Annotated in this window: 40 protein-coding genes and 3 tRNA genes (1 of these 43 only partly in view); 30 read left to right on the top strand and 13 right to left on the bottom strand. The window is 65.3% G+C overall.

From position 1 onward, the window contains the following. The 5 genes from K8R92_00470 to K8R92_00450 all read left to right on the top strand — a co-directional run. Positions 1 to 459 (top strand): adenosylhomocysteinase (locus tag K8R92_00470; protein ID MCE9618368.1); only part of this gene is annotated, 459 nt, incomplete at its 5' end. A gap of 249 nt (positions 460 to 708) precedes the next feature. Beyond that, the gene (locus tag K8R92_00465) at positions 709 to 2,664 is read left to right on the top strand and encodes a KUP/HAK/KT family potassium transporter (GenBank protein MCE9618367.1); all 1,956 of its coding nucleotides are present in this window, start codon (positions 709 to 711) and stop codon (positions 2,662 to 2,664) included. Positions 2,665 to 2,667: 3 nt separating this feature from the next. Beyond that, the gene (locus K8R92_00460; GenBank protein ID MCE9618366.1) at positions 2,668 to 3,831 is read left to right on the top strand and encodes an ABC transporter permease; all 1,164 of its coding nucleotides are present in this window, start codon (positions 2,668 to 2,670) and stop codon (positions 3,829 to 3,831) included. Continuing rightward, positions 3,828 to 4,574 (top strand): ABC transporter ATP-binding protein, encoded by a 747-nt coding sequence (locus K8R92_00455; protein MCE9618365.1) that lies wholly within the window; start codon positions 3,828 to 3,830, stop codon positions 4,572 to 4,574. The genes K8R92_00460 and K8R92_00455 overlap by 4 nt, the downstream gene beginning before the upstream one ends. Then, the gene (locus K8R92_00450) at positions 4,571 to 5,686 is read left to right on the top strand and encodes a biotin/lipoyl-binding protein (protein ID MCE9618364.1); all 1,116 of its coding nucleotides are present in this window, start codon (positions 4,571 to 4,573) and stop codon (positions 5,684 to 5,686) included. Before K8R92_00455 ends, K8R92_00450 begins: the two co-directional genes overlap by 4 nt. Here K8R92_00450 and K8R92_00445 read toward each other — a convergent pair. Beyond that, entirely contained in the window at positions 5,683 to 6,528 is an 846-nt protein-coding gene (locus tag K8R92_00445) for a universal stress protein (protein MCE9618363.1), read from the bottom strand. The genes K8R92_00450 and K8R92_00445 overlap by 4 nt on opposite strands. Before the next feature lie 65 nt (positions 6,529 to 6,593). On the opposite strand from K8R92_00445, the gene K8R92_00440 reads away from it, so the two are divergent. After that, positions 6,594 to 7,475, top strand: coding sequence for a cation diffusion facilitator family transporter (locus K8R92_00440; protein ID MCE9618362.1), 882 nt, complete (start codon positions 6,594 to 6,596; stop codon positions 7,473 to 7,475). A gap of 21 nt (positions 7,476 to 7,496) precedes the next feature. Here K8R92_00440 and chrA read toward each other — a convergent pair whose 3' ends face one another. Beyond that, positions 7,497 to 8,681, bottom strand: a complete 1,185-nt coding sequence (chrA, locus tag K8R92_00435) for a chromate efflux transporter (protein MCE9618361.1) — start codon at positions 8,679 to 8,681, stop codon at positions 7,497 to 7,499. Positions 8,682 to 8,705: 24 nt separating this feature from the next. Between chrA and K8R92_00430 the strand changes: the two genes are divergently transcribed. From K8R92_00430 to K8R92_00420, 3 genes are read left to right on the top strand one after another with little or no spacing between them, the layout of a single operon-like run. Then, positions 8,706 to 9,089: a CrcB family protein gene (locus K8R92_00430; GenBank protein MCE9618360.1), complete on the top strand. Its 384-nt coding sequence runs from the start codon at positions 8,706 to 8,708 to the stop codon at positions 9,087 to 9,089. Further along, complete coding sequence (locus tag K8R92_00425) at positions 9,086 to 9,532, top strand: CrcB family protein (protein MCE9618359.1); 447 nt, start codon at positions 9,086 to 9,088, stop codon at positions 9,530 to 9,532. Before K8R92_00430 ends, K8R92_00425 begins: the two co-directional genes overlap by 4 nt. Positions 9,533 to 9,549: 17 nt before the next feature. After that, positions 9,550 to 10,257, top strand: a complete 708-nt coding sequence (locus K8R92_00420) for a hypothetical protein (protein MCE9618358.1) — start codon at positions 9,550 to 9,552, stop codon at positions 10,255 to 10,257. On the opposite strand, the gene dinB is transcribed toward K8R92_00420, so the two are convergent. After that, positions 10,254 to 11,486, bottom strand: coding sequence for a DNA polymerase IV (dinB, locus tag K8R92_00415; protein ID MCE9618357.1), 1,233 nt, complete (start codon positions 11,484 to 11,486; stop codon positions 10,254 to 10,256). The genes K8R92_00420 and dinB overlap by 4 nt on opposite strands. A 347-nt stretch (positions 11,487 to 11,833) precedes the next feature. Here dinB and K8R92_00410 point away from each other — a divergent pair, with 347 nt between their 5' ends. Then, entirely contained in the window at positions 11,834 to 12,961 is a 1,128-nt protein-coding gene (locus K8R92_00410) for a hypothetical protein (GenBank protein MCE9618356.1), read from the top strand. 10 nt (positions 12,962 to 12,971) lie between these two features. Here K8R92_00410 and K8R92_00405 read toward each other — a convergent pair whose 3' ends face one another. Beyond that, positions 12,972 to 13,706, bottom strand: a complete 735-nt coding sequence (locus tag K8R92_00405) for a sulfite exporter TauE/SafE family protein (protein ID MCE9618355.1) — start codon at positions 13,704 to 13,706, stop codon at positions 12,972 to 12,974. Positions 13,707 to 13,762: 56 nt separating this feature from the next. Then, a tRNA-Arg gene (locus K8R92_00400) sits at positions 13,763 to 13,836 on the bottom strand. 185 nt (positions 13,837 to 14,021) lie between these two features. Between K8R92_00400 and K8R92_00395 the strand changes: the two genes are divergently transcribed. After that, on the top strand, positions 14,022 to 15,617 hold the full coding sequence (locus K8R92_00395) for an HD domain-containing protein (GenBank protein ID MCE9618354.1): 1,596 nt from the start codon (positions 14,022 to 14,024) through the stop codon (positions 15,615 to 15,617). A 45-nt stretch (positions 15,618 to 15,662) separates the two neighbouring features. Here the strand turns inward: K8R92_00395 and K8R92_00390 are convergent, their stop codons facing one another. Further along, positions 15,663 to 16,220, bottom strand: a complete 558-nt coding sequence (locus K8R92_00390; GenBank protein ID MCE9618353.1) for an NADH-quinone oxidoreductase subunit C — start codon at positions 16,218 to 16,220, stop codon at positions 15,663 to 15,665. Positions 16,221 to 16,246: 26 nt separating this feature from the next. Continuing rightward, complete coding sequence (locus tag K8R92_00385) at positions 16,247 to 18,298, bottom strand: UbiD family decarboxylase (GenBank protein ID MCE9618352.1); 2,052 nt, start codon at positions 18,296 to 18,298, stop codon at positions 16,247 to 16,249. A 169-nt stretch (positions 18,299 to 18,467) separates the two neighbouring features. Here K8R92_00385 and K8R92_00380 point away from each other — a divergent pair, with 169 nt between their 5' ends. The 3 genes from K8R92_00380 to K8R92_00370 all read left to right on the top strand — a co-directional run bounded on the left by K8R92_00380 (position 18,468) and on the right by K8R92_00370 (position 21,279). Beyond that, a complete protein-coding gene (locus K8R92_00380) occupies positions 18,468 to 19,139 on the top strand; it encodes a hypothetical protein (GenBank protein ID MCE9618351.1) in 672 nt (223 codons plus the stop codon). A 71-nt stretch (positions 19,140 to 19,210) separates the two neighbouring features. Beyond that, entirely contained in the window at positions 19,211 to 20,179 is a 969-nt protein-coding gene (locus K8R92_00375; protein MCE9618350.1) for an ABC transporter ATP-binding protein, read from the top strand. After that, positions 20,176 to 21,279, top strand: coding sequence for an ABC transporter permease (locus tag K8R92_00370; protein ID MCE9618349.1), 1,104 nt, complete (start codon positions 20,176 to 20,178; stop codon positions 21,277 to 21,279). Before K8R92_00375 ends, K8R92_00370 begins: the two co-directional genes overlap by 4 nt. A 34-nt stretch (positions 21,280 to 21,313) precedes the next feature. On the opposite strand, the gene proC is transcribed toward K8R92_00370, so the two are convergent. Beyond that, positions 21,314 to 22,159: a pyrroline-5-carboxylate reductase gene (gene proC / locus K8R92_00365; GenBank protein ID MCE9618348.1), complete on the bottom strand. Its 846-nt coding sequence runs from the start codon at positions 22,157 to 22,159 to the stop codon at positions 21,314 to 21,316. 123 nt (positions 22,160 to 22,282) lie between these two features. Between proC and K8R92_00360 the strand changes: the two genes are divergently transcribed. The 5 genes from K8R92_00360 to K8R92_00340 all read left to right on the top strand — a co-directional run bounded on the left by K8R92_00360 (position 22,283) and on the right by K8R92_00340 (position 26,685). Beyond that, complete coding sequence (locus K8R92_00360) at positions 22,283 to 23,047, top strand: phosphotransferase (protein ID MCE9618347.1); 765 nt, start codon at positions 22,283 to 22,285, stop codon at positions 23,045 to 23,047. Continuing rightward, a complete protein-coding gene (locus tag K8R92_00355; GenBank protein ID MCE9618346.1) occupies positions 23,044 to 24,066 on the top strand; it encodes a glycosyltransferase family 9 protein in 1,023 nt (340 codons plus the stop codon). Before K8R92_00360 ends, K8R92_00355 begins: the two co-directional genes overlap by 4 nt. Before the next feature lie 19 nt (positions 24,067 to 24,085). Beyond that, on the top strand, positions 24,086 to 25,063 hold the full coding sequence (locus tag K8R92_00350; GenBank protein ID MCE9618345.1) for an acetyl-CoA carboxylase carboxyltransferase subunit alpha: 978 nt from the start codon (positions 24,086 to 24,088) through the stop codon (positions 25,061 to 25,063). 477 nt (positions 25,064 to 25,540) lie between these two features. Further along, a complete protein-coding gene (locus K8R92_00345) occupies positions 25,541 to 26,020 on the top strand; it encodes a TraR/DksA C4-type zinc finger protein (GenBank protein MCE9618344.1) in 480 nt (159 codons plus the stop codon). Positions 26,021 to 26,091: 71 nt separating this feature from the next. Further along, positions 26,092 to 26,685, top strand: a complete 594-nt coding sequence (locus K8R92_00340) for a signal peptidase II (GenBank protein ID MCE9618343.1) — start codon at positions 26,092 to 26,094, stop codon at positions 26,683 to 26,685. On the opposite strand, the gene truB is transcribed toward K8R92_00340, so the two are convergent. Then, positions 26,612 to 27,322 carry a tRNA pseudouridine(55) synthase TruB gene (gene truB / locus K8R92_00335; GenBank protein ID MCE9618342.1) on the bottom strand — a complete coding sequence of 237 codons (711 nt, stop codon included), beginning with the start codon at positions 27,320 to 27,322 and terminating at the stop codon, positions 26,612 to 26,614. The two genes, K8R92_00340 and truB, sit on opposite strands and share 74 nt — an antisense overlap. 170 nt (positions 27,323 to 27,492) lie before the next feature. Here truB and K8R92_00330 point away from each other — a divergent pair, with 170 nt between their 5' ends. Genes K8R92_00330 through K8R92_00320 form a run of 3 tightly spaced genes read left to right on the top strand, consistent with a single transcriptional unit; the run spans position 27,493 to position 28,615 of the window. Further along, positions 27,493 to 27,684, top strand: a complete 192-nt coding sequence (locus K8R92_00330) for a hypothetical protein (GenBank protein MCE9618341.1) — start codon at positions 27,493 to 27,495, stop codon at positions 27,682 to 27,684. A gap of 9 nt (positions 27,685 to 27,693) precedes the next feature. Next, positions 27,694 to 28,137 carry a hypothetical protein gene (locus K8R92_00325; protein ID MCE9618340.1) on the top strand — a complete coding sequence of 148 codons (444 nt, stop codon included), beginning with the start codon at positions 27,694 to 27,696 and terminating at the stop codon, positions 28,135 to 28,137. Continuing rightward, on the top strand, positions 28,130 to 28,615 hold the full coding sequence (locus tag K8R92_00320) for a hypothetical protein (protein ID MCE9618339.1): 486 nt from the start codon (positions 28,130 to 28,132) through the stop codon (positions 28,613 to 28,615). Before K8R92_00325 ends, K8R92_00320 begins: the two co-directional genes overlap by 8 nt. Before the next feature lie 12 nt (positions 28,616 to 28,627). On the opposite strand, the gene K8R92_00315 is transcribed toward K8R92_00320, so the two are convergent. Next, complete coding sequence (locus K8R92_00315) at positions 28,628 to 29,593, bottom strand: hypothetical protein (protein ID MCE9618338.1); 966 nt, start codon at positions 29,591 to 29,593, stop codon at positions 28,628 to 28,630. Positions 29,594 to 29,966: 373 nt separating this feature from the next. On the opposite strand from K8R92_00315, the gene kdpF reads away from it, so the two are divergent. The 8 genes from kdpF (at position 29,967) to K8R92_00275 (ending at position 40,436) form a co-directional block, all read left to right on the top strand. Then, entirely contained in the window at positions 29,967 to 30,059 is a 93-nt protein-coding gene (kdpF, locus tag K8R92_00310) for a K(+)-transporting ATPase subunit F (protein MCE9618337.1), read from the top strand. After that, positions 30,056 to 31,858: a potassium-transporting ATPase subunit KdpA gene (kdpA, locus tag K8R92_00305; protein ID MCE9618336.1), complete on the top strand. Its 1,803-nt coding sequence runs from the start codon at positions 30,056 to 30,058 to the stop codon at positions 31,856 to 31,858. Before kdpF ends, kdpA begins: the two co-directional genes overlap by 4 nt. Positions 31,859 to 31,889: 31 nt before the next feature. Further along, positions 31,890 to 33,941, top strand: a complete 2,052-nt coding sequence (gene kdpB, locus K8R92_00300; protein MCE9618335.1) for a potassium-transporting ATPase subunit KdpB — start codon at positions 31,890 to 31,892, stop codon at positions 33,939 to 33,941. Continuing rightward, positions 33,938 to 34,567 carry a potassium-transporting ATPase subunit KdpC gene (gene kdpC, locus K8R92_00295; protein MCE9618334.1) on the top strand — a complete coding sequence of 210 codons (630 nt, stop codon included), beginning with the start codon at positions 33,938 to 33,940 and terminating at the stop codon, positions 34,565 to 34,567. The genes kdpB and kdpC overlap by 4 nt, the downstream gene beginning before the upstream one ends. A gap of 6 nt (positions 34,568 to 34,573) precedes the next feature. Continuing rightward, positions 34,574 to 37,399, top strand: a complete 2,826-nt coding sequence (locus K8R92_00290) for a sensor histidine kinase KdpD (protein ID MCE9618333.1) — start codon at positions 34,574 to 34,576, stop codon at positions 37,397 to 37,399. Then, positions 37,396 to 38,148, top strand: a complete 753-nt coding sequence (locus K8R92_00285) for a response regulator (protein MCE9618332.1) — start codon at positions 37,396 to 37,398, stop codon at positions 38,146 to 38,148. Before K8R92_00290 ends, K8R92_00285 begins: the two co-directional genes overlap by 4 nt. Positions 38,149 to 38,197: 49 nt before the next feature. Further along, entirely contained in the window at positions 38,198 to 39,325 is a 1,128-nt protein-coding gene (locus K8R92_00280; GenBank protein ID MCE9618331.1) for a PA0069 family radical SAM protein, read from the top strand. Positions 39,326 to 40,019: 694 nt separating this feature from the next. Continuing rightward, entirely contained in the window at positions 40,020 to 40,436 is a 417-nt protein-coding gene (locus K8R92_00275) for a DUF6265 family protein (protein MCE9618330.1), read from the top strand. A gap of 116 nt (positions 40,437 to 40,552) precedes the next feature. Here the strand turns inward: K8R92_00275 and K8R92_00270 are convergent. From K8R92_00270 to K8R92_00260, 3 genes are all read right to left on the bottom strand, one after another. Then, positions 40,553 to 40,626 (bottom strand) — tRNA-Pro (locus K8R92_00270). Positions 40,627 to 40,695: 69 nt separating this feature from the next. Beyond that, positions 40,696 to 40,782 (bottom strand) — tRNA-Ser (locus K8R92_00265). Between the two features lie 48 nt (positions 40,783 to 40,830). Further along, on the bottom strand, positions 40,831 to 42,200 hold the 3' portion of the coding sequence (locus tag K8R92_00260) for an FG-GAP repeat protein (protein MCE9618329.1). 127 nt of this gene lie beyond the right edge of the window; the window shows 1,370 of its 1,497 coding nt (coding positions 128–1,497); its start codon lies off the right edge, out of view; its stop codon occupies positions 40,831 to 40,833.

Raw genomic sequence — 42,200 nt, 5'->3', positions numbered from 1 at the left:
AAGGACATCATTCGCCTCGAGCACATGCGCGAGATGAAGGACATGGCCATCGTCGGCAACATCGGCCACTTCGACAACGAGATCCAGGTTGCCGCCCTCAAGAACTTCAAGTGGGACAACATCAAGCCGCAGGTCGACATGATCAACTTCCCGGACGGGAAGCGCATCATCCTTCTCTCCGAGGGCCGCCTGCTCAACCTCGGCAACGCGACGGGTCACCCGAGCTTCGTGATGTCAGCTTCGTTCACCAACCAGACGCTGGCGCAGATCGAGCTGTGGACCAACGGCAAGGCGTACGAGAACAAAGTCTACACGCTGCCCAAGCACCTCGACGAGAAGGTGGCGCGCCTGCACCTCGACAAGCTGGGCGCGAAGCTCACCGAGCTGTCGAGCGACCAGGCCAGCTATATCGGCGTGACGCCGCAAGGGACGTACAAGCCGGAGCATTACCGGTACTAGCACCGATGTTTTGGGCGACGGCGGCAAGCACCGGCCGTCGCCTGAAACGCGAAAGATGACGTGTTTTCAGGCGCCCGCGCGCTGCATCGCGCCATTTGCGATGTATCGCGCCTTTTGCGATGTAAAGAGTGCCCCGCAAAAATATCCCCCTTCCGTCGCCACGCCGACAGGCGTAACAGCCCGCCCCGTTCGGGACCCGGTCCTTGTTTCAGGGATTTTGCGCGGTTCGCGGCAGAAGGCTTGATCAAGATGAGCGATGCTTCGTCCGTTGGCGGCGCAGCTCATGAAGCGAAGGGCAAGACCGGGACCGCAAGGTTCTGGGCGCTCGCGCTGGGGTCGGTGGGGGTCGTGTTCGGCGACATCGGCACCAGCCCGCTCTACGCCCTGCGGGCCTGCCTGGTGCATCGAAGCGAAACCGGGCCGATCCACGAGGAATACATCTATGGCATTCTCTCGCTGCTGACGTGGGCGCTGCTGATCACGGTCAACCTGAAGTACCTGCTGGTGATTCTGCGGGCGACCAACCACGGCGAGGGAGGAATCTTCTCGCTTCTTTCGCTGATTCCGCGCACACTGAACAAGGGAAAGGGCTTTCGGACCCGGACTACCGTCGTGCTGGCGATGCTCGGCGCCGGGCTGCTCTTCGGCGACGGCCTGATCACCCCGAGCATCTCCGTGCTGAGCGCGGTCGAGGGGTTGAAGGAGTTTCCCCACGCGCCGGCATGGCTCGCGCAGGCGGTGCTGCCGACCACCATCGCCATTCTGGTCGCGCTCTTCGCGGTGCAGCAATTCGGCACCCACAGCATCGGCTGGTTCTTCGGGCCGGTGATGATCCTCTGGTTCCTGGTGCTGGCGGCGATGGGGCTGCAGCATCTGATGGACGATCCCGAGATCCTCAAGGCCGCCGATCCGCGGCACATCTATTGGTTCGTCCGGCACGATCCCTTCCAGGCATTCACGGTGCTGGGCGCTGTGGTGCTGGTGGTGACCGGCGCCGAGGCGCTCTACGCCGATGTCGGGCATTTCGGCAAGGCGCCGATCCAGATCGCCTGGTACGCGATCGTGCTGCCGTCGCTGCTGCTGAATTACTACGGACAGGGGGCGTACGTTCTGGGCCTGATCCGCGGCGGCGCCACCGACACCGCCTCCGTCCTGGCCATGCGGCCCTTCTTCGGCATGGCCGCGGAGTGGGCCATCGTTCCCCTGGTGCTGCTGGCCACGGCCGCGACGATCATCGCCAGCCAGGCCATGATCAGCGGCGTGTTCGGCCTGGCGCGGCAGGCCGTGCGTCTGGGCTACCTGCCGCGGCTCCGGGTGATCCACACCAGCAGCGACACCGAGGGGCAGATCTACATGCCCTCGATCAATTTCATCATGCTGATCGGCTGCGTGATCACGGTCATCCTCTTTCCCAACAGCGAAAAGCTCGGCAGCGCCTACGGCATCGCGGTGACGGGCAACATGATCATCACCACGATCCTTTTCAGTCTGATGGCGCGGCGGCTGTGGAAGTGGCGGCGCTGGCAGGTGGTGGCGGTGGCGGCCTTCTTCCTCTCCATCGACGGCCTCTTCTTCAGCGCCAACCTGCTCAAGGCCATGACCGGCGGATGGTTCGCGCTCACCATCGCTCTGGGCGCCACCATGATCATGATGACCTGGCAGCAGGGCTCCTTCCTGCTGGGCAAGAAGCTCTCGGAGAGCATGGGCAACATCCATGAGTTCCTCGCCTCGCTCTGGGCGGAGGCGGTGCCGCGCGTGCCAGGCACGGCGGTTTTCCTCACCACCAGCAACACCACGCCCTTCGCGCTGGTCTCCTTCGTCGAACACAGTCACGTCCTGCACCAGCAGGTCATCCTGGTCAGCGTGGTTCCGGTGAACCTGCCCGTGGCCCCGCCGCAACGTCAGATCAAGCTGACCTGGATGCCCGACGGCTTCTACAAGCTCTCGGCGCAGTGCGGATTCATGGAGAGTCCGGACATTCCGAAAATGCTTGAGAAGGCCCGCGAGCACGGACTGAAGTGGGACCCTGAGACCACCACCTATTTTGCGCGGCACGTCGTGGTGCTGCCGACGGGCGACGCCCCGATGGCGCTGTGGCGCAAGCGCCTCTTCGCCTCGCTGACCACGGTGGCGACCGACAGTGTCCGCTTCTTCAACCTGCCGCCGAGCCGCGTGGTCGAGTTCGGCGTGCAGATGGAGCTCTAGCCCGTGCGCCTCATCGCCCTCAAGATGCTCTTCGGCGACAGCGCCAAGTTCTACGGCATTCTGCTGGGGCTGACCTTCGCCACGTTGCTGATCACGCAGCAGGCCGCCATCTTCGTGGGCCTGATGAGCCGCACCTACGCGCTGATCGAGGAGACGCCGCAGGCGGATCTCTGGGTGACCGACCCCACGCTGCAGTTCGTCGACGACACCAAGCCGATGCAGGTCACGGCGCTGGACCGCGTCCGCAGCGTGAAAGGCATCGAGTGGGCGAGCCCGATGTTCAAGGGGCTGCTGGTGGCCAAGCTGCCCAACGGCGGCCGGCAGATCTGCGACGTGATCGGCGTGGACGACGCGACGCTGGTGGGCGCGCCCGCCACGATGATCGAGGGGAAGGTGGAGGATCTGCGCAAGCCCGACGTCATCTTCATCGAGACCCGCGGGGCCAACAAGCAGCTTCTGCAGCCCGCGACCGAGGACAAGAACGGCCCCAAGCGCCCGATGCGGGTGGGCGACGTGCTCGAGCTCAACGAGAAGCGCGCCATCGTCGCCGGCATCGCCGAGACGCGGCCCAGCTTCCAGAATGTCCCGACGATCTACACCACCTACCTGCGCGCGGTGGGCTTCGCGCCGTCGAACCGCCGCACGCTCAGCATCATCCTGGTCAAGGCGCTGCCCGAGGAAAACCTGGCGGCGCTGCAGCGGCGCATCGAGAGCGAGACCGGGCTGGCCGCCTACACCCCCGAGGAGTTCAGCTGGAAGACGCTGGAGTACTGGATGAAGCAGACCGGCATCCCCATCAACTTCGGCATGGCGATCATTCTCGGATTCCTGGTGGGCGTGGCGATCGCCGGGCAGATGTTCTACAACTTCACGCTGGACAACCTGCGCTATTTCGGCGCCATGAAGGCGATGGGCGCCACCACGCGCCAGCTGCTGGAGATGGTCGCGGTGCAGGGGCTCGCCGCCGGCGTGCTCGGGCTGGGACTGGGCCTGGGGGCCACGGCGATTTTCGGCCTGGCGATTCCGGGCGACCGGCTGGCCTTCAAGCTGACCTGGCACCTTCCGATCATTTCCGCCGTGGCCGTGATCATCATCGTGCTCGGCGCCAGCGGGCTCTCGATCTGGAAGGTCGTCCGCCTCGATCCCAAGGAGGTCTTCTCGGGATGAGCGGCACACCGGCCATCCTCTGTCGGGGCGTAGGCAAGGTCTACGGCGACGGTGACTCTGCGGTCACCGCGCTGCGCGGCATCGACCTGACCGCCAGCTTCGGGGAGATCGTGGCGCTGGTGGGCCCCAGCGGATGCGGCAAGACCACGCTGATCTCCATCTTCGCGGCGATCCTTTCGCGTGGCAGCGGGACGCTTGAACTGGTGGGCGTCGATCCCGACGCGATGAGCAACCAGGAGCGGACGCTCTTCCGACGCGAGAAGATCGGCTTCATCTTTCAGCAGTTCAACCTGGTTCCGCAGGTCAGCGTCATCGAGAACGTGGCGATTCCGCTGCTGCTGCGCGGGGAATCCCGCAGCGAGTCGCTGGATCGCGCGGCCATCCTGCTGAAGGAGGTGGGCCTGGAGAACCGGGCGGGCAGCCGGCCGGCGAAGCTCTCGGGCGGCCAGCAGCAGCGGGTGGCGATCGCCCGCAGTCTGATCCACGGGCCCAGCATCCTGGTCTGCGACGAGCCCACCAGCGCGCTCGACGGCGCCACCGGCCAGCGCGTGATGGAGCTCATCCGCGAGCAGGGGCGGCGCCCCGACCGGCTGGTCATCCTGGTGACCCACGACGAGCGCATCTACCATTTCGCCGACCGCATCGCCCACATGGACGATGGATTGATCACCCGGATTGTGAACAGCGACGTGGAGCTGGCCGCCCTTCGCGCGGCGGCGATTCAAGAGGAAAAACACACATGAAGCTTCGATACATCGTGCTCCCCATCGTCGCCGTCGTCGGCATCGTGCTGGCCATCTACACCGTCTACAAGCAGAGCCGTCCCGCGCCCAACGCGCCGCCCAGCGGCCAGCCGACCAAGAGCCCCTTCTCCAACCGCGTCGCGGGCAGCGGGCTGGTCGAGCCGGTGACCGAGATCATGAACATCGGCACGCCGATTCCCGGCACCGTCGAATCGGTCACGGTGAAGGAGGGGCAGGCGGTGAAGAAGGGGGACGTCCTCTTCACCATCGATCAACGCGAGCTCAAGGCCCAGCTGGTCGAGGCCAAGGCGCGGCTCGAGGTGGCCAACCAGAAGGTGATCCAATTGAAGTCCCTGCCCCGCGCCGAGGAGGTGGACCGCTGCAAGGCGATCGTCGCCCAGCGCCAGGCGGCGGTCGAGGACGCCCGGCTCCGGCTGGAGCGGCTGCAGACGGTCGAGGACCAGTCCTCGCTCAGCGCCAACGAAAAGCCGACGCGCGAATTCGAGTACAACCTGGCCAAGTCGCGCCTGGACGAGTCCAAGGCGGAGCTTGCCCGAATGATGAAGGGCACCTATCCCGAGGATCTCGCGGTGGCGGCAGCCGAGGCGCAGGTCGCCGAATCCGACGCGCAGGTGCTGCAGACCAACATCGTGCGCAGCGAGGTGCGGGCGCCGATGGACGGCACCGTGCTGCGGGTCAACGCGCGGCCGGGCGAGTTCATCGCCAACACGGCCGCACGCGAGGGGGCGATCATTTTGGGGCAGCTCACGCCGCTGCACATCCGCGTGGACGTGGATGAGCTCGACGCCTGGCGCTTCGACCCGAAGGGAAAGGCCGTCGCCGCGCTGCGGGGCGGGCGGGTCATGGAGTTTCCCATCGAGTATGTGCGCACCGTCCCCATGGTGATCCCCAAGCGGACCCTGACCGGCGAGAACTCGGAGCGCATCGACACGCGGGTGATGGAAATGATCTACCGCTTCACGCAGGACAATCCGCCGGTGCTGCCCGGCCAACTGTTGGACGTCTACATCGACAGTGGCGCGGACGCGCCGGTCGACCATCCGAGCCGGATTGAGAACGAGAAGATGGCGGCTCCGCAGAGTTCCACCTAGCGCACGACCAGGACCGGCCGGGTGCTCCGGTGGACCAGGTCGATGGCGATGCTGCCCAGCAGGAGCTTGGAGACGCCGCCGGAGGAGGTCGTGCCCACGACGATCACATCGGAGTTGCGGTCCTCGGCGACGTCCAGCAACACTTCGACGGCGGATCCCGGGCAGGTCAGTCCCTGCACGCGGACTCCCGCGGTGGAGAACTTTCGCGTCCGCTCCGAGAGGCCAGCGCGGGCCACGGCGTCGCCTTCGCCGACTTCCACGATGGGAACCGCCGGCACCTCGACGCCGACGAAGGGGCCGGGCACCTGGGTGGCATGCATCAGGCTGACTTCGGCGCCCTCGAAGGCCGTGGAGACTCGCACGGCGAACTCGGCGGCGCGGTCCGCCTCGGGCGAGAAATCCGTCGCGACCAGCAGGCTCTTGTAGCTCGCCGGGCGCGCCGCATCGGCGGGATGGACCACCAGGGTCGGCGTCGTCGCCAGCTTCAGCGTGGAATCCGCCACCGATCCCATGAAGATCCGGCTGAGCATGTTGCGGCCCTTGCTGCCGATGACCAGCAGATCCGAGCCCGAATCGCGAGCGGCCTTGGCCACGACCTCCGCGGGCGTGCCCTTGAGCAGCTCGACCTGCGTGGGAATGCCGCGCTCGGTTTCGCAGGCGGCGAGTCCGGCGAGGCAGATGCGCACCTCGTCCTCGCTCAAGCCGTGATCGTCCTTGGCGTAGGCGTGCACCAGCAGCAGCGACGCCTTGTGCGCCCGGGCGAGCTCGGCGGCCCATCCCAGGGCGGTGGCCGCGGGAGGCGAGAAGTCGGTTCCAACGGTGATGAGTCGGAGTGGATTCATGCGGAAGGGAGCCTCGAGTGAAATGGTACGCCCAATTCGCCTCTGCGAGGCGATACATTTCGCATGTGAGCACCGCCCATCTCGAGCGACGAGCCGCGCGGATCGCTCTGGCGACCTCGGTGGTCCTGCTGCTGACCAAGCTGGCGGCGTGGCGACTGACCGGAAGCGCCGCGGTCTTCGGCGACGCCATGGAGAGCGTGGTGAATGTGGCCGCCAGCGCCCTGGTGATCTGGAGCGTGTGGATGGCGAATCGGCCGGCCGACGAATCGCATCCCTACGGCCATGGCAAGGCGGAATTCCTGAGCTCGGCGATGGAGGGCGGCATGATCAGCGTGGCGATGCTGGTGGTCGCGGTCCGCAGCGCCCTGGAACTTTTCGACCAGACCGCGCACGTGCACGAGATCGACTCCGGCCTGCTGCTGCTCGCCTTCACGATCATGGCCAACGGCGGAGTCGGCCTCTGGCTGATCCAGGTGGCCCGCAAAACCCAGAGCAGCGCGCTGCACGCCGACGGGGTGCACCTCATCTCCGACGCGTGGACCAGCGGTGCTGCGGTGGCTTCGCTGCTGCTGGTGCGCTGGACGGGGCTGGCCTTCCTCGACCCGATCATCGCCCTGGTCATGTCGGTCTGGGTGGGGTTCGTCGGCTACCGGCTCATCCGCCGCGCCCTGGGCGACCTGCTCGACGAGCAGGATCTTGCGGACCTCGCCAAGGTGGAGGAGATCCTGAAAAGCCATGCGCGGGCCGATGGGCCGCTGCCGCGCATCGTCTCCTACCACAAGGTCCGCACGCGACACAGCGGGCGCGACCATTGGGTCGATTTCCACCTGCAATTGAACGGCGAGATGGACCTGCGGCGGGCCCACGACGTCGCGACCGAAATCGAGAACAAGATCGAGGCGGCGCTGGGCGGCACGGCGACGGCCCATGTGGAGCCCGCCTCGTAATCGCTCGCCATTCCTTTCGCGCTACGCCAGCAGCCAGCCGGCCATCGCGCAGAGGGCAACGACAACCGGAACCGGAAGGAGCCTGCGCCGCAGCGCCTCGAATGCCGCGAGCCCGATCAGCGCCATGGCGGTCGACGACCACGCCAGGATCGATCCCTCCTTTCGGATGAGCAGCGCCGGGGCCAATGAGAGGGCGAGCGCCGCGAAGAGCAGGCCGACCACCGCCGCGTTGACCCCCGACAGCATGCCGCGGGCCCAGGCGCGGTTTTTCAATCCATCCCAGAATGGAAGCGCCGCCGTCATCAGGAGAATCCCCGGCGCGAAGATGGCGATGGTCGCCACCAGCGCGCCAAGCGGCGGCGAGAGATCCAATGCGCTTGTCGCTCCGAGGAATGTCGCGAAGGTGAAGAGGGGCCCGGGCATCGCCTGCGCGACTCCGTAGCCTGCGAGAAATGTGTTTGGGTCCGTGAGTCCGGCGAGGATGAATCGGTTCTCAAGCAGCGGAAGCACCACATGCCCTCCGCCGAAGACCAACGCTCCAGCTTGGGCGAAGAGCATCCAGGGCTTCCAGACAACCAGCAGGCTGGCCGCGAACCCAAGCAGTGCCAGGAGTCCGATTCGCCCGGTGACGGGACTTCTCGTGTGCGCCCGTTCCGCGCTCGAATCGTCGCGGCCGCACAGCCCCAGCAGGCCGGCCATTGCGCCGACGACCAGGACCACCCCCTGCGGCAGGACATGGTTGAAAGAGAAGCTCAGCACAAAAGTAGCCAGCGCCAGGATTCTCCGGTTCCGGTCCGGCGCCAGCATCGCAAGCATTTGCAGTGCGGCCAGCGCCACCACCGAGACCGCGGCGGTCTTGAGCCCCTGCAGCCAGCCGGAGCCCGAGAGTCCGCCCGGCGAAAGCACGGCCATCGCCGCGAGGTACATCGCCACGGCGCTGGGCAGTGTGAAGCCGGTCCACGCCGCGATCCCGCCGAAAAGACCGGCCCGCTCCAGCCCGATGGCGAATCCCACCTGTGAGCTTGAGGGACCCGGCAGGAACTGCGCGAGCGCCACGAGATCCGCGAACCGTGACGCGCCGATCCACTGTCTTCGCGCGACGAACTCCTCCTGGAAATAGCCAAGGTGCGCCACGGGCCCGCCGAATGAAAGACATCCCAGCCGAAAGAAGACCCGGAAGACCTCGCTTGCGTTTTTCATTTTCATGCGATTGGTAGACTCAAAAACGCGATGCTAGCCCCGTTCGCGACCGTGATTTTGATCGGCCTCGCAGGAGGTCTCGGGGCGGCGGCCCGGCTTGGCGTCTACCTCTTTCTTGATCGCGATCGCGCCTGGCCGCAGTGGGCGATCCTGCTGGTGATCAATCTGGCCGGATCGCTGGCGATCGGATATCTGGCCAAGGCCGCGCTGCGCATTGAGGGCGATTCCCGCGAGGTGCTGACCGGCATGATGCTTACGGGATTCCTCGGGGGGTTCACCACCTTCAGTTCCTTTGCCATTGAAACCACCGAGGGGCTGCACAACCGCCGCGCGCGGGGAGCCGCACTCTTCGTCGCCCTCAGCCTGGCGGGTGGTGTCGCACTGGCCTGGCTTGGCCAAAGGATGGCCTCGTGAATTCGCGGCCCGCACATCCGAAGCAATCGATCGGGATCATGCTGCTGCTGGTGTTTTGCGGCGGCACGCTGGGCACCAGCCTCCGCTACGCCGCGGAGTTGGCCGGTCCGTCCGCGAACGTGGAGCCCTGGGTCGCGGTGCTGGCGGTGAACCTCGTCGCCACCTTTTTCGCCGCCTGGATCGGTCGGAAATATCTGGCGCTCTCGCGAGCCCATCTGAGCGACGTCGTCGATCCCTTCCAGAAGAGGAATCCGAAGTTCAACTTGTTTTTCGTCACCGGCTGCATGGGCGGGTTGAGCACCTTCAGCTCGCTCTCGCAGGAGCTCTGCCAGCAGATGGCCCGCGGCGACGCGAAAGGCTTCGCACTGAATCTGGGTTTGTCGCTGCTGCTGGGTGTCGCGGCGGCCTCGCTAGGCCTTCGGCTGGGCCAGCGCACGGCCTGATCCGATAGGCTGACGACATGCCAACACGAACCAGCCGGCCAAAGCCCGCGGACGCCTGGGGCGGCGCGCCGCTGAGCATGGGGACGCTGCGCAAATTGTGGAAGCCGCGCCGCGACGCCTACGCCCGGGCGCATCTTTACGAGGAGGTCCGCGTCCGCATCCATCGCGCGCTGACCTGGCTGGAATTCTCGGAGCGCTGCTCGACGCCCGAGGACCTGGACGCGAAGCTGATCGCGCAGTGGATCGCGCTGACGACCCTGGCAAGCCGCTGGAACAAGAAAACCATGGCGCCGGAGCCGGACCATGTCTCCACTCGCCTCTTCATCCGGCAGATCCTCGGGAATGATTGCGACGGATTGATGCAGATGGTGCTGGAGAACAACGACCGCGCCGCCCGGGCCCTCTTCGAGGATCCCTACCTTTCCCGGCACTATTCCCGACGCCGCGAAACCGGGACCTTTTCCACCAAGGCCACGCGAGAGGAAATCCTGGAGCAGGCCCAGTTCGAACCCTGGCTTGCGGCCATCCTGGACCGCGTGCTCTTTGTGCGCAACCAGCTCGTGCAGGGGGGCAGCACCTACAACAGCAGGATGAACCGCGTCGCAGTGCGCCGCGCCAGCGCCATCCTTGAGCATCTGGTCGCATGCTTCATGCAGATCCTGATGGAGCATGGTTACACCGACGACTGGGGCGAACTGTGCTATTCGCCGCTGGAGGATCGCTAGCCCCGATTGGCCTCGGGGCGCGGACCCTTGTCGGTGGCGTCGCGCTTGGAGCGGCGGCTCTCTGCGCGCCCGCCTCCGCGGTGCAGCGCCTCGGGGCCGTACTTGCGGGCCACGGCGTCGGTGACGGAGTCGAGCTTGCGCTCCACTTCGTCCGCGGGATCGGGAAAGAGTTCCGGCTGCTGCAGCGCCTCGGATCGATCGATCCGGTCCACGCTGACGCCGAGCAGGCGTAGAGGAAGTTTGCTGCCGCTGCGCCAGGTCTTCAGCAGTCCATCGGCGGTTTGCCATATCGGCTTGGTCCGATCGGTGAAGGGGCGCAGGGATTTCTGCCGCGAGTGCGTCTCAAAATTCGGCAGCCGCAGCTTGAGCGAGACGCAGGTCGCCAATCCGTTGGAAGCGCGAAGGCGCATGGAGACCCGCTCGCACTGCTCAAGCAGCACGGCACGAAGCACATTCACATCGCCGACATCGCGGTCGAAGGTCTCCTCCTGCCCGACGCTCTTGGCGTCGTGCTCCGTGATGACGTCACGGTCGTCCAGGCCCAGAGCCAGCTCGCGGCAATGCACACCCATCTCGCCCAGCCGCCGCTGGGCCTCCTCCGGAGTCAATCGCTGCAGATCCCCGAACGTGCGAATGCCTGCGGCGATGAACCGAGGAAGCGTCTTGGGCCCGACGCCCCACATTCGCGCGATGTCCAGGGGAGCGAGGATGGAACGGGTCTCCCCATGGGGAATGATCGTCATGCCATCGGGCTTGTGCAGGTCACTGGCGATCTTCGCGACGAACTTCGAAGTCGCCACTCCGACGCTCACCGTCAATTGAATCTCGTCGCGCACGCGGTCGCGGATACTTTGCGCAATCCGTGGTCCGCTGCCTAGCAGGCGCTGCGATCCGGTGACGTCGATGAAAGCCTCGTCGACGCTCAGCGGCTCGACCAGCGGGGATTGATCGAGGAGGATGTTCCGGAATTTTCCGCTGAGCTCCGAGTATCGATCGAAGCGCGGAGGCATCACCACCGCCTGGGGGCACTTCGCCCGCGCCAAGGCCATGGGCATGGCGCTGTGGCAGCCGAACTTTCTCGCCTCGTAGCTCGCCGCCGCGACAACGCTTCGTCCGGTGGCGCCGCCAACGAGCACGGGAACCCCCCGAAGTGCTGGATCATCCAGTTGTTCGACGCTCGCAAAGAAGGAATCGAGGTCCGCATGAAGGATGCAGCGTGTCCAAATCAAATCGTTATTCTCGGACTTTCGCATCTTTGCGACCCCAGTTTATCGAGTCATAAATCGGTTTTATTCATTGACAAGGGATCCAATTGAATCACAATACGAATTGAAAGTCGTTCCCAAACTTTCCCTTAACTCTTAGAAGTACGACAAGTTGACTGGCCCAAGGTTGTTCAAGCCATGTCATTTTCAAAGGTGGGTGAGAAAAGTCCCCTTGCGGGGATGATCTCGCAAAAAAGGGCGTGGGCGCTCAGGTAACCCTTGAGCGACTCACGTCTTTTATTTTTACGCCAATTTCATTGACCCAAGCGATCAGGAGATGCCCTGAGGATGTTTTCGTAGCATCGCCGCCAATGGTCCAAGTCACCCCAGCACTGCCCGAGTCGGTTTCCAGCGCTTGGCTGGAGGTTTTGGGCCATCTCCATCCCCTCATCGTGCACTTTCCGATCGCGCTGGCCATCGTCGCAACGCTGGCCATGACCTGGAATTGGATCCGCAGACATGAAGGTTTCGGGGATTTCGCGGTTCACTGCACCTGGATCGCGGCCCTGGCCAGCGTGGTGGTCTCGACCAGTGGATGGTTCTTCGCCGAGGCCGACGGCCCCGAGTCCACGGAGCTTTTTCTGCACCGTTGGTTCGGCATCGGCAGCTCGGCGGCGCTGGTTCTGCTGGCCCTGGCGACCACAATGGTTCGCGGAGATTCCTGGCCGATTCTGTTGAATGTCACGAGGCTTGGATCGCTGGTCGCTGCGGTCGGCATCGGCGTGACCGCGCACTTCGGCGGCGACATGGTCTGGGGCGAGGGACAGGTTTCCAAGCCCCTCGGCGAGGCGGTTTCACTTTCCTGGAATCGCCTGCGCGGGGTCCCCGAAAGCGCGGTGCAATCTTTGGCTGAAGTGAAGGTCCAGGAGGTTGAATCGCAGAAGAAGGATCTCCCCGCGGCTGAGCCGGCAGCGGAGCCGCCATCCGAGCCAGCATCGGAGCCCGCAGTCAATCCAGATTCCGATCCGGCCGCGATGCCCGAGGAGAAGCCGGAGGCCATGGACGACGCGCATTCGATTTCGACGCTGTCGAGCAACGCTCTCGCGAGCATCGACCTGCCTGCGGGTGGCGAGGAGCCGCCGAAATCGCCACCCGCATCGGCTCCGGCAACGCCTTCGACGAAGACTCCCTCGATTCCAAAAAACCTCGAATACAACAAGGACATTCGCCCGATTTTCGAAGCCCGATGCTGGGACTGCCATGGCAAGGGCCAAGCCAAGGGAGGAATCGCCTTCGACCATGTCGGCGAACTCATCGTGAAGGACAAGAAGAAGGGGATCATCGTGGTCGACAAGCCGGATGCAAGCACGCTGGTGAAAGTGATCAAACGATCCGCAACCGTCAAAGGTCACATGCCCCCCAAGGGCGACCGCCTTTCAGCCGAGCAGATTTCGCTGATCGAAAACTGGATCAAGCAGGGCGCCAAGGTCGTCGATTGATCGACCGTGGCTAGACCACGACGAATTTCACCGCTGCGATCAGCAGCACCACTCCAAGCGCCATCCGCAGTCCGGTTTGCGACGCCGAGCGGCTGCTCCAGCGGGCGCCCAGCCATCCGCCGACGATCGCGGAGCCGCACGCCCACCAGAGCCAGGAAGGGAAGGACACTCCCTGTCCCATCAGACCGCCGAGCCCGGCCAGGGAGTTCAGCAGGATGAAGGGGGCCGAGACTGCGGCGGCCTCGCGCGGCGTCGACCAGGCGCAAAGGATGAGCAGCGGAGTGAGAAAAATGCCTCCGCCGACCCCGACGAGTCCCGAAAGCAGTCCGATCGCCGCGCCGCACGCCAGCGCGTCCGCAATCGGCAGAGGCTTGGTCGGCCGCTCGCGCTGCGGCATGAAGAGCCGCGCCGCAGCCAGCGCCAGGGTCACAGCCACCAGGACCTTGAACGCGGTTTCGTCGAGTGTCTTGGTGCCGCCCAGGTAGGCGAAGGGAATCGACGCGATGACGAAGGGCCAGAGCAGCCGCCAGCGAAAGTGCCCGGCCCGCGCAAAGGCCACCGTGGCCAGGGCGGAGACGGCGATGTTCAGGACCAGCGCCGAGGGGCGCATCACGGAGGGACTCATTCCGAAGAGGGCCATGAGCGCCAGATAGCCCGACGCTCCGCCATGACCGACGCCCGCGTAGAGCATGGCGACCGCGCCGATGAGCAGGACAAGGAGCGCGAGGGCGAGTTCGCTGTTCATGGGGAGGGATGGTACGGCGGCGCCGCGCGGCGGCGGTCGAACCGCGAAAAGAGAAGCGTCCCGAGGTGGACTCGAACCACCGACCTGCAGCTTAGAAGGCTGCTGCTCTATCCAACTGAGCTACCGGGACTCGCGCCGGATCCGCTGCGTCCGCGCTTGCCGCGCCTTTCCGCAGAGCCGCTTCGAATGATTGTAATGCTGGCGGCCGCACGTACGGCGCTCGTCGCCGCCGGCACGCCTGCGCGCGATATTCAATGGTCCGCGCGGCCCGTTGCCCTTGTGACGCGCTCCAAAGAATCCTAGACTGAATTTTGCATGTTTCGAAACCGGATCAGGCTGCTGCTGCTCGGCACGACGCTGGCGATCGCCATCGCACTGGCCTGGGCGCTGCAGCTGAAGCTCGGTTCAAGAGGTCCGGGCGACCGCGCGCCGACGCTGGGCGAGATCCTGGTGCTGGTGCTGCCTGCGATGCTTGTCCTTGGCGTGCTCGGTGACTTCTACATCCGTCGTCTTTTTCGCCCGCTGGACGCGCTGGGCGGCGCGGTCCGGAAAATATCCCAGGGCGATCTCACGGCCACGCTGGCGGTGGACGGTCCTGAAGACATCGCGGCGCTGAGCCGCGGCGTGAACCAGATGCTCGACACGCTTCGCCAGCAGGAGGCGGTTTACAAGAAGGCCGACGCCCTGCAGAACGAGGCATCGGATCGCGAGGAGCACGACATCCTGATCCAGATCCTCAAGGAGCAGCTGTCGAAGGTGACGGACGTCGACCTGCTGCTGCATTCGCTGCTGAACTCCTCGCTGGAATTCTCCAAGTGCGAGGCGGGATCGATCTGGGTCGCGGACCAGAACCAATTGGTGCTCTGGTACACGCGCAACCTGGTGCTGGAGGGCCGCAAGCCGGGATCGCGCCTGGGCATCGTGAATGCGAGGATTCCGATTTCCTCCAAGAGCATCGCCGGGCACAGCGTGCTGGAGAAGAAGCAGGTGGTGATCGACGACGTCTACAACCTGCCGCCGGGTTCGCCCTTCCAGTTCGACCAGTCCTTTGACCAGAAGACCGGATTCCGCACGCGCTGCATGATCTCCATTCCCCTGATCGGCGCGCAGGGGGCGGCGCTGGGCGTGATGCAGCTCATCAATCCCGCCGGACACAAGACCGTCACCGGCACGCCGCTGGCCGCGCGGACCGAAAGTTTCGCGCTGCTGGCCGGCCTGGTGCTGGAGCGGGCACGCAACGCCAAGGAATTCCTGATGCGCATGGTGCGCACCGTTGAAATCCGGGATCCCCACGAGACCGGCGTGCACGTCCAGAGCGTCTCCGACGTGGCCTGCCACCTCTACAAGCTGCTCGCCGACAAGCGCCACATGCCGCCCAACCAGCGCGACCAGAACATCTCCATCCTGCGCGTGGCGGCGCTGCTGCACGACATCGGCAAGGTCGGCATTCCGGACTCCATCCTGAAGAAGCCCGGCAAGCTGGACGAGGAGGAGTTCAACCTGATGAAGTGGCACACGGTGATCGGCGCCAAGCTCTTCGACGGGGCCGAGAGCGAGCTGGAGAAGGCCGCCGCCGACGTCGCCCGCTACCACCACGAGCGCTGGGACGGCACGGGATATCCGGGTCCGATTCAGATGGATTCGGTCGGCGGAATTCTGGAGCAGCTCAAGGGCGTGAAGCATCAGGCCCGCGGCCTGAAGGGTGAGGAGACGCCGCTCTTCGCCCGCCTGGTCGCGATCGCCGATGTCTACGACGCGCTGGCGAGCCACCGCGCCTACAAGGAGCCCTGGACCGACGACAAAATTCTGGAGGCGATCCGCGAGGGGGCCGGCAAGCACTTTGATCCGGAGATCGCCGAGGTTTTCCTGGAGAATTTCGCCGACCTGAAGTCGATCCGCGAGCGCTTCTGAGCGCCCGGGGTTCGCGCCGAGTTCAATGTTCAGCCGATTCGGGGGTCAGGAAACGTCGCGGGCGATCCGCTGGTACTGCTCGCGCTCGCCGCGGCCGCGCAGCGGGTAATCCTTGCGCAGCGGGTGGGCCGGAAAATCCTTCCACAGCAGGATGCGGCGCAGATCCGGATGGTTTCGGAAGCGAATGCCGTACATGTCAAAGACCTCGCGCTCCATCCACTCGGCGCCGGGCCAGAGATCGGTCACGGAATCGACAAAGAGCGCCGGATCGGACTCGATGCCGGTGGTGTCGATCGAGGGCTCCAGATAGACCTTCAGCCGCAGGCGCCGCTCGAACTGGAAGCTGCACAGGTTGTAGACCACGGCGAAGCGCGCCGGCTGCTCGGCCGGATAGTCCAGGTAGTCGACGGCCGTGAGGTCGCTGAGAAAGTTGTAGCGGCAATTCGGATCGTCGCGTAGGAAACGGGCCACGTCGTGCAGCAGGGACTCGGGAACCACCAGCGAAGTCTGCCCGCGGAATTCGGTGGCCAGGAATTTGACGGGACCGAAGCGCTCCTTCACCAGCGGAAGCGTCGGGTGGTCGAGTTTGGCGGCGGCGGGCATCCCGCCAGTTTAGCGGCCCTTCGCGGTCAGGCGGGGGATTGAATGGAGCGTTGAAAGGAGGGGCCGGACTCGATCTGCCGGGCCCGCTCGATCGTGAAGGGCTCGAATCCGACCAGCGGGGGAAAGCGCCGGACGGCGTGACCGTTGCGGGCGTCGCCGGCAACCTTGCGGGTGGCATCGATGGCGATGCGGCGGTCCTGCCGGTAGAGGTCGCGTTCGAAATCGCTGTTGGCGGCCAGGAAGAAGAGGACCTTCTCCCAGTCGGCGAGGTCGATCCCGGCGTCGACGACCACGACGAAGTCCCCCGCGCCCGGCTGGTTGGGCAGCAGGGACCAGATCTTCTCGATCGCGCGGGCGCCGGCGCAGGCGGCGCGCTTCTCGATGGAGACGAAGAGGCAGCGGCCATGGCCCCATGCGGGAGCGGCGGCGGCCGCCACGTGCGGGCAAATCGACTCGAGGCAGAGACGGACTTCGTCGGCGCCGGGCAGGCGCGGCTCGCCCAGGGCGATGCCGTGGACCTCCTCGCCGCGCATCCGCGTTGTGGCGTCGAAGCCGATCTTGGTGCCGGCGCCGAGGCCCGGAGCCGCGTGGTCCAGGATGTCCAGCGGCCCGTGGGCAAATTCCACATCGCGCAGAAAATCGCAGCGCTCGAAGACCCGTCGCAGCACGGCCGCCTCGTCGTGCACATTCACATCGCCGTCGACCACGCAGATCATCTTGGTCCACGCCATCTGGCCGGCGCCCCACACGCTGTGCATGACCCGGCGACCTTGCAGCGGATAGGCCTTGCGGATCTGCACGAAGGCGGCGTTGTGGAAGCAGCCGAAGAGCGGCAGGTGGTAGTCGTCGATGTCGTTCACCAGCGTCTTGAGCAGCGGCAGGAAGATGCGCTCGGTGGCCTTGCCCAGCCAGTAGTCCTCCTGCGGCGGCAGGCCCACGATTGTCGCGGGATAGATGGCGTTGTGGGCGTGCGTGATCGCGGTGACCTCCATGATCGGATAGCGGTCGGGCATCGAGTAGAAGCCGGTGTGGTCGCCGAAGGGCCCCTCGAAGACGGCGCCGGGACCCAGCGGCTCGGCGCCGGGCTCCCAGTCGATCCCGCCGCACTCGGTGCTGACCCATCCTTCGATCACGATCTCGCTGTTGGCCGGCACGCGCAGCGGTACGGTCTGCGCCCGCACCATCGGAATGCCGCCGCCGTTGAGAAAGCCGGACATCAGCAGCTCGCTGATGCCCGGCGGCAGCGGCGCGGTGGCGCCATAGGCCAGCACACTCTCGCCGCCCAGGCAAATGGCGATGGGCATCCGGCGCCCGAGCTTCTTCCAACTGCGCCAGTGGCTCGCGCCGTCATGATGCATGTGCCAGTGCATCGCCAGGCGCGTGGCGTCGAGCAGCTGGCTGCGGTACATGCCGATGTTGTGGCTCGCCGGACGCTCGACGTCGCGGTCGTCGGCGTGGATCGTGTGCATGCCGGCGAGGGTGATGTAGCGGCCCTGGCCTCCTGCGGTTCCTGCGGCGGCCGCGCTCATCGGCAGGCCGACGGCCTCGGGATTCCCATCCAGCGGCCAGCATTGAATGATGGGCAGGCGGCGCAGATCCACTTCGCCGCGGGAGGCGAGCTTGACCACGTCCTGGCAGCGCCCATGCCGCACCGACTTGGGCGGCACGCGCAGCAGCGGCAGGAATTCACCGGCTTTCCGCGCGAGTTCCAGCAGCGAGTGCGGCGGCTGCGGCCGGGTCAGGCTGGCGATGCGGTCGGCGATCGCCTCGATGCCGCGCGGATCGTCGTCGACGCCCAGAGCCATCTCCACGCGCCGGCAGGAGCCGAAAAGATTCATGGCCAACGGAAAGTCGCAGCCCTCGATGTTGTTGAAGAGGAGCGCCCTGCCACCGATGGAAGCGCGGGCCGGGTCGAATCTTTTCGCGCTGCCGCTGGCGACCGGGGCGTTTCGCCGCATCTGCCGCTCGGCCAGGCAGCCCGGGTCGAGCAGGGGGCTCACGGATTCATCCACGGTGACCAGCTCGCCGGCGGCGTGCAGCGCGTGGAGAAAATCCTGAAGTGTGCGGAACCCTGCCATTGGCGTCCATTCAATGCTCAAGCGGCGCGGAGGGCAAATGCCATTTCGCAAAATGCGAAATGTCGCGGAAAAAGAGCGGTTCTTTCCCAAGCGCCCGGGAATGCGGTCAAAGTTCCCGCAAGGTCGGCGGGCGTACGCCGGCGGATCGAAAACCTAGAGGGAGAGAACCATGAACCAGTGGAAATGGATTGCGGCGATCGGCGTGCTGACGGCTTCGGTTTGTGTCTTGATCGGAATGGGCGGATGCACGACGACCTATGAAAAGGTGACGCGCCCGGATGGAACCACCGTCGAGCATTGGGAAATCGAGTTCCGGCCCAACATGCTTCCGAACCTGTTGAACTACGACGTGCACTACTACGGCAAAACGCAACAGGGGCTTCCGATCAAGGAATGGGTGCCCAAGCATGGAGGGGAGAGCCTCTATGAAGTCGAGGGCAAGTTCTTCGCCAAGAAGCCGACCGCGAAGCCGCCCGTGCTGACGGCGCGGCAGCCTTCCGGCGAAGTGGACGAGTTCGAGGCGGAGGCCGTCGGCAGCGGCGAGTTCAGCATTTCCGCCGATTTCCTGGCGGACACCGCGGAGCTCTTCGAGCGGATGGAGGGCACGGAGCAGTGGCAGATCATCGTCGGCGGCGACCTGGAGAGCGTCGTCCGGGCGGCGCTGCGACGCGGACTCGGCGCGATGGATTTCGAGAACGAGTTCGGCACGTGGAGCATCCGCGTCGATGCGCCGATTCCCGTCGTGGTCACGCGGCTCAACGGCGAAATCCTCGACGTCCGATGGTGCGGGCCCCTGGGCAAGCCTGCGCTGGAGACGAGCATCCATCAGCGCTGTCGCTAGAGCATTCGAGGGAGGTCCCGGCGGGGGCGCAAGCCTCCGCCGGGATGATCGAGCGGTATGCTCATCGCGTGGTGACGAGCCCGAATCAACCGGTCATTGCCCTCGAGTGCATCTCGAAGGTGTACGGGAACAGCACGCATGCCCTGCGTGACGTCGCGCTGACTGTCGGAGCGGGGGAGATCTTCGGACTGCTGGGACCCAACGGCGCGGGCAAAAGCACACTGGTGAAGGTGCTGTTGACCGTGGTCCGGCCGACGGTGGCGCGGGGCCTCATGTTGGGGCGGCCGATCGGCGACAAGAAGACGCTCGCCCGAATCGGATATCTGCCCGAGCAGCACCGGCTGGCGCCCTATCTCACGGCGCGGCAGGCGGTGGAGTTCGTGGCTGCGCTTTCGGGTGTCGAGCGCGCTGCAAGGAAAAAGCGCACCGCCGAGCTGCTGGAGCGCGTTGGGCTCCGCAATTGGATGGATAAGAGGGTCAATGTCTTCTCCAAGGGCATGCGGCAGCGGGCGGGCCTGGCCGCGGCCCTGGTGAATGATCCGCAGATTGTCTTTCTTGACGAGCCCACCGACGGCGTGGATCCGGTCGGCCGCGTGGAAATCCGTGACTTGCTGATCCAGATGCGCAGCGAGGGCCGAACCGTGTTCCTCAACAGCCATCTGCTGGGCGAGGCGGAGCAGGTCTGCGACCGCGTGGCCATTCTGGTGCAGGGCCGTGTGGTGAAGCAGGGCAGCCTGGTCGATCTGCAAGGCGAAGGTTCGCGGCAGGAACTGACCGTGCGCTGGGTCTCCAGCGACGCCAAGCCCCTTCCCTTCCGAGGCATGACCATCGCCCCGGCGCCGACGGGCAACGGGACGCATCAATATGTGTTCGGCGACCTGGACGCAGCAGCGGTGCAGCCGGCGCTGGACGCGGTGCGCGTCGCAGGCGGCGAGATCGTGGCCCTGGTGCCGATGCGCCAGGGACTCGAAGAACTCTTCATGAAGGTCGTCGTCGATCCCGCCACGGGGCGGGCCCCGCCGCCGGGAGCCGGATCATGACGGCATTCCTGGCAATCCTGGTGGACGGATACCGCGAGCTTGTCGCCAAGAAATTGTTCATGCTCTCGATGATCCTGTCGCTGCTGGTGGTGGCGGTCTTCGGCGTCGTCGGATTGAACGAGCGCGGCGTGACCATCTTCTGGTACACGCTCGAGCTTCCAATCTTCAATTCAAACACCTTCACGACCGCCGAGTTCTACAAGATCATGTTCAACAATCTGGGGGTGAAGTTCTGGCTGGGCTGGCTCGCCTGCCTGCTGGCCCTGGTGAGCAGTGCCGGCATGTTCCCCGAGATGGTCTCCAGCGGCGTGGTCGAAAACATGCTGGCACGGCCCGTGCCGCGGTGGCGGCTCTACATCTACAAATTCACAGCGGGACTGCTCTTCACGGCGCTGCAGGTGGCGGCCTTCTGCCTGGCCAGTTTCCTGGTGATCGGCATCCGCGGCGGCGCCTGGGAGCCCGGGCTCTTCCTGGCGATTCCGCTGGTGACCCTGCTCTATTCCTACCTCTTCGCGATGAGCGCGCTGCTGGGCACGGTGACGCGCTCCGGAATCGCGGCGCTGCTGCTGACCATCCTCTTCTGGGGATTCTTGTTCTTGATCAACTCGGCGGAGTCGATCGTCAACGGCTTCCGCATCGCCCAGATGGAGGAGTGCAAGGCGATCGAGACGATGAAGGTGAAGCGCAAGGCCGTCAACGCCGAGGTCGATGTCTCCGACCTGGACGCCGAGCTCGAGCGCGACCAGTCGACGCTGGCCAATCTGCAGTATTGGCATCGCATCGTGTTTGCCTTCAAGACCATCCTGCCCAAGACCGACGAGACCACCTCGCTGATTCAGCGCTGGACTTTGGAAGCCTCCAACATGAAGGATTTCAGCGACGACAACGAGGAGGAGGCGGCCGTCGAGACCCAGAAGAACCAGCGGCGACGGGGCAGGGGGGGATTCGGGAACACCCGGGCCAAGGACAGCATGGTGATCGCGGCGATCGAGGAGGACCAGCGCTCGCGCAGTGTCTCCTGGATCGTGGGCACCTCCGTCCTCTTCGAGCTGGCCACGATTGGGCTGGGCTGCCGGCTCTTTGCCAAGCGTGATTTCTAGCCGCGCGGTCGCGATTTTCGAAATCGAACTGGAATCAGGCGTTGGATCGACCAAGCTCGGCGGCGCGATCGCGCGCGGCTTGGGCGGCGCGATGGATGAGCTGCGTGAATTCCCCGGACTCGAAGACCGCCAGCGCCGCCGCGGTGGTTCCATTGGGGCTGGTGACGCTCGCGCGCAGCGCCGCGGGATCGATCCGCCCCGACGCGACGCTTTTTGCCACGCCCTGCAGCACATCCAGCGAAAGGCTCTTGGACACGTCGGCGGGAAGTCCAAGCCGGACTGCCGCGCGCTCCATCGCCTCGATGAAGAGGCAGAGGTAAGCGAGACCCGAACTGGAGATCGCTGTCGCCGCGTCGAGATGGGTTTCGTGGAGCAGCTCGACCCGTCCCACGGACTCGAAGAGTTTCACGGCGAAGTCGCGCGAAGCAGGGGGGCAGGATTCCGGAATCGAAAGCGCCGTGACTGCGGCGCGGACCTCTGCGGCCACGTTGGGCATTGCCCGGATGACGTGGGCAACGTTCAGGCGCTGTGCGAGTTGTCCGCAGCTCCAACCGGCCATCACGCTGATCACCGTGGCCTGCGGTCGCGGCACAATTCTCGGCGCCAGCTCGTTGAAGAACTGCGGCTTGACCGAAAGCAGCAGCGCGTGGGCGCTCCGCGCGCACTCTTCGACGCCGGCGAGCTTCAACCCCAGCGACTTCGCCTCGGCCATGCGCCGGTCGCTGCGGGCCCAGACCACGATCTCGCCCGCGCTCAAAAATCCCGTGGCCAGGCAGCCGCGCACCAGCGCCGAGGCGAGCTTGCCGAAGCCCAGAACCGCAAGACGGCGTGCGGCGGCGCCGTGCGAGTCCTGCTCATGCGGCGCGGTGGAGTTGGGCATTCCTGTATTGTGCCTTCGAATGCAACATTGTGCTGTGGTTCAACCGAATGGCTCGCGCGCCCTTCATTCGACTTTCCACATGGGGCGGGCTATTTTCAACCGCTTGCACGCCGAGATCCGCTCTTGAAAAAGTCCCCGCCACCAACCGGCTTCACGCAGCACGATCTGCCCTGTGGGACAAGCTGGCTGCGTCCTGAGTGGGTGAAACCCATCGCGCAAGCCCTCGTTGGCTCGACCGGACCGCTCATCGAGCTGGCTCGCGCCTCCGCGGGCAGTCAAGAATTTCGTGGCCGCGGGGCAGTGGCCTCGTGGAAGTCTCCGGCGCTCGCGCGGACCCTGGTGGTGCGCCGCTGCTGCCACGGCGGATGGTGGCGGTTCTTCGCGGGTGACCGTTATGTTGGGGAGCACCGTGCGAAAATCGAGATCCAGAACTCCGATCTCATCCGCCAGCTTGGCATTGCCACTCCGGAAATCGTCGGCGTCGCCTTCTACACGCTGGGCCCCTTTCTTCGCATGGACTTCATCACGGTCCTTGTGGAGAACAGCGAGGATCTGATCGCGTTTCTGGCCCGCCGGCCATCGCCGCAGCAGCATGCGCGGGCGATCGCAGCGGTTCGCACCTTGCTTGAGCAATGCGCTGCCAGCGGCCTGCGCCACCGCGACCTCAACGCTCGAAACATTCTCCTTTCCCACAAGGACGACTCGGTGATCGCCCATGTGCTCGACGTGGAGGACGTGACCTGGAGTCCCGACCAAGTCGCGAGGACACGAGTGGCCAACCAAGCACGACTCGCGCGTTCGCTGCGAAAGCGCGCCCGGCATGGCGATCTGCCCATGACGGCGGAGCAAGTCTCGTCGCTGATCTCCGAAGTGGAGGCCCGCGCATGAAACTCTCCGAGCAACCTCGCATCTGCATTGTCATGATGAGCGCGATCGGCGATGTGGTCCACGCGCTGCCGGTGGTCACGGCGATCAAGCGGCACCGGCCGCGGGCGCACATCACATGGATCCTGCAGGCGCCCGGCGCCGCGCTGGTGAGCGGCCACAAGGATGTGGACGAGATCCTGGTCTTCGACCGCAAGGCAGGCTGGCGCGGATTCTGGAATCTGCGCAAGCAGCTCAATTCCCGCCCCTTCGATCTGGTCATCAATCTGCAGTGCTACATGAAGGCCAGCATCATCACGGCACTCTGCCGGAGCCCGGTCAAGCTGGGATTTGACCGCGCCCGCGCCAAGGAGCTGAACTGGCTCTTCACCAACGCGAAGATTCCCGCGAAGCCGCTCAACCACGTGCAGGCGCACTTTCTTGAGTTCCTCGACGCCATCGAGGTGCCGTCCGAGCCGCTGCGCTGGAACATCGGACCGTGGCCGGAAGAGCGCGCCTGGCAGAGCGAGTTCTTCGCGGGCGTCGCGACGCCGCGGGTCGCCCTCGTCGCCGGCACCAGCAATCCCATGAAGGACTGGATGCCCGATCGCATGCGCGACCTCATCGACGCGCTGGCGGCGCAGGGCCTTCAATGCATTCTGGTCGGCGGCAATTCGCCGCGGGAAACGGCGCTGGGTGAAAAGCTCGCTGCAGAGTGCAAGCATCCGCCCATGAACGCGCTCGGCTCCGGCCTGCGCAAACTGGTTTCAATTCTCGACGGCTGCGATCTCGTCATCTCTCCCGACACCGGCCCGCTGCATCTTGCCGCGGCGCTGGGCAAACCGGTCATCGGTCTCTATGGCTACAACAGTCCGGCTCGCGTCGGTCCGTGGCGCAGCGATCCCAAACTTCTGGTGGACACCTATCACGAGCCCGGCGAGGCGCCGCAGATGACCTTCGCGCATCGCCAGGGCCGTATGGAGCGCATTTCCGTGCAGGATGTGCTCGATCGCGTTGCCCATTGGCGCGCTTCGAAGAGGTGAATTTGCTAGAATCGCTCCGATGTCCAAAGCAGGCCTAGTCACGCTGGATTTCGAGGAGGCGGTCGCCCAGATCGAGATCCAGATCGAGGCGATGGAGGCGGGAAACGATGCCGACCGCTTCGCCGACGAGTTGCGCACCATGCGCCAGGCCCGCGAAAGCCTGCTCACGAAAACCTACGCCAGCCTGACGCCCTGGCAAACCGTGCGCGTGGCCCGACATCCGCAGCGGCCGCAGACCCTGGACTACGTCCGCATGATCTGCCGCGACTGGTGCGAGCTGCACGGCGACCGGCGCTTCGGCGACGATCCGGCGATCGTGACCGGCTTCACCCGCATCGGCAGCCTGAAGTGCCTGGTCGTGGGCCACCACAAGGGCCGCACCACCGAGGAGCGGATCAAGTGCCGCTTCGGCTGCGCCAACCCCGAGGGCTACCGCAAGGCCCTGCTCAAGATGAAGCTGGCGGAGAAATTCAACCTGCCGATCGTGACCCTGATCGACACGCCCGGCGCCTATCCAGGACTCGACAGCGAGCAGCGCGGACAGGCGGAGGCGATCGCGGTCAATTTGCGCGAGATGAGCCGGCTGCGCACGCCGATCGTCTGCGTCGTCATCGGCGAGGGCGGATCGGGCGGCGCTCTGGGCATCGGCGTGGGCGACCGCATCGCCATGCTGCAGCACAGCTGGTACTCGGTGATCAGCCCCGAAGGCTGCGCCGCGATCCTCTGGAAAAAGGCCAACGAGCAGACCAACAACTCCGCGGCGCAGGCCCTGGCCCTGACCGCCGAGTGCAACTTGCGCAACGGATTGATCGACGCGATCATTCCCGAACCCAACGGCGGAGCCCACCGCGATCCCCAGGCGACCGCCGAGCGGCTGCAGGGTTGGGTGGTTGATTCCATCCGCGAGCTGCAGCACCTCGCCCCCGACACGCTGGTCCGTCTCCGCTTCGAGAAAATCCGCAACATCGGCTCGCACCAGGGCGGCACGGCGACCTGAAAAGGCGTCGGTTGACTTGGCAGGGCCAAACAAGGACAATCGCACACCCTTCAACGTGAAGAGAAAAAGCCGCGCTCCACTGCGAAGTCGGTTCAAAACACCTGCATAGAGGAATTTGTTGTGCCAAGCAAGAAGTCGAACAAGAAGCCCGCCAAGAAGAAGTCACCGGTTTCACAGGCCAAGAGCTCCAAGAAATCTGCGCACAAATCCAAGGTCACCGTGGTCAAGAGCTCGAAGATGGTCGCCAAGCCGGCCTACCCGTCGCCGCCGCCGACCAAGAAGCATCCCAACCGAGTGCCGCCGCCGCCCATCGGCAAGAACGCGCCGCGCCCCATGCCCAAGCAGATACCGCCCGAGGAGAAGGGCAAGCGCACGCCGAAGATCGACATGTCGACCGCACGATCGGTCGCCGCCACCGCGATCACGCAGAAGGCCGACCAGGCCGGGTACGTGGTGATCAACGGGCGCCGCGTCCGCATGCTCAGCAGCAAGGGCATGCCCAAGGGCAAGAAGAAGCGCCTGAAGCTTCCCGCCGGCGACCGCGAGAAGGCCGCCGAGGAGATTGACATCCTGAGCATCAAGACGCGACTGACGCCGAAGGAGCTCGCCGAGCACCGCGGCATCCTGATCACGCGGCGCAACGAATTGATCGGCCGTGTGGAGGGTCTCGAGGACGAGGCCCTGCGCTCCAACGGCGGCAATCTCAGCAACATGCCGCTGCACATGGCCGACGTCGGCACCGACACCTTTGACCAGGAGTTCGCCCTCAATCTCGCCGCGAGCGACCGCGTGAAATTGGCGGAGATCGACGAGGCCATCTCGCGCATCGACGACAAGACCTACGGCGTCTGCCAGCTCACCGGCAAGCCCATCCCCAAGGCTCGCCTGGACGCGAATCCCCTCGCCAAGTACACCGTCGAGGCGGCGCGCATGATCGAGCGAGGCGTGACTCGTTGAGCCCGGACGCGGAGGCAACCCCAACACCATTCGTGCCCGCGTGCCGGTCCCCGTCGGCGTGGCGGACTTTGTTGTTTGTGTTTGCGGCGGGGCTGACGATCGACCTCGCCTCCAAGAGCTGGGCCTTCCGCTGCGTCTCCGACCAGCCCATCACGCTCGCCTACGACGACATCGCGGGCAATCCTTCCTATCGGCTTCCTTTCCATGCGGGCGTCAAGGCGCTGCCGTGGGATCTGCTGGACTTTCGACTGGTCCTCAACCACGGCGCGGTCTTCGGCATGGGACAGCAGAACCGGATGGTCTTCATCGCCTTCACCATCATCGCGGTGATGGCGGCGCTCTGGATCTTCGGCTGGTGGACCGCCGCCAAGAACCGGGTGGCGCACATCGGCATCGGCCTGGTCCTCGCGGGGGGCATCGGCAATCTCTACGACCGCCTCGTTTATGGCGCGGTCCGCGACTTCCTCTTCATGACGCCGCGCTGGCATCTGCCCTTCGGGCTGCACTGGCCCGGCGGCAGCACCGAGCTCTTTCCGTGGATCTTCAATGGCGCCGACACCATGCTGCTGCTGGGCATGGCGATCCTGCTGATCAACGCGCAGCGCCGGGAGGAAACGCCAAAAGTTGCGAAGGATTCGGAAGCGCCTCCTGCTTCAGTGCAATAGCCTGCGCCAGCGTGAAGGGTCCGATGGCCGTGCGCCGAATCGAGAGGCAGTAGCCGCCACCGCCCAGGGCCGTGCCCAGATCGTGAGCCAGGCTTCGGACATAGAAGCCCTTGTCGCAGCGGATCGCCAGCCGCACGACCGGCCACTCGAAGGCAAGCATGGAAAGCTCGTGCACCGTCACCGGCTTGGCGGCGAGCGTGACCTTTTCTCCGCTGCGGGCCATGTCATAGGCGCGGCGCCCATTGATGCTCTTGGCGCTGAAGGAGGGGGGCATCTGCGGATAGGTGCCGATGAATTGCCTCAGCGCGGAGTGCACCTGGTCGGCGCTCGGGGCGGGCGAGCTGCGCAGTGACTCGACCCGCTCGCTTTCGGCGTCGAGCGTGGGGGTGGTGGCGGAAAGGTCGATCTCGGTCTCGTACTGCTTCTCCAGATCCATCAACGTGTTGATGCTGCGCGTGGCGGAGCCGACGGCGACGATGAGCACGCCCGTCGCCAGCGGATCGAGCGTTCCGGCGTGGCCCGTTCGCAGTCCGCCCATGCCGCGGCGGACCATCTCGACGGCGCGCATGCTGGTGATGCCCGCCGGCTTGTCGACGATCAAAATGCCGCTTGGGGAAGTGGTGGAGGGCTTGGACATGCGATGCCGGAGCCGCAGTCTAGGGTTGCGAGGGATTCAGGGCCGCGGAGGAAGTGCGCCCGCGGGCGCTTTCGTGATATCTTCCGCCAGGCTTCTGAGGCCGCAACACCGCCATGAACAGACTCATCCACGCGTCGAAAAACTTGCCGAGCCGGGTCGTTGGAGTGTCGATGATCGCGACCCTGATCCTGGCCGCCTGTCAATCGGCGCCGAAATCGGAGTCCACCCGCCAGCAAACCACGGACCTGATTCACGAAGCCGAGGGCAGCGGAACCATCGTCCTGGTGGTCATCGCCCTCATCGTGGCCTGGATGATCCTGCTGGGATTCGTCGGGCGCATCACCAAGATCAAGAATTCGTAGGCCCTGCCTATGAAATTCCAACGGACTTTCTACGAGCCGTGGTCCAGCAGACCGCTGGTGGTTCGGCGATTGGTCTGGTGGTGGCTGCTGCCCTTGTGCATTTCAGTGACAGGGGCGACGTGGGACGCATTTCAGGATCCCAACGCAAGAGTCGCGCTGCTCGCCGCGAATCCATCGCAATATTGGTTCAACGTGTACTTGCGGATTGGAATCTTGTGGGCCTCCATCATGATCGCACTCTTTGCCGTGTGGAAAGGATTGCGGCGGATCAAGCGGGCCTACGCCGCAGCGGACGGCCGCATCTGCACCGGCTGCCTGCACGATGTCAGCGGCCTTGGTGAAAGCGGCCTCTGCCCCGAGTGCGGACGACCTTTCGAGATCGCGGAGGATTGGCGCTCCTGGAAGCAGGCGGGAGTTGGAAAAAATCGAACCAAAGGTCTCGTTCATGAGTGATAATCCGATGACCAGCCAGCCTCTCCACGATCCGCAAGCCGAAGTGCTCGCCTTCCTCAAGGGCCGCTCGGTTCCCTGCCCTCGCTGCGGCCACGACCTCCGCGACATCAAGAGTGCCAAGTGCCCGGAATGCGGAGAGCCGCTGATCCTGAAGATCGGCACACCGCGGGCCCGCTTCGGATGGCTGGTGCTTGCCATGGCGCCCGGGTGTTTCTCGGGCGTGGCCGCTGTGTTCGTCATGATTCCGATCCTCGGGAACATCATCAACCGATCGGCTGTGGACAGAGGTGTGTGGGCGCTCATGATTGCCGACGGCTTCGGCATGCTCAGCGCGGCGTCGGTCTGGCTGATGTACCGCCACCGTCAACGGATCATGTCCTGGACGGCGCGCCGCCAGGGCGCTTTTGCTGGGGCCGTCTGGGGGGTCCACGCTCTGGTGCTTGCCCTGATTCTGCTCGCGCTGTGGCTGACGCAATAGTGCGTCGCCCGATCAGAAATTCACCTGCACTCCCAGCGTGGCGATGAACTGCGTGTCGTGCCCGCGGTTGAAGGCCGTGGTGTTGGTGCCCAGGAACATTTCCGATACCGCAGCATTGAGCGTCCACTTGCCATAGCGATCGCCGAAGGGAAGCGGGAGCGACGCCTTCACTCCCGTCTGGAAGAATCCGAAAGTGTTGTTGCTGCCGGCGGCGTTCTGATAGTAGTCGTGCAGGCTCAGGCCGACCGTTTGCGGAAAGCTCAAGGTCACCGGTGTCTTGTCCAGATCCAGCGTGAACCCCGGCGCGATGCCCATTTCAAGGTAGGAGCCGGGCTGGGTGCCGTTGGAGGCATTGGCTCCGGTTTCGATTCCCACCAGCGCGTAGGGATGCAGGGCGAACTTTCCGAGCAGATCGCTGTCGTCGTAGGCGAAGATGAAATCAAGTTCCTGCACGGTCTGGTAGGCGTTGCTGGGAGCCGTCAGAAAGGTGTAGGTGGTCGTGAAACTGAACTTTCCCTTGGTCAGCACGAAGCCGCCGATGAGGTCGCACTCGTACCAGTATTTCTGCAGGGCGCTGGTCTGCGTGCCGGCGTTCTGCCCGAAGCTGTTCCAGGTGGCCAGGATTCCGTCGATCTGCAGATCGTCCTGCTTGAATACGGTCACATTCAGCTTCAACGCAGGCTGGACGATGAGGCCCTGGTTCTGCTGCAGGATGCCGTGATAGAAGTAGGCGTTGGTGAAATCCAGGTTGAGCTGCAGGGCGAATGGACCCGCGTTCGTCGCGGGCGGCTGTGTCTTGCCGGGCTCCCCGTCGTCCGGCTTGGGCTTGGTCGTCGCGACGATTTCCTCGTTGGGTGCCAGCGAGTCCTGAGCGTTCACGGCGCTGGCGATAAGCACGAACACGGCCAGCCAGATGAAGGCTGCGACACCCCAAAACAAACTCGAGTCAACGGAATTGCGGATGCGTGAAGTATTCATGGCCATTCTCCTGCGGTTCGCGTCGCCGGCTCCCGCCTGCGGCACGGACTCAATGTGCGAGTGAGCAGTATGCACCGCAAACGGCACCATGTCGCTCAACGGAGCGCAAAATGACCCGTGCTTTGCATAAGCGGCGCATCAATACGGTGCGCGCCGAACCGAGATAGTCTTTATGAAATCCTTATGCGAGGCGCCCTGGAATTGATGTCGCATTGAGCGACAAGTCCGGTCAGGCGGTCCATACTCCAGCAATCACGGAAACTCACATGGACGACATCATCTACCTCGGAATTTTTCTTGCCTGCTGCGCCGCCACCTGCGGCCTGATCGCGCTTTGCCGGCGGCTCATGCCGCCGGAGTCGGGAGGCCGGCCATGACCTGGATCTACCTGATCGGCGCGATCGTGGCTCTGGGCCTGCTGGTCTACCTCACCTGCGCCCTTCTCAAACCGGAGTGGTTCCAATGACTCTCAATGGCACCCTGCAATTGTTGCTCTACATCGTCGCGCTTCTGGCCCTTGCCAAGCCGCTGGGCTGGTTCATGGCCCGCGTGTACGAAGGCAAACCCTGCGGACTCGGCTGGCTGCTGGGGCCGATCGAGCGGTTGGTGTACCGCCTGGGCGGGGTGCGCGCCGTCGATGAAATGAGTTGGAGGCACTACACGGTGGCGGTACTGGTTTTCAACGCGATCGGCTTTCTCTTTGTCTACGCACTGCAGCGGCTGCAGGGAATGCTGCCGCTGAATCCGCAGGGATTTTCCGCGGTCACCGCTGATTCCTCCTTCAACACCGCGGTCAGCTTCGCCACCAACACCAACTGGCAGGGCTACGGCGGCGAAACCACGATGTCCTACCTGACTCAGATGCTGGCCCTGGGCGTGCAGAACTTCGTCTCCGCGGCGACCGGCATGGCGGTGCTGGTGGCGCTGATTCGCGGCTTGGCGCGGCGCTCGAGCCGGACCATCGGCAATTTCTGGGTCGACCTGACCCGCAGCACGCTGTACATCCTGCTGCCGCTGTCGATCGTGCTGGCGGTTGTGCTGGTTTCGCAGGGCGTGGTGCAGACATTCAAGCCCTATCAATCGGTGACTTTGACCCATGCGCTGAGCTACGACAATCCAGTGAAGGACGCGGACGGGAACGCCGTCAACGGATCGGACGGGAAGCCGCAGACCACGTCGGTTGCGGTCGCCGACCAGACGCTGCCACTTGGCCCGGCGGCGTCGCAGATCGCCATCAAGCAACTGGGCACCAACGGCGGCGGATTCTTCAATGTGAATTCGGCGCATCCCTTCGAAAATCCGACGCCGCTGTCCAACTTCCTCGAGGTGCTGGCGATCCTTGTCATTTCCGGCGCGTTGTGCTGGACCTTCGGCGAAATGGTCGGCGACCGGCGGCAAGGCTGGGCGGTGCTGGCGGCGATGACGGTCATATTCGTGGCGCTCCTGCTGCCCTGCGTCATCGCCGAGCAATCCGGCAATCCGAAATTGACGGCGCTGGGCGTGGATCAGGCTTCCTCGGTTCTCCAGCCCGGCGGCAACATGGAGGGCAAGGAAGCCCGCTTCGGAATCGCCAACTCCGCGCTCTGGGCGACGGCAACCACCGCAGCTTCCAACGGCTCGGTCAACGCGATGCACGACTCCTTCACGCCGCTGGGCGGCCTGGTGCCGATGTGGCTGATGCAGCTCGGCGAGGTGGTCTTCGGCGGCGTCGGCTCGGGCCTGTACGGCATGCTGATGTTCGTCATTGTCGCGGTGTTCGTGGCCGGGCTCATGGTCGGCCGCACGCCGGAATACCTGGGCAAGAAAATCGAGCCCTTCGAGATGAAGATGGCCGCGATCGCGGTGCTGGTTCCCTGCGCCCTGGTCCTGATCGGCACGGCCGTCGCGGTGCTGCTGCCGCAGGGAACCGGCGGCACGGGCAATCCGGGCATGCACGGATTCAGCGAAATCCTTTATGCATTTTCCTCGGCCAGCAACAACAACGGCTCGGCGTTCGGCGGATTGAGCGCCAACACGCCTTTCTACAACCTCGCGCTGGGGCTGTGCATGTTCTTCGCCCGCTACTGGATCATCGTGCCGGTGCTGGCGGTGGCCGGCTCGCTGGCGGCCAAGAAGTCCGTGCCGGTGACCGCGGGAACATTGCCCACCCACACGCCCGTCTTCGTGGTCATGCTGATCGCCGTGGTCATCATCGTCGGCGCGCTGACTTTCGTTCCGGCCCTGGCGCTGGGGCCGATCGTCGAACACCTCGCGATGTCGCATTGAGCAAGGAGACGCCATGGAAGCCAAACCCACAATGTTTCACTGGCCGCTGGTGCGGCAGGCCATCATCGACGCGCTGCTGAAGCTTGATCCGCGGACGCAGGTCCGCAACCCGGTCATGTTCGTCGTCTGGGTGGTGAGCATCATGACCACGTTGCTGGGAATCCAGGCGGTGGTGGGGCGCGGCGAAGCGCCGGCGGCGTTCATCTTCTGGATCTCGATCTGGCTCTGGTTCACGGTGTTGTTCGCCAACTTCGCCGAAGCCATGGCGGAGGGCCGCGGCAAGGCCCAGGCGGCGGCGCTGCGGCGCACCCGCCGCGATGTCATGGCCAAGAAGCTGGCCGCGTCACGGCGCGATGCGGAGCAATCACTCGTTTCCGGCGCGCTGCTGCACAAGGGCGATGTCGTCCTGGTGGAAGCCGGCGACATCATTCCGGGCGACGGCGAGGTCATCGAGGGCGTGGCTTCCGTGAACGAATCGGCGATCACCGGCGAGTCGGCGCCGGTCATTCGCGAGGCCGGAGGTGACCGCTCGAGCGTCACCGGCGGAACCACGGTGCTGTCGGACTGGCTCATCGTGCGCATCGCGGCCGATCCCGGCGAAACGTTTCTGGACCGCATGATCGCGCTGATCGAGGGGGCCAAGCGCCAGAAGACTCCCAATGAAATCGCTCTGGACATTCTGCTGGCCAAGCTGACGATCATTTTCCTGCTGGCCTGCGTCACGCTGCTGCCCTACTCGATCTACGCGGTGCAAACCGCCGGAAGCGGGGCTCCCGTCACGGTCACCGTGCTGGTGGCGCTGCTGGTCTGCCTGATTCCGACGACCATCGGCGGACTGCTCTCCTCGATCCGCATCGCCGGCATGGACCGCCTGGTGCAGGCCAATGTCATCGCCACCAGCGGCCGCGCGGTCGAGGCGGCGGGCGACGTGGATGTGCTGCTGCTGGACAAGACCGGCACCATCACGCTGGGCAACCGCCAGGCCAGCGCGCTGTTCGCCGCCGAAGGCGTCAGCGAGGACACGCTCGCCGACGCCGCACAGCTGGCGTCGCTCTCGGATGAAACGCCGGAAGGTCGCAGCATCGTGGTGCTGGCCAAGCAGAAGTATGGGCTGCGCGAGCGCGACATTCACAAGCTCGGAGCCACCTTCACACCGTTCTCGGCCACCACCCGCATGAGCGGCGTGAATCTCAACGGCCGCCAGATCCGCAAGGGCGCCGCCGACGCGATCCAGGCGCATGTCACGCGCCTAGGCGGGGAGTTTCCCCCTCTCATCGGCCGGTGCGTCGATGAAATCTCCCGCCGCGGCAGCACGCCGCTGGTGGTCTCCGACGGCGCCAAGGCGCTGGGCGTCATCGAACTGAAGGACATCGTCAAGGGCGGCATCAAGGAGCGCTTCGCCGAGCTGCGCCGCATGGGCATCAAGACGGTCATGATCACCGGCGACAATCCGGTCACCGCCGCCGCCATCGCGGCCGAGGCCGGGGTGGACGATTTTCTGGCCCAGGCGACCCCGGAAAACAAGCTCAAGCTCATTCGCGAGTATCAGAAGGGCGGTCGCCTGGTGGCCATGACCGGCGACGGCACCAACGACGCGCCGGCGCTGGCCCAGGCCGACGTCGCGGTGGCCATGAACACCGGCACGCAGGCGGCCAAGGAGGCCGGCAACATGGTCGACCTGGATTCCAATCCGACCAAGCTGATCGAGATCGTGCAGATCGGCAAGCAGCTGCTGATGACGCGCGGCGCGCTGACCACCTTCAGCATCGCCAACGACGTGGCCAAGTATTTCGCCATCATTCCGGTGGCCTTCGCCGCGACCTATCCGCAACTGGCGGCGCTGAACATCATGGGGCTCAATCCCGCCTCGGCGATCCTCTCCGCGGTCATCTTCAACGCGCTGATCATTGTGGCCCTGATTCCGCTGGCCCTGCGCGGGGTGAAGTACAAGGCCGTCGCGGCTTCGCTGCTGCTGCGCAACAATCTGCTCATCTATGGATTGGGCGGGCTTGTGGTTCCCTTTGTCGGCATCAAGGTGATCGACTTGATCGTGTCCCTGTTCGTCGGAGGAGGCCCAGCATGATCGTCGTACTTCGCCCCGCCCTGGTTCTCTTTGTCCTGTTGAGCGTCCTGACCGGCATCATCTATCCGTTGGCGATCACCGGCGTCGCGCAGGCGGTGTTCCCGCATCAGGCCAATGGGTCCCTCATCCGGCGCGGGGACGTGGTGGTGGGCTCCGAGCTGATTGGCCAGGATTTCAGCGGCGATCCCCGGTACTTCTGGGGCCGCCCGTCGGCGACGAGTCCAGTGGCCGACACGGCCTACAACGCCGACAAATCAACCGGTTCCAGCGGCAGCAATCTTGGGCCAACCAACCCGGCGCTGATCGACGCGGTGAAGTCGCGCATCGACGCGCTGCATGCGGCGGACGCGGCGGTGGGTTGCCAGCGCGCCACGGCAGGCGGGGTTCCCGTCGACCTGATCACTTCCTCGGGCAGCGGGCTCGATCCGCACATCTCGCCGGCCGCCGCCGAGTACCAGGTTCCGCGCGTGGCGCGGGCACGCAAGCTTTCCGAGGACGCGTTGCGCGAGCTGCTGCGCCGTCACACGCAACCGCGGCAGCTCGGCGTGCTTGGCGAGTCCGTGGTGAACGTGCTGGACCTCAATCTCGCTCTCGATCAGATGAAGCAAACTGAACCGATACGATGATGGGCGATGGCTGAATCCCGCCCCGATCCCGAACGACTGCTGGCCCAGGCCCAGCGCGAAGAGTCGCGGGCCGGGCGCGGCCGATTGAAAATTTTCCTGGGCATGGCCCCGGGCGTGGGCAAGACCTACGCCATGCTGTCGGCGGCGCATCGCATGGCCGCGGAAGGCCACGACGTCGTCATCGGCGTGGCGGAGACCCACGGCCGCACCGAGACCGAGCAGATGCTGCTTGGCCTGGACATTATTCCGCAGCGCCAGCTGGAGTATCGGGGCGTGAAACTGCGCGAGCTGGACCTGGACGCGGCGCTCTCGCGCAAGCCTGAGATTCTCATCGTGGACGAACTGGCCCACACCAATGCTCCGGGCAGCCGCTTCGAGAAACGCTGGCAGGACGTGCAGGAACTGCTCGACGCCGGCATCCACGTCTTCAGCACGTTGAACATCCAGCATGTGGAAACGCTCAACGACGTGGTGGCCCAGATCACCGGCGTCAAGGTGCACGAGACGGTTCCGGATTCGGTGGTGGAGCTGGCTGACGAAATCGAACTGGTGGATCTGCCGCCGGACGCGTTGATTGAGCGGCTGAAGGCCGGCAAGGTGTACGTGCCGGAGAGCGTCGGCCATGCGATCGAGTCCTTCTTCCGCCGCAGCAACCTGGCGGCGCTGCGCGAACTGGCCTTGCGCCACGCCGCCGAATGGGTCGAGCGCCGCATGCACGAGTACAAGAGCGAGCAGGGGGTGCGCGTCGTGTGGCCGGCGGTGGATCGCATCATGGTGTGCGTGAGCCCGGCGCCCAGCTCCGCCGACATGGTCCGCGCCGCCAAGCGGATGGCCGCCGGGTTGCGCGCCGACCTGATCGCGGCCTACATCGAGACGCCGCGCACGGCGCGGCTGCGCCACGCCGACCGCGAGCGCGTGCTCGAGACGCTGCGGCTGGCGGAGAGCCTTGGCGCCGAGACCACGATTCTGAATTCCCCGGCGCGGCATCGCGACGCCGCCAGCGAACTGGTTGCCTACGCGCGAACCCGAAATGTCACCCAGATCGTGCTGGGCAAGACCGGGCGCTCGCGGCTGCGGACGGCGTTGTTTGGAAGTTTCATGGACGAAGTCATCCGCCGCAGCGGCGAGATGCACGTGCACGTGATCCGCGGCGACGCAGACAAGGACGTGCCCGAGCGCCTGCTGCGCCGACGTGGAGCGCACTCGGGCGGCGTCCCGGTCGCTGCGTGGGGCGAGGGGGGAATCCGCTGGATGCAGCACGTGGGCGCCCTGGCGATCGTCGCCGCGGCGACCGCCATCGCCATGGTCGTCGACCGTCCGCCCGACCTCTCCGAGGTGTCGATGATCTATGTGGTCGGCGTGCTGATGATTGCGTGGCGATTCGGCCGCCGGCCCTCGGTGGTGGCCGCGGTGGCCAGCGCGCTGGCGTTCAATTATTTCTTTACCGAGCCGCGTTACTCGTTTCTGATCAGCGATCCCAAATACGTGATCACGTTCGTCACCCTGCTGATCACCGGACTGCTGGTCGGATCGCTGGCTTCACGGATGCGCGATCAGGCGGAAAATTCCCGTCAGCGCGAGCGCCGAACTTCGCTGCTCTACTCGATGTCGCGGGAGTTGATGGGCACCGCCGATCGCCAGCACGCCGGCCAGATCTCCGCCAAGCATCTCAGTGACACCTTCGACGCGGATGTCGCCATCATCGGCCGCTTCAGCGGCGACGCGGCGCACTTCGACCTTCTGGCCACGCAGGGGCTGCCGGACTGGCTCAACGACCGCGAGCGCGGGGTGGCGCGGTGGAGCTACGACCACGGGCAGGTGGCGGGCCTGGGCACGACGTCGCTTCCCGGCGCGGCGGGACGCTACCTGCCGCTGACCACCCATGAGGGCAAATTCGGAGTGCTGGCTTTGCGGCCCCGCGACCCGGCGGCCCTCACCGCGACGCCGCAGCTTCTCCTTCTGGAAGCGTTCGCCGACCAGATCGCCGTCGCCCTGGAGCGGGTCACCCTGCGCGACGCCCAGCAACGCGCCGAGGTCGACGCCGAGCGCGAGCGACTCCGCAGCGCGCTGCTTTCGTCGGTGTCCCATGATTTGCGCACGCCGCTGGCCGGCATCGCCGGGTCGGCCAGCACGCTGCTGGCCGACGATCTCGCCCTGGACCCTCGCCTGCGCCGCGAGTTGACTCAGGGCATTGTCGACGAGGCGCAGCGGCTGAACGACCTGATCGGCAACCTGATGTTCGCCACGCGCTTGGAAAGCGGCATCGAGATCCGGAAGGAGTGGACCACCATCGAGGAGATCGTCGGCACCGGACTGGCCCGCCACCGCGAGGCCCTGGCCCGGCGCCCGTTCAAGACCGTGATTCCCCGGGACCTTCCCATGATTCGCGGCGATCCCGCGATGCTGTCGCAGGTCCTGTTCAACCTCGTCGACAATGCGCTGCGCTACACCGACGATGGAACACCGATCGAGATTTCCGCGTGGCGCACCGACAATACGGTCATTGTCAGCGTTGCCGACCAGGGCTCGGGCCTGGAGCCTGCGGAATTCGGCAAGGTGTTCGAGCGGCTCTACCGCGGCCGGGCCGCCCGCCAGGGGTCGCGCGGCGGCATGGGTCTGGGGCTGACGATTGCCGAGGGAATTGTCAAGATCCACGGCGGGCGCATCTGGGTCGAGCCCAACAAGCCGCACGGAGCGGTCTTCCTGGTCGCGCTGCCCGTGGAGCTGCCGCAGCCCAATGTCCCGCGCGACTTCGAGGGCGCCGCCGCGCCGGCCAGTGATGCCGCGCTCTCCGATGCGGAAATTGCCTCCCGGCAGATTCCCAACCCATGACCGACGTCGCCGCCAACGCTCCGCTGGTCTTGGTCATCGAGGATGAGCCGCCGATCCGCCGCTTCCTTCGGGCCACGCTGACGGCCAACGGATTTCGCGTCAATGAAGCGGGCACGGCGCGGGAGGGCGTCATGCAGGCGGGCATGCAGCCGCCGGATGTCATCATCCTGGACCTGGGTCTGCCGGACGCGGACGGCCTGGAAGTGACGCGGCAGATTCGCGGCTGGTCGACCGTGCCGATCATCGTGCTTTCGGCGCGCGGACAGGAGCAGGACAAGGTCAGCGCCCTGGAGCAGGGGGCCGATGACTATCTCACCAAGCCGTTCAGCGTGGGCGAATTGATCGCACGGATCCGCGTGGCCCTGCGGCATGGCGCGCGGATCGCGGGGCAGGATGTGAATCCGGTGTACCAATGCGCGCGGGGCGGTCGCACGCTGCGAGTCGATCTGGCTCGGCGCCGCGTGCAGATGACGGGCGCGGCGGCGGGCGGCGTGGATCGCGAAGTGTCGTTGACGCCCACCGAGTTCAAGTTGCTGGCGCTGCTGGTCAGGCACGCGGGCCGAGTGCTCACGCACAAGCAGATCCTGACCGAGGTGTGGGGCCCCGTCCATGCGGATGATGTTCAATACCTCCGCGTCTACGCCGGCCAGTTGCGGCAGAAACTGGAGGCGGATCCGGCGCAGCCGCAGTTTCTGGTGACCGAGGCGGGCGTGGGGTATCGCCTGGCCGAAGCCGCGGATTCCCCGTGATTTCCGCAGTCATTTGACAAGCCTATGGATGTTCGTACTTTGTTCGGGTATGGACCCGGAGGACTTTTTATATCGCGACGGACTGCCGACCGGCCCGGCGCACAAGCGCGGAGCCGGGCTCAATCCCGGCAACCGCTTTGAAAGCGTCCGACTGCATGTGCTGGGGGAGGAACTCGACCGGCAGATGATCGAGCGGGAGGGCGAGGATGGCTCGCCGCAGCGAGTCCAGCGCCAGGTGTTCAATGATCGGACCAAGCGCATCATCAACCGGGTTTCCAGGACCGCCGACGTGCCCTTTGACTGGTCGCTGAATCCCTATCGCGGCTGCGAGCATGGATGCATTTATTGTTTCGCCAGGCAATACCACGAATACCTCGGCTTCAGCTGCGGGCTGGACTTTGAAACAAAATTGATGGCCAAGCCCGACGCGCCCGCGCTGCTGCGCAAGGAGCTGGCGGCGCCGAGCTGGCGTGCCGCGCCGCTGGTCATGTCGGCAAGCACGGACATCTACCAGCCGATCGAGCACAAGATGCGCATCGCGCGCCAGTGCCTGGAAGTGCTGGCCGAGTGCGGGCATCCGGTGACGACGATGACCAAGAGCGCCCTGGTGCTGCGCGACGTCGATCTCTGGTCGCGGCTGGCCAGGATCAACGCGGGGCGCGTGACCATCACGCTGGTCACGCTGGACGCGGACCTGGCCCGCAAGCTGGAGCCGCGAGCGTCGGCGCCGGCCAGCCGACTGCGGGCGATCCGCGAATTGAGTGCGGCGGGGGTGCCGGTTTCCGTCAACGTTGCGCCGATCATCCCCGGTCTGACGGACGCGGAACTGCCGCGGATTCTGGAGGCGGTGGCCCACGCCGGCGCGCGAAGGGCGGCGTGGGTGCTGCTGAAACTTCCCTACCAGATCAAGGATCTGTTCCTGGATTGGCTGCAGCGCAACGTGCATCCCGATCGCGCAAAAAAAGTGGAGTCCCTGATTCGCCAGGCGCGAGGCGGCAAGTTGTTTGACGCTGGCGAAGGGCAGCGCCGCGGCCGCGGGCAGGGACCGATCGTGGCGCAGCTGGCCCAGACCTTCGATGTCTTCTCCCGCAAGTACGGCCTGAACCGCGACATCCGTCCGCTGTCCACGGCGCACTTTCGCAGGCCGGATGACAGCGGGCAATTGATGCTGTTCTAAAGAAAGTCCTTCGACCCACACGTCCAATGGTCAGCCCGACGGCTACATTGCGTCACGCTGCAGGCGGCCGCGCGGATCGAGTTCGCCGCAACGCAGGCTCGCTGTTCGCACAACTCGCGATTTGACAGGAGACTCCTCAATGCGCTTGCACACATTGCTCGTCACGGGGCTCGCATTCCTCGCAACACCCGGAATCCCCGTCGCGCTCTCGACGGCGTCGGCCCGCATAGCGCCTCCGCAGCAGACCTCGAGCGCACCCTCGGCGCAGCCGGACGAGTGGCGCGAGTTGGATGGCGAGTGGATCTTTGTCGAAGACCGCACCGAGGGCCACACCCTCGAGCAGCTGGGCCCACCCATGGCTTCAAAGTTCTCGATGCGCGTCGAGGAAGGCGCGGTCGTCCTGAACGGTCATGGGTCCGGGCACAAGGATGTGCGCGTCGCGCTCGATGGCTCGGTCACCGAAGTCGCGGGGGCGGGCAAGGACTCGACCGCGCGCTACCGCGGCGCGTGGAAGGACGGCACATTCGAGTACCAGGTCGAGTTCGTGCGTGCGCCGGGCAACGCGCCCGACGGGATCGGGTTGATCCGGAGGAGTTTCCGCGTCACGACCGACGGACTCCTCGTAAGCGTTGTGGTCGATCCGCCCGTGGGAAAGGAAGCGATCGGTCTCTACCGCCACGCGCAGGACATCGCCATGCCCGCGCCGGCCAAGGCCGCGATCGGTGATCTGTCCTGGCTGGCCGGCGCGTGGGTCGGAACGAGGAGTTCAGGGTCGTCGATCGAGGAGCGCTGGAGCCCGCCGCTGGGCGGCGCGATGCTCGCCGTGTCGCGCACCGTCAACACCAGCGGCAAGATGGGCGCGTTCGAGTACCTGCGCATCGTCGAGCGCGACGGCGGACTGGTGTACATCGCGCAGCCGGGCGGCGCCAAGCCGACCGAGTTCACGCTCACCGAACTGAGTCCAACCCGCGCCGTGTTCGAGAATCCGCGCCACGACTACCCGAAGCGCATCGTGTATGAGCTCTCGGCCGAGGGTGGCCTCAGCGCCACGATCGGCTTCGCCAAGGGTGGCAGCCCCCGGCGCTTCGAGTTCAAGCGCGAGGGCCGCTAGAGAACCGAGGCCGCACGGCCCACCCCTGAGTCATCGCAGACCATCCTCGATTTGGACGGGTGAAACGAAAAACCCGCTCGATGCATGCATCAAGCGGGTCTTCGTTGTCCTGAAAGTCGGGCTAGCGGGATTTGAACCCACGACCTTTTGACCCCCAGTCAAACGCGCTACCAAACTGCGCTATAGCCCGAAAAATGTCTCGGCGCGCCGGGCCGATCGCATGCAACGCGCAGAACGTGTTCAGCGCGAACCGTGAAAGCGGACAAGGTGGGATTCGAACCCACGATACGGTTACCCGTATACAGCATTTCCAATGCTGCTCCTTCAACCGCTCGGACACCTGTCCAGTGGAGCAACACTATAGCGAAGAGCACGGGTCGAAGTGGGGGTGCAATCAGCCGTTGTAGGGCTGCGGCGGCGGCTTGGGCACGGGCGCAACATCAGCCGGAGGCGCCATCGGCTTGGCCTCGGGAGCCGGAACGCCCCACGAATTCTCCGAGCGCCGGAAGAGATAGATCGCCCCCGGCGCCGAGCGGTCGCTCGGACCCGGCGCGGAGACCGCGATCATGTCGGCGGTGCAGGAGAGGGCCGCGCCCATGCGGCCGCCCTGGCGCGGCTTCGAGGGCAGCAGCTTGATCACGAATTCCTCGACGGGCGGATTCGATCCGGGGACGATCTGATAGACGTAGGTCGCGCCGACGAACGCCAATTCCTTGGTCGGCTTGAGCGGCGCCCCGATCACGAACTGCGTCGCCGCGATCCCGACCGCCGAGCCGAACGCATCGCAGCTCTGCCGGTCCAGCGCGGAGATAAATTGGATCTTGGACCAGGTCGCGTTGGCCTCATACTTGAAGATGGACACCGAGCCGTTGTTCAGCATGCTGTCCGCGCTTTGGTCCGGCGATCCGACAATGGCCACATTGCCCAGCACGCTCACCGCCCAGCCGAAATGGTTGCCCGGTCCGCGGTCGAAGTTGACGTGCACGTCGGAGGGATCCGAAAGCGACGCGATGTCCATGATCTGGCAGATCGGATTCATCGGCCAGCCCGTGCGGCGCCGCTGGAAGATGTAGGCGATGCCGCCCTCGGCCTGGTCCGCGGCGCGACCGTAGGCCGCGCCGACAATGAGCAGCGTTCCCCGCAGCGACATGGCGCCGCCGAATCGGGCGTTGCTGATGCTGGGATCGGGCGCCAGAGTGACGTTTTCGATCCACTGCCCATCCAGGTCGCGCATCCAGGTCGCGACGGCGCCATGGGCCATGGTCTGCTCGTAAGGCGCGAAAGGGGCTCCGGCCAGCAGCGTGTCATCGCTGATCGCGACCGTGCTGCCCATCAGTGAATCAGCGGGGATGTCCGCTCCCGAGTAGGTGCCCGCGAAGGTCCAGACATTCTCCATTTTTTCCCAGACGTGCACCGCGCCGATGCCGCGTTGCTTGTCCACTTCCTTGCGCGGAGATCCGACCGCGATGAAGCGGCCCGATTCGGAGATGGCCACGGCGGACCCGCACGCATCTCCGGGCGCGAGCTTCGGCGGCACCAGTTTGAGGGGCGGAGCGCCTCCCTCCGTCAGGTCGAAAACCCACGCGGCGCCGCCACCGACCGTGTTGGGGGCGCCGACCACCAGCGTGTCCAAAGCCAGCGCCACCGAGGCGCCGAATTGGTCGTCGACCTGATGCGAAGGCGATTCCACCACCTGGTTCTCGTTCGCCGTCGCGACGGGTTCCTCGATTGTCACCGGCCGCTGGATCGGATTGATCTCAGGGT

Source organism: Planctomycetota bacterium (genome assembly GCA_021414025.1).
Classification (GTDB): Bacteria; Planctomycetota; Phycisphaerae; order Phycisphaerales; family SM1A02; genus SYAC01.
Note: the sequence above shows the minus strand (reverse complement) of the source record. Positions and strands in the feature narration are given on the sequence as shown.

Coding starts and splice junctions, on each gene's coding strand:
- K8R92_00465 (MCE9618367.1), top strand. CDS start 709: ATGAGCGATGCTTCGTCCGTTGGCGGCGCAGCTCATGAAGCGAAGGGC.
- K8R92_00455 (MCE9618365.1), top strand. CDS start 3,828: ATGAGCGGCACACCGGCCATCCTCTGTCGGGGCGTAGGCAAGGTCTAC.
- K8R92_00450 (MCE9618364.1), top strand. CDS start 4,571: ATGAAGCTTCGATACATCGTGCTCCCCATCGTCGCCGTCGTCGGCATC.
- K8R92_00445 (MCE9618363.1), bottom strand. CDS start 6,528: ATGAATCCACTCCGACTCATCACCGTTGGAACCGACTTCTCGCCTCCC.
- chrA (MCE9618361.1), bottom strand. CDS start 8,681: ATGAAAATGAAAAACGCAAGCGAGGTCTTCCGGGTCTTCTTTCGGCTG.
- K8R92_00430 (MCE9618360.1), top strand. CDS start 8,706: ATGCTAGCCCCGTTCGCGACCGTGATTTTGATCGGCCTCGCAGGAGGT.
- K8R92_00420 (MCE9618358.1), top strand. CDS start 9,550: ATGCCAACACGAACCAGCCGGCCAAAGCCCGCGGACGCCTGGGGCGGC.
- K8R92_00410 (MCE9618356.1), top strand. CDS start 11,834: ATGGTCCAAGTCACCCCAGCACTGCCCGAGTCGGTTTCCAGCGCTTGG.
- K8R92_00405 (MCE9618355.1), bottom strand. CDS start 13,706: ATGAACAGCGAACTCGCCCTCGCGCTCCTTGTCCTGCTCATCGGCGCG.
- K8R92_00395 (MCE9618354.1), top strand. CDS start 14,022: ATGTTTCGAAACCGGATCAGGCTGCTGCTGCTCGGCACGACGCTGGCG.
- K8R92_00390 (MCE9618353.1), bottom strand. CDS start 16,220: ATGCCCGCCGCCGCCAAACTCGACCACCCGACGCTTCCGCTGGTGAAG.
- K8R92_00385 (MCE9618352.1), bottom strand. CDS start 18,298: ATGGCAGGGTTCCGCACACTTCAGGATTTTCTCCACGCGCTGCACGCC.
- K8R92_00380 (MCE9618351.1), top strand. CDS start 18,468: ATGAACCAGTGGAAATGGATTGCGGCGATCGGCGTGCTGACGGCTTCG.
- K8R92_00370 (MCE9618349.1), top strand. CDS start 20,176: ATGACGGCATTCCTGGCAATCCTGGTGGACGGATACCGCGAGCTTGTC.
- proC (MCE9618348.1), bottom strand. CDS start 22,159: ATGCCCAACTCCACCGCGCCGCATGAGCAGGACTCGCACGGCGCCGCC.
- K8R92_00355 (MCE9618346.1), top strand. CDS start 23,044: ATGAAACTCTCCGAGCAACCTCGCATCTGCATTGTCATGATGAGCGCG.
- K8R92_00350 (MCE9618345.1), top strand. CDS start 24,086: ATGTCCAAAGCAGGCCTAGTCACGCTGGATTTCGAGGAGGCGGTCGCC.
- K8R92_00345 (MCE9618344.1), top strand. CDS start 25,541: ATGCTCAGCAGCAAGGGCATGCCCAAGGGCAAGAAGAAGCGCCTGAAG.
- truB (MCE9618342.1), bottom strand. CDS start 27,322: ATGTCCAAGCCCTCCACCACTTCCCCAAGCGGCATTTTGATCGTCGAC.
- K8R92_00330 (MCE9618341.1), top strand. CDS start 27,493: ATGATCGCGACCCTGATCCTGGCCGCCTGTCAATCGGCGCCGAAATCG.
- K8R92_00325 (MCE9618340.1), top strand. CDS start 27,694: ATGAAATTCCAACGGACTTTCTACGAGCCGTGGTCCAGCAGACCGCTG.
- K8R92_00320 (MCE9618339.1), top strand. CDS start 28,130: ATGAGTGATAATCCGATGACCAGCCAGCCTCTCCACGATCCGCAAGCC.
- K8R92_00315 (MCE9618338.1), bottom strand. CDS start 29,593: ATGAATACTTCACGCATCCGCAATTCCGTTGACTCGAGTTTGTTTTGG.
- kdpF (MCE9618337.1), top strand. CDS start 29,967: ATGACCTGGATCTACCTGATCGGCGCGATCGTGGCTCTGGGCCTGCTG.
- kdpA (MCE9618336.1), top strand. CDS start 30,056: ATGACTCTCAATGGCACCCTGCAATTGTTGCTCTACATCGTCGCGCTT.
- kdpB (MCE9618335.1), top strand. CDS start 31,890: ATGTTTCACTGGCCGCTGGTGCGGCAGGCCATCATCGACGCGCTGCTG.
- kdpC (MCE9618334.1), top strand. CDS start 33,938: ATGATCGTCGTACTTCGCCCCGCCCTGGTTCTCTTTGTCCTGTTGAGC.
- K8R92_00290 (MCE9618333.1), top strand. CDS start 34,574: ATGGCTGAATCCCGCCCCGATCCCGAACGACTGCTGGCCCAGGCCCAG.
- K8R92_00285 (MCE9618332.1), top strand. CDS start 37,396: ATGACCGACGTCGCCGCCAACGCTCCGCTGGTCTTGGTCATCGAGGAT.
- K8R92_00280 (MCE9618331.1), top strand. CDS start 38,198: ATGGACCCGGAGGACTTTTTATATCGCGACGGACTGCCGACCGGCCCG.
- K8R92_00275 (MCE9618330.1), top strand. CDS start 40,020: ATGCCCGCGCCGGCCAAGGCCGCGATCGGTGATCTGTCCTGGCTGGCC.